Below are 57,671 nucleotides of genomic sequence, written 5' to 3'. Positions count from 1 at the left end.
GGTGAAGAAGCGGGCATGCCTACTATGACTTTGGATACTATCATCGTCACTGCAAATAAACGTGACGAGGATTTACTACAAGCACCTGTTAATGTCTCTGCTATCACTAATCAGCAATTACAAGATTCACAAATCGAGTCTATAAGTGAGCTAAGCCAGCACACTCCAAGTATGCAGGCCTTTACTTGGGGTGGTAGTCGTGAGAGTAATATTTTCATCAGAGGTATCGGTCCAGGATTATTTACTGATCCCACCGTAGGTTATTACGTAGATGGAGTGAACTATACCAGTGGTGGTATGTTCGATATTGACATGGGGAATATAGAGCGAGTCGAGGTATTAAAAGGACCACAAGGTACGCTCTATGGTGGTAACTCGCTTGCTGGTGTCATAAATGTGGTGACCAAAGAACCTAGTAATTATGCTGAGGGTACTGCCTCTTTAGAAGTAGACAACTTGTCTGAAAAAACCCTAAGAGCCTATTACAGTATGCCCATTATTGAAGATGAGTTATATTGGAATATATATGCCAAGGCGACTAAAAGCGATGGTTATCTAACCAATGTCTTTGATGGTTCAGATTACGGCGCTAAAAAAGAACTAGGTATTAATACGAAACTACTCTGGTCACCTTCTGATACGCTTCAGGTCAATTTAGGATTAGATTACGAAGATAAAGACAACGACTCATATGCCCTTGGTAATGCCAATTTTATCTATGCCAATCCTGATAAAATTGATAATGATTTTCACGGCAAGGATGACCGAAAATCCTATGGCACATTGCTATCAATCAATAAGGTATTAGACAATGATTTGACATTCACCTCCATTACAGGCTATAGGAAGCTTGATAGTATTAACTCAGCCGATCAAGATGCGGGTAGTAATCCATTATACTCTTACGTATCTATCGCTGATGAGCAAAACACACAGCTAACGCAAGAGTTCAGACTTACTACAGACTATGACACGCCTTTAAACTGGCTGGTGGGCGCATATGGTTATAAAAGCAAGTATGAAATCGCTGGCGTTAACTATTTAGACTATACATTGTTTGGCTATGGTGGTCCGTACATTGATCATTCTAATACCGCAAAAGATGATTCTGGTATTGCTTTATTTGGTCAAGTGGATTATGACATAACCCCCCAGATTACTTTAAATGGTGGACTGCGAATGAACCGTGAAAATCGTGAAGCTGATATTCAAACCGACAATCAAAGTACAGGCAATATCTCTGTTAAGGGTGATATGGACTTTGACGCTTGGTTGCCAAAGCTTGGAGTAAGCTATCAGGCTGATGATAACGCTATGTGGTATGGATCTTATAGTCAGGGCTACAGGGCAGGTGGCTACGACTATTTGTACCCTAGTCCTGATAAACCAACTTATGAAAAAGAAACAAGCTCAAACTATGAAATAGGTTATAAAGCCTCGTTCTTGAACAATAGACTGGATATCACATCAGCGCTATACTGGATTGATATTAAAGATCAACAAGTACAACAGTTAATCCCTGTCACTAATCAAATCGTGACTGACAATACAGGTAACAGTACCAGTAGAGGCTTAGAGGTAGAGGCTACTTATAAAGTGTCTAACAATTGGCTGGTTGATAGTAGTGTGAGTTACAATGATGCAAAATATGACACTTATGAAAACTGTGACTTACTAGGTACAGGCGCTAGCTGTAGTGGTAATGATATGATTTATGCTCCTGAATTTACAGGAACACTGGGTGTACAATATATGAGACCAATTAATAATAGCTTGAGGTTGTTTAGCAGAGTAGACGCTATATTTACAGGGGATTATTACTATGATGCCCAAAACGCACTTGAGCAAGATGCGTATACATTGCTCAATGCCAAGGTTGGTATTGAAAGTGATTCTTGGGACGCCTATGTTTGGGTTAAAAATGCTTTAGATGAGAAATACTCTTCAGTAGAGTATAACTTTGGTGCAGGTCATACTGTTGAGATGGCCAAACCCAGAAGTGTGGGCGTAGGCGTAAAAACCTACTTCTAAAACCTTTATTTTAATCTTAAAATAAGGGTCTGTTTAATATTTTAATATGTCTTTTTATAGAGCATTGTTACCATTACCAAAACGTATGAACATCGATTTAGTAATGATAATACTCAATCAATCGATAACATAATGATATTACACTAAAGATGTGATTCATTACGACGACCTTAGTGTTAAATACATGACTATTAGCTATACAGCTAAAAAGTCTAATTCTGGCGCTATTGCGTCGGTTGGTATGACAGGTAACTCATATAATAATGTGCCCGCTGAAATAGTGATAAAAATGCATGATCCAACGTCATGTACGCAATTTACAAGATATGTACCACATTGGAGTTAGCTATGATAAAAATCTAAATTATAAATGGCTTAACCCCCCAATAATCAGCAAGAAATGCAAAACATATTTCATTAAAGCAGAAGAAGAGTCCTTATTATTTTTTACTGGACTCATTACTAACAGAGAATAGCCATTATATTGGATGTTGGTCGTTATCTGACCATAAAAATTAGGGCTGTTAGTTTTAAACTCTTCAATTTTTTGCTGTCTATGCTTTTTATCAATATGGGGTTTGACTTCACGCACTCCTTCCTTATTCACATGTGATGTAGACTTAATATAATTGATATTTACTCGCTAGGTAACATTAAAAACATAGTATGAAGATACTTATAGAAGAGCTTCTTTTCTTTAAACTTAAACCTTATATCACTTTTAGAAGTATTGACCTTGTCATAAAACACCCCTAGCATCTCTTTAACCCGTTGTTTTTCTATTTTGTCATGGTATAAGCTCTCTAAATTATCAACGCATAGGTTAACCAACGCTTTTTCTTCGTGATAATGTAGGGAAGTGGGTGAAATTAAGATTTTCTCGGATTTTTGTTTGCGTACTCTTGAGATAAGCTTATGGTTTAAGTTACTATTTGAATCAGTCACTAAATTCATCGCTTTATCATAGATTGCAAGCGCATCCGTATAAAAAAAATTCAAACTACTTGCTTCATTGACACTTTGCCCTAGCTCAATATCCTCTAATAGCTTCTCGATCATTTCTCGACTATAGTGACCAAAAACAGCCGACATCTGAGTTTTTTGATGCTTATCTTGTGTATTATTTTGATCTGTAAGCTGTAATAAGCGATTAGTCACACTCAAAGTCACTGTATTCATTTTGCGATTAAGATACTGTGAACCGCCCCGACTATATCGGAGAGTGGATTACTTGAGTCAGGCAGCTTTGTCTGACTCACTAAGACTATCATAGTATCGTCTCTCAAACTCAAAAGGCGACACATAACCAATCGTACTATGCAAACGTGTTTTGTTAAACCAATCAACCCATTCAAGAGTTGCTAATTCAACATCATTCACACCTTGCCACTGCTGTTTTAAATAATCAATCACCTCCGTTTTATAAAGCCCGTTAACCGTTTCAGCTAATGCATTATCGTATGAATCACCTGTCGTGCCAACAGATGCAATGATACCTGAATCAGCCATCTTATCCGTATAGCGAATGGATAAATACTGAACACCTCTATCACTATGATGAATCACATCTTTAGGATGATTTCTGTCCGCTATCGCTTGGTTGAGTGCTGCCATCACCATATCGGTGTTCATACGATTAGACACCTTCCAGCCAACAATACTGCGGGCAAACACGTCAATGATAAAGGCGGTATAAACCCAACCACTCAGCGTTTTAACGTAGGTAAAGTCAGCCACCCATAGCTGGTTCGGTCTATGTGCGCTGAAATTACGATTAACTAAGTCGTCTGCCCGTATTTGATCATCACGAGACTTAGTGGTTATCTTACCTTTACCTCGCCAAATACCTTGCATGCCATGCTGGCGCATTAACCGCTCTACAGTGCAACGTGCAGGATGTACACCTTCGGATTTCAACTGTTTCCAGACTTTACGAGCACCGTATCGGCATTTGCTGTCCTTCCAAATACGTTTAATCTCTTTAAGATAGAAGTCGTCATGGCAACTACGCTGTGAACGCTTTTCAGGCGTTTCTTCTAGATCTTTAGCACGATAGTATGTGGATGGAGCAATCGGTAACACTCTACAGATTGGCTCGACTCCATATTGTTGTTTGTGATCGTCTATAAAATCAACCATTACTTGTGTTTGCGGTCGAGCTCCGCCTGGGCTTCAATACCAGCTGCTTTCTTTATAATCTCATTGGCTTGCTTTAACTCTCTGTTCTCACGTTCAAGCTCTTTAATACGCTCAGCTTGACTTTGAGCTTGAATATTCGCAGGAATAGTTTTATCAATGTGCTTTTTATGCCATGATCTTAGGGTCTCAGGCGTGCAACCTATCTTTGGCGCTATGGCTTTGATAGCTGACCAAGTGGATGGGTAGTCGTCTTTAGCTTCAATAAGCATGCGGACGGCTCGCTCTTTCATTTCAGGGGTATAGTTTCGTGTTTTCATTATCGTATTCTCTCGGAAAGTTAGGTCTCCGACAATCACGGGGCGGTTCACTGTCTAATTAAAGCTACATATACTTTGTTGAGCTATGCTGAAGAAACCGTAGAGATAAACTTGGTAAACTAGTAACTCAATAAGGAGTTTATCATGACCAAGAAAATCAGAACGTATAGTACAGAATTCAAAGCCGAAGCCGTCAAGAAGATAGCACAGAACAACGGAAATATCACAGCGACCGCAAAGCAGCTTGGCATTGCCATGCAAACGCTATCGAACTGGCATCACAAAGCCAATCAAGGCAAACTTGAAGGGACAGAGCAGTACGATCCACAGCTTATGGCCGTGATAGAAGAGAACAAACGCCTTAAACGACAGCTTAAAGTAGCTGAATAGGAACGAGAGATCCTAAATGAGGAGGGATAAAGCGAAGCACTGCTTCGCCCCGACGCAAGACGAGAGCTGTGCTCGAGTGAGGCCACCGCGTACTTTGCGAAAAACAATTAGTGAAATACGCCTTTATAAAGACGAATAGATAGATTTTTAGTATCGTCTCTATGTGCCGTGTATTAAGGGTTAAGTGTTCTAGCTACTATGACTGGATAAATCGCGATATCAGTGAGCAGCAGATACATAGAAACCGCTCTGAGCTACTGGTTAGAGCCGCTCATAGTGAAAGTAAAGAACGTTATGGTGTTGAGCGACTGCATGCAAAGCTGACAGAGCAAGGGTTTGATATTAGCCTATACATGGTTCGACGTATCAAAGAAGAACATGGCATCAAATGCCGTTGCCACAAACGCTTTAAAGTCACCACCGACTCAAACCATAATAAGTTAGTTTATCCAAACGTGCTGGATCAAAAGTTTGAAGCCAGTCGACCTAATCAATCTTGGGTCAGTGATATTACTTATATCTGGACAAACGAGGGCTGGCTGTACTTGGCTGGTGTTAAAGACTTGTATACCAAAGAGCTTGTCGGCTATGCCATCAATAAACGTATGACTGCGGATCTAGTATGCCGTGCACTCAATATGGCTATTAAGAACAAACGACCCAGCAAAGGGCTAATAGTTCACTCTGATAGAGGTAGCCAGTACTGCAGCCATGCGTATCATAAGATCATCAAGCAGCAGCAATTTATAGGCTCAATGAGTGACAAAGGTAATTGCTATGACAACGCTCCGATAGAAAGCTTCTGGGGTGTATTAAAGAATGAACTGGTATATCATCAAGACTATAAAACAAGATTTGCAGCGATCAGCGATATCATTGGCTATATTGAGCTGTACTACAACCAAACGAGGATTCAAAAGAGTTTAGGCTATAAATGGCCAAGACAGGTGTGGTCTGATTATTGTCGTCAGGCTGCGTAACTAAAATCTCCCAAGTTTAACTGTACGGATTTGACAGCAGGGGTCAGATTGCTTACTGCTGGTTTCCATATAAACCTACTTTAAAGAATGTGTCAGCTTATGGACAGGTCACTAAATCTTAAGCTTAAATCCTTATCCCGAATTCAGGTTACACCACCAAAATAACTCTCGTCTAACTCAACTTCACCATCGAAGATTTCATCAGCTTCGAGTGAAAGATAATAATTTATAACGAGTCTTATCTTTCGATAGAATAAGATAGCTGAATTTGGTTGTATACCGAGTATATCAGCCGCTGAACGAGCAGTTACTTCAAGCACAAAGTATTCAAGCAGCTTTAACTGTACTTTTTTACTTAATTTATAACGAGTTAGCTTCATAAAAATAGTTTAGCATAGTGCTTATCTACTTCAGCCCTTTAACTTAAATATTAAGAAATAAAATGTTTTTACCATATGGTTAAAGTTATTCAAAATATCTGGACTTCCGTACTATCTTATCCCCTAAACTATGATAGAACTTAAAAATTAAGACCTATATTGAACTAATTAACTTCGTGATAAATCCTAACAACAACGGGGCAAAACACAAAATGTGCCAATAATACAAATACTGAATTGTTGTTGATAACTTAGAGTCATTATAAATCGCAAAAAGCCGCTTAAGCACTTTATTTTAAACACAAAAAAGTCGCACTACTTCTAATGGAGTAGTGCGACTTTTGTTAAGTAAGTTCGTTACAAAGTTTGAGTATGGGACACCCACTACCCATAATGAACGTGGTTATCCGACTATATTTTAATGTTTATGAGCCGAATGGTCTGAATCTTCATTATGTGAATGTTCATCATGTGAATGTTCAGCGGCATGCTCGTTCTTAACTCCGAACCAAGCTATTTTTGAGGGGGTAAAATCAAGCTTCATAGATGAGCTTATTTTACCAGCTTCAGGATCAACCGTAATTAACTGTTTATTGGCTGCATCTACAATATGAACCATCTCGTTATTCGGATTAATGACTAGTGCCGGTCCACCATGGCCATACTCACTTATACCCGCTGGGAAGAGGTTTAAGGTCGCAGTAATTTTATAATTTTGGGTAACATCTAAGATATGCAGCTTACCTGAGTTATCTAATAGCATCAAATGTTTACCATCTGCATCAAACTTATAGCTGACCACTCTGCTCGTGCTGTCCGTTGTCCAAACAATGGGAGTTATTTCTTTCCCATCTGGATTAACTTTATAAGGCTGACCGCATGCTGCGCCGATTAAATAATCATGATCGGGATGAATAGCGAATGAGCCAATTCGTGCTTTGGTTGGTTTTCCGCCATGTCCAATACACTGCGTATTAGCGATACTTGCTGGATACATGATTTTTTCAGCACTAAACTCAGTGCCAGATTGTTTAACGCTAAGCAGCCCATCAGTGCACGCAAATACGCTATAGTCAGTCACACTGCCACTACCATGCAGCCCTGCACATTTGGTTGCAAAAGTCTTGTCGAGATGGAAGTGATCATCATGACGATGAAAAACAGATACAGTGTCAGGCAATGGGCTACCCACCGTATCAAAGCGACCTGTACTGATAACAAACTCCCCTCGAGGTTCTGCCGTGCCGTGCATATTGGTATTGAGCTCATGGTAAGCCAGTTTGCCTGTTGCAAGGTCTTTATCACTTATCAGAGCAAAGCCTGCTGCTTGTTTTGGATTTTCTATTGGGTTGTCCGCTGCCCCAACACCATCAAAAAATATTGCAGACTGCTGTCCAAATTTCTGATAGTGAACCGGTTTATTGTAGTTGAGCTGTAATGGCAGTTTGCTAACATCACGGGCATAGGGATGATCGTGATCACCATGATCTTCGATAACGATACCACTGTCATAAAAGTTAACCATGTTATTGGTTCTGTCTAATACCAAGGCGTAATTGCCACTCGAGCTAGACACTAACGCATCCGCTTTGGCTTGAAGTTCAATGGTTTGGATGACTTTATTTTGAGCGATACTATAAACGTATGCTTTATTACTATCTTTATCGCTAATCAATAATCGACCATTTTTTACTTCGGCATTGACTGAATCATCAACATCGTGGTCATGGTCGTGACCTTCTTCATGGTCATCATGTCCAATAGTTGAGACTTTACGATCATCAGATGAACCACAGCCTGTCAAGACAGAAACACTAAATAGTGTGGTTAATATTAGGGCAGTAGATTGCTTTAGATGCGGGTGTCTATTCATATCAAAAACCTTATTAATTTATATTTTATTAATTACTTATATATTAGAGCCTATTGAACATTTGAGCATGGCACTGACAAAGTCTATTTTTTAAAGGATACTAGCCAAACAATAGGGATTAGAAACGATAGGTTATCCCTGCATTGACTGAGCGCTCAGTTAAGGGGACGTGTTCAGCGAGATAAGAGGCATGATTATAAGCCAACTCATTGAGTATATTATTCACTTGCAAAAATGCCGTATAATCTTGAGCGCTAGGGCTGTGATACACCACTTTAGCATCCATCATATTGTAGCTTGGCGTAACGGTCTCAAAATCCGCAATTTTGTCTTGCTCAAAACGGTGATACCCTGATAACACTAAGTCAAACTGTCCAACTTGTGCCGTCAAATCCCCACCAACTCGAGGTGCGGTTAATCTAGGAGCATATTTGCTATTAAGGCTATTATCCTTTAGCTCAATGAGGGCGATATCTGCAAAACTACCTATGCTTAACCTGTCATTAATATAGTAGCGAGCCTTAATCTCCCCACCATAATGTTTTGCATCACTTTGTACATAATCAACCAATCGAAACCCAGCTGACTCACCCTTATTGACAACATCTTGTGTCTTGGCATAGATATAATCTTTACTATCGTTATAAAAAGTAGAGGCTGAAACATCAAAATTATCATTATTATCGTAGCGTAACGTCAGCTCAATGCCGTTTGTCGATTCTTTATCCAGTAATATATTGCCCCGCTCCCATGTATTGGTCGCAAGGTGAGCACCATCTGCAAACAGCTCTTGTGAAGCAGGTAAACGCTCTGAATGACTGACTCTTGCAGAAATCTGAGTGGTTGGCGTAATGTACTTACCACCCTCCAAGCTCACTGATGTGCCTGAGTGCAACTTATTAATATTATTATCAGTATCGGTAATATCTTGAAATTCTTGGCGACCACCAAACTCAATATACCAAGGGCTTCTACCTTGTTTTGCTAATATGGCGGAGGTACTGTCCTCACTTGCAGCGCCAGTAGTCCCAGAAACTGAATGGCTATGTCCTGCATGGTCAGTAGCATTATTAGTAGCATCAAACTTATCTTTACTTTCAATCTTTGCCCCATAATACGTTGGCGATAGACGTTCAATAAAATACAACCCAACCTGCGTACGGTCTGTTTTAGGCAGATAACCTTCTATGCCCTTTGCTGAAAAATCACTGTTAGTATAATCAACACCAACCACACCTTTTATAAAACCTAAATTACCCGTTTTATACGTTCCGTGTGTTGCCTGAACGCGTGCGTCTAAAGCTTTATTGGTAAAGGTTGTACCCGCTACGCCTTCATCAATCTCATCATGATGATAGTCTGTATAGCTAATTTTGGTAGTTACCTTATCAATACCTACTGCTGGTACAAGATGCTCTGTACGGAGTTGATAAACATTGGATACCAAATCAACATACGGCGGTTCGCCGTGCTCATGAGCATGGTCATGACTGTGTGAATGGGTATGATTGTGATTTGATTCACAAGTTAGCTTATTACTATTAGAGGCGCTTGGCGCACATTGATTATGTACATGAAATGGAAGACCATACTCAGAAGTAAGGCGCTGATAGGAAAAGCCGAGATAATCTAAGTCATTGATATAGGATAGTCCAATACTAGCGTTATCTTGAGTGTACCAACTATTCTTAATGTCATTAGTATCCCAGTGCGGTACTTGAAGGTTGCCTTTATCTGTTTTTTGAAAGCTTCCTGACCAAGTCCAATTATTATTGATATCTCCCTTTAGTTCAGCATATCCTAAATAGCCATCTGTCGCCTGCTCTCCTACTAAAGTGACTTTGCCGCTTAAATTTTGGTCAACTTGTTTAGTAGGAATGGTGTCATCAACTATATTAACCACACCTCCAATAGCGCCTCCGCCATACATGAGTGCAGAAGTACCTTTGATGACTTCAATTTGCTTTGCCCCCATTACGGGAACTGAAACCTGATGATCGGGGGATATCTGCGAGGCATCTTGAACCGATAACCCATTTTGCATGACCTGAACTCGAGGGGCGGTTTGTCCTCTTATAATGGGACGACTTGCACCTTGTCCGAAGGTATCTGTGGATACACCTACCTCATTAGCAAGAGCATCACCTAGCGTTGTATGCACTTGAGAGTCTATCTGATTATTTGTAACAATACTGGTGGCAGTCGCCATATCTTCTGCTTGCGGCTGTAGAGCATTGGCAGTCACTATGACGGTATCCAAGTAAGTGGTAGGTATATTTGCCACATCATTGTTGATACCGTCACGCTCCTTATTACTCTTAGTGTCAGCGCTAATATCTTTTGCCGATGCGACCGTAGGCAGCGTTGACACACCCAGTATGCTGGTTAAAGACAATGTCGCTAACGCATAGCGAATAGATCTATTAATAGGACATAACCGAATAATTCTGGTACTACCATTTGCTAAACTAAAAGCGCTATTAAGTGGAGATGACATATTAAATTCCAGCATAGTGACTGTGACTGATAGAAAATGATTAAAAACTATAAATATCATATTGAAATGCAATGTTATACTATAACCAATATCTCCACAATAGTTGTTTGTCGAATAAACTATAAGTTAACGATAGCATCTTAATTTAAGATGAATTAATGAATCATAAAATGCAGTAATGCTGCCTTATTAACGTTTATCTCAATGATTATCCACAAAGTGTATTAGCCACATTGATGTGGCCAACTCTTTGTGTGCACCTCTCGGTAGGGACATTAACCATTCCGCAAGCGCTCGGCGTCGCAGCAGTATTTGAGGTCAGCGGTGCGGTTTTCTAGATTAATCCCAATCGAAGTTTTTTTAAAAATCTTATCTTTAATCAAAATCAGAACAAACCTCAATTTGAATCTTTAACCAGATTTAAATTGAGGTTGGTTCGTTTATAGAGTAATCCGCTTAATAAATAGATTAATTATCGATTGAAATTATAAAAATCTTTCCAGAGAAACAGGTTTTGCTTAGTTAATAAACTCATATACTAGCTGCCCCTAATTCCTTTTTATTATTACAATTAAGTTACACTGTGGAAATAATGTCAATTAGCAATTTTAAGACCATTTTTGTAGTCCTTTTTCATAAAAAAAGGCGTTTAATACTGGCTTTTATTTATATCCTTAACTATAATGAGGTATTGGATGTTGATCCTATGAGCTAATGAATTATAGGGCATTTGAGACTCACTATTCTCTAAATATGTCAATCTCATTGTGTCTTAATTGTCACGACATGGAATAAATAGTCGCGATATAGTATCATATTACTATTTAGTTTTACTTATAAATAAGCTTGCATTTTGATACTTTTTATTAAGAAGTTTTTGCAAGCCAGTACTGCAACACAGACATTCTACATACGCATCAAGTTTCTTCATTCTCGAGTACCCTCGATAATTCAAAGATTAAGTTAGCGTATAACAGCTATCAACAATAAATGAAGGGGTAACGTATGCAAGCAAAAGAGCAACCAGTCAAAAATCAGTGGATAACTGCCCTTGTGATGTCTTTTATTACTTTACCATTTATCGCATTACTGTTTATTTGTGCCTACGGCTTTATTGTCTGGTTTGGTCAAATGCTATTTTGGGGTCCACCAACCTAGACCTAGATTTTAGAGCTAAGCTGCGAGCAGTTTATCTCTAGCGATTATCAAAAAGTAATCGACCAAACAAGTAAACAAACAGACAATCAGCGCCAAAACATTCGAGACAGGTGATTAAGCTCTCGACCTTGGTACGACCAAATGGCAAGGAATTATCATGAACGCAATTAAACGCCTATTTAGCTGGCTGCGTCGGCTTTTATTCAAACCATCCACACAAATTGGCCTCGGTATCCTTATTATTATTGGGTTTGCCGGCGGTGTTTGGTTCTGGGCAGGGTTTAACGCAGCACTCGAAGCGACCAACAAAGAAGAGTTTTGTTTGTCTTGCCATACGATGGAAGACAACATGCTACCAGAATTAAAGAAAACCGTGCATTGGCAAAACCGCACTGGGGTACGTGCAGAGTGTCAAGATTGTCACGTACCACATGATTTCACTGATAAGATAGCGCGTAAGATGCAGGCCTCTCGTGAAGTGCTGTCACAGGTGATGGGTGATATCGGTACCCGTGAGAAATTCTTAGCGCACCGCGGCGTATTAGCGCAGCGTGAATGGGCTCGTTTTAAAGCCAACAACTCCAAAGAATGCCGTAACTGTCACGATTACGACAGCATGGACTTTAGCAAAATGCGTGTGACCTCACAGATGATTATGCGTAGCGCCGCTGAGCGTAATGCGAGCTGTGTTGATTGTCACAAAGGTATTGCTCATGAATTGCCAGAGATGGAAGGCATGCACAACCCAGCCTTTGATTCTTTAGTTTCAGAAGCGGGTAGCACCAAAATTAACGTGGGTGAAACGTACTATAACGTAGTGCCACAGCCGTTATACCTAGATTCTGAGAAAACTCAGCAAGCCGGTACTATTGAGGTGGCTGCACCAGCGAAAGTAATCGCTCATAAAAATGGCATGACTCAGATTGAGCTTGATATGTGGCGTAAAAACAAAGGCTTTGGCCGTGTTTGGTACACCCACTTTGGCTTAAACATTGTTGATGCGATTATCGAAAAAGAGCTGTCTCGTGATGAGAATATTGTTACTGTCAAAGAATCAAAAGAAGATCCAATGACTGGCCTTGAGTGGCAAAAAGTTAGTGGTCAATTCTGGGTAGAAGACGGCTTGTTAATGGACAGTCTAGAGCCTGCTTGGGACATCGCTGGTCAAACCTATGCCGACAACTGTAGTGTGTGTCACCGTCAGCCAGATCCTTCAGGACATGATGCCAACCAGTGGCCAGGTCTATTCAGTGGTATGGTCGGGTTTACCAACCTAGATGACGATTCAGCAAACTTAGTGCTTAAATATCTACAGCTGAATTCATCAGACTTTACGGGTAGCAGCCATGAACCAGGCTCACCTGAAAACACTATCCAAACGGCACGTCCATAACGCACTCATTGTCTAAGGTAAGAGGTATATTATGAAAAATATGAATCGTAGGGGCTTTTTAAAATCATTGGCGGCCTTATCTGGCACAGCCATGTTGCCTACGCCGCTACTTGCTGATGACAGCGTCATAACCAAAGCTAAGGGTGGGGATGCCAATCAAGATTGGAACGGCTGGAAAATGTCAGGCGCTCACTGGGGTGCGTTTCGTGCTCGAGTAGAAGCGGACAAACTGGTTGAGATTAAGCCGTTTGAATTTGACCAATATCCGACTGATATTTTAGACGGTGTGCCAGGGATTATTTATAGTCCATCACGTGTTCGCTATCCAATGATTCGTGTCGACTGGTACAAAAACCGTCATAAGAGTGATACCTCACAGCGCGGTGACAACCGGTTTGTACGTGTTAGCTGGGATGAGGCATTAGACCTGCTGTATGAAGAGCTTGAGCGTATCCAGAAGACTTATGGTCCTTGGGCGCTACATACCGCAAACGTCGGTTGGCGCTCAGTTGGTAACGTACACAGCTGTGGCAACCACATGGTGCGAGCCATCGGTATGCACGGTAACAGTGTCGGTACCGCTGGCGACTATTCTACTGGTGCCGGTCAGATGATTTTGCCTTATGTGTTGGGGTCAACTGAGGTGTATTCGCAAGGCACCTCATGGCCGGTTATTCTAGATAACTCTGAGCTGATTATCTTTTGGGCCAACGACCCAATCAAAAACTTACAGGTCGGCTGGAACACAGAGACGCATGAATCATACGAGTACTTTGAAATCTTACGCGATAAAGTAAGAAACAAAGAGATTGAAGTCATCTGTATCGACCCAGTGAAGAGTAAAACTCAGAACTACCTAGAGTGCGAGCATCAGTTTGTTAACCCAATGACAGACGTGGCCTTTATGTTAGGGTTAGCGCACACTTTATATACCGAAGAGCTTTATGACAAAGAGTTCATCGATATGTACGCACTGGGTCTGGATGAGTTTACGCCATACTTGATGGGTAAAACCGAAGACAAGGTTGAGAAGACCCCTGAGTGGGCGTCTAAAATCTGTGGTATCAGTGCCGATAGAATCCGTGAGCTGGCTCGTAAGATGGCGAAGAGCCGTACGCAGCTGTGCTTTGGTTGGGCCATTCAGCGTCAAGAACACGGTGAACAGCCTTATTGGATGGGCGCAGTACTGGCGGCAATGCTGGGTCAAATTGGCCTACCGGGTGGCGGTATCAGTTACTCACATCATTATAGCTCAGTGGGCGTACCAACCTCAGGCGCATCAATGCCAGGCGCATTCCCGCTGAACTTAGATACGGGCCGTAAGCCTAAGTATGACAATAGTGACTACAATGGTTATAGCTCAGTTATTCCAGTGGCGCGTATGGTTGACTGTCTGCTTGAGCCAGGTAAGAAGATTAACTTCAACGGTCACGAAGTCACGTTACCACCACTGAAGATGGGTATTTTTACTGGTAGTAACCAGTGGCACCGTCACCAAGACCGTAACCGTATGAAGAAAGGCTACCGCAATATGGAAACGGTGGTGTCCGTTGATTATAACTGGACCGCGACTTGTCGTTTCGCTGACATCGTCTTGCCAGCGTGTACCCCTTATGAGCGTAATGATATTGATGCTTATGGCTCATACAGTAACCGCGGCGTGATTGCGATGCATAAACTGGTTGACCCGCTGTATCACTCAAAATCAGACTTTGATATTTGGTATGAATTTACCAAACGTATGGGCCGTGAGCTTGAATACAGCCGTGCGATGAACGAAATGCAATGGATTGAACAGCTGTATGAAGATTGCCGAGCAGAAAACCTCAAAAAAGACTTCTATATGCCAGAGTTTAAAGAGTTTTGGGAGAAGGGCTACGTTTTATTCCCAGAAGGTGACCCTTGGGTACGTCATGCCGACTTCCGTGAAGACCCAGAGGTTAATGCGTTAGGCACACCGTCAGGATTTATCGAAATTAGCAGTCGTAAGATTGCCGGTTATGGCTATGAGGACTGTAAAGGTCATCCAATCTGGATGGAGAAAACCGAACGCTCGCATGGTGGTCCAGGCTCCGATAAATACCCATTATGGTTGCAATCAGTCCACCCAGATACCCGCCTGCACTCGCAAACCTGTGAGTCAGAAGAGCGCCGGGCAACTTATACGGTGCAAGGCCGTGAGCCTTGTTACATCGGCCCAGAAGATGCCAAAGCCCGCGGTATTAAAGATGGCGATTTAGTTCGTGTCTATAACGACCGTGGTCAGCTAATTGCCGGTGCGGTTATCTCAAATAACTTCCCATCGGGTGTGATTCGTATTCAAGAGGGCGCTTGGTATGGCCCAACTGGACCTGAGATTGGCGCTATCGATACCTATGGTGATCCCAATACCTTGACAATTGATATTGGTACCTCCATGTTAGCGCAAGGCCCAAGTGCCAATACCTGTATTGTCGAGATTGAGAAGTTAAAAGGAAAAGCGCCTGCAGTGACCTCGTTCGGTGGTCCAAAATACGTCAATCCAGATGGCAGTCCTGCTAGTGATGATAGAGTGTAATCGATAAGTCATTAGTCGTTATATGATTGCTATAATCAATAAAAGGGCTTTGCTGACTGGTTAGCAGAGCCCTTTCTATATCAATCAAATACAGCTCTTGAAATAAAATAGATATTCAAAATAGAGTATAAAGCAGGTCAAATTATCATGACGGCTTTAATTCAATGCGCTCATCTTACCGGAAATAATTATGAAGACAGCAACAGAACAAGCTAGCACAGAACAGATAACGACAGAACAGTGGCACGCTGCAAACAATGCCCGTGCTGCGCTTTATCGTTGGTTCGCCGATGTGTTTGCCCATGAGCTCAGTCAGACTGCGGTAGCAGATTTACCAAACAGCTATACGGATTTACATCAAATATTTAGCGATTTGGGGTTAGAGGCGCAAAGTACGCGCCTTAAAAAAGCGATTCATAATCTTCAGGTTATCCCTGAATCAGATCGCTTTATCGAGTTGGCGGCAGATTTTGCTCAGATATTTCTGCTTAGTGATAAAAACAGCGCACCGCCGTATGCCTCTTACTATATCGATGCCGATAATATGCTATACGGCAAGCCTGCCCAGCAAATGGGTCGATTTTTGGATACGCATCAGCTCAGTTTGCATCCAGACTTTCGTGAGCCAAAAGATCATATCAGTGTGTATTTGAATGTGATGTCGGTTTGGATTCACTCTAGTGCTGACGATGAACAAAATATTGCGAGCATAGCAAAAGAGCAGGCAGCCTTTTTAGAAAATGCTTTATTGAATTGGCTACCGCAGTTTAGTGCGCGTTGCCAAAAGATTCGGGTCAAAACGGATATCTATCCGGCGTTGACTGACTTATTGCAGCATTTTATGCAGGAAGATAAAGCGGCGATGCTAGAGATGATTAACGAGTTGTCATAACAAGCTATACAATAGAGGTATTGGCCGTATCAAATAATATAGTAAGCTGAGTCATTAATCGGCTGTTTGACTAAGTACATAAATATTAAGATGCAAACAGCCGTCAAATTCTTTCATATTAAACCCTTTTACATTAAACCCCTTCATACTAAATAATACTATCTGATTAAGAGAGTCTGTTACCGTGATTACCGTAGAAGCGTTGCAAGCCGCCATTACCAAGCGTATCCAAACTTATCATGAGAATGATGTGCCTGCTGCCAATCGACAAACGCAGACGATGGCACTGTTGACCAGTCTAAATCATATTCTGGCGCAAGATGTGACATCGACCTTTGATGTACCGCGTCAAAGTATCTCTGCTATGGATGGGTATGCCATTGCCAAAGGCAGCGAGTTAAATGAAGGCACTAAAATTGACATCATCGGTGAATCACAAGCGGGCGCGGCTTTTAGTGGTGAGTTAGAAGCAGGGCAGGGCGTGCGTATCTTTACCGGTGCTGTGGTGCCGAGTGACTGCGATACGGTCGTTATGCAAGAAAACACCAACTTCTTGGAGATTAAAGACAGTGTTGATAAATCACAGCCGTATCATATTACGCTTACTAAGACAGCCGTAGTCGATAAGAATATTCGCAAGCAGGGCGAAGAGATTGAAACCGGTGAAGTGGTGTTACACGCAGGCAAGCGTCTAAACCCAGCGGATATCAGCTTATTGGCGAATCTTGGTATCAGTGAAGTGGTTGTTTGTAAACCCTTGGTTGTTGGTATTTTAGCAACGGGAGATGAACTCGTCACAGTCGGTGAGCCACTTGAGACGTTGGCGCAAATTTATAACTCAAATACCCCGACGTTGAAGAGTATGTTTGCAGATTTGCCAGTGGTGATTCATGATTACGGTATTATTCCTGATCATTTAGAGATGACTAAAAAAGCGGTGCTCAGTGTGATGCAAGAGTGTGATGTGCTGATATCAACGGCGGGCGTGTCTGTGGGTGATTACGACTTTTTGACCACAGTGATTGAAGAATTGGGTCAGATTAATCATTACAAAGTGGCCATGAAGCCAGGTAAACCATTTGTGTTCGGTGAACTGACTAAAGATTTACAGACGCCGGTGCTTTATTTTGGTCTACCCGGTAATCCATTGTCATCAGTAGTCGGGGCGCTACAGTTTATTATTCCGGCCTTATGGCGATTGTCTGGTGTCAATGAACAGGATTTACCGCTGTCATTAGAAGTGGAAGCGACGCTTGCGACCGACGTTAGAAAGTCACCAGGTCGTGCCGATTATCAACGTGGTATTTTAAGCCGTGATGACAACGGTGATTTGGTCGTTAGTCCTGCGGGTAAGCAAGATTCGCACCGTATCAAACAGTTAAGTCTGGCCAATTGCTTGATTGTACTACCAAAAGATTCAGGCAGCTTAAGTGCTGGCAAGGCTGTAACCGTACAACCTTTCCCTTGGTCTTAAATAATCTATTTATTGCCTAGTAGGGTTAATCATTCTAACTAGGCGCTGAGCAGCAAGTTAAGTACAAAATAATACTCTTGATATCCTATAAATGAACTACTACTAAAGTAGTATAAAGGGTGATGTCGCCCTTATCTTTAGGGTAAGTATTTAATCAGCATCAACCTGTTATAATAAGGCATACAAAATTTGCAGCATCAAACTGGGGTAATCAAGATAGATTATCCTTAGTTTATTTTTTTAATCTTTGCTTTTTCCATCCACAACCTGAGGCAACGCTTAGAGCACACTTTATTCAAATGATTACGGTACCTAATATGAACCATCTTAATGCCAACCTAGGGCAAGCTAGGCTGTACATACCTTCTTTAAAGTCAGCACTGTTTGATGGTCAGGACCACCCTTCATCTCTGTATTCAGATGGGCGGCATTCGCCTATCACTGCCTTCAAAAGTGGCTTAGACACGCCATCGCTTAACACCAAACATCATATTAGTAGCACTACGGCTCACAATAAAAAGCCAGACACTGTCGGCAATGACAGTAAAGGGCTATTAACCGATGGCTTTTCACGTCGTTTAACTTACTTGCGTCTGTCTATCACTGACTTTTGCAACTTTCGCTGTGACTATTGTCTGCCAGATGGCTATCAAGGTAAGCGACCTAAAAACGAGCTAAGCATCGACGAGATAAAGGTACTGGTGGAAGCCTTTGCCAATGTGGGCACAAAAAAGGTGCGTATCACAGGGGGTGAGCCCTCTATTCGTAAAGATGTGACCGACATCATTCGCTTAATTAAGCAAACCGATGGTATCGAAACCGTTGCCATGACCAGTAATGGCTATAAGCTTGGCAAACATTTGCAAGCTTGGAATGAGGCAGGGCTTGATCAGTTAAATATTAGTATCGATAGCTTTGACCCTAAAGTATTCCAGAAGATAACCGGATTTAATATGTTACCAACCCTGCTGGCAGACATAGATACCTTGCTTGAAACCACAGATATTAAGCTAAAACTCAACGGCGTGCTGATGGAAAGCACTGCTTATGAGACCTTATTGTCAGCACTGGATTTTGTCAAAACCAGACCAGTGACGTACCGTTTTATTGAGTTTATGCAGACCAGTGATAACAGCGATTTATTCTTTGCGCAGCATGCGCAGTCCGCATTAATAACAGAATATTTGCTTGAAAATGGATGGACACCTCAGCAAAGAGGTCAGACCGACGGACCGGCGATTGAGTATAGCCATCCTGATTATGTGGGTCGTATCGGTATGATTGCACCGTATGCGCCGCACTTTTGTGAGAGCTGTAACCGCCTGCGTGTCAGCAGCTTAGGTAAAGTGCATCTTTGCTTGTTTGACCAAGGTAATTACGACATTCGTGATTACTTACAAAACCAAGATGTGAATGGACTGATGGCCGTACTACACAGCTTCATGCCAATTAAGCCAGAGCATCATCATTTAGATGAGTCGAACAGCGGTATTATGAATAATTTATCTATGATTGGTGGCTAAAGCAATTATCTGCTGAGCACCGTTAACTTTCAGTATTTAGAGGACTTATTATGTCAAAACAAAAAGAATTTACGCCGTTAAAGGTTGCCGTTTTAACGGTATCTGATAGTCGCACCTTAGCAGAAGATACATCGGGTCAATATTTGGCCGATTCACTGCAAGAGGCCGGTCATCAATTAGCGGACCGTCAGTTAATTACCGATGATATTTACAAAATTCGTGCGGTGATTAGTGGCTGGATTGCAGACCCAGACGTGCATGCTGTGATTACGACCGGCGGTACCGGTTTTTATATCCGTGACAGTATGCCAGAGGCGGTGAGCGTTTTATTTGATAAGACCATTGATGGCTTTGGTGAAATGTTTCGCCTTATCTCAAAAGAAGAGATTGGCATGTCTACCGTACAATCCCGTGCTGTCGCTGGCATGGCCAATAACACAGTGATTTTCTGCTTACCGGGATCATCAGGTGCTTGTCGTACGGGCTGGACTAAAATCATTAAAGAGCAGCTAGACAGTCAAACCCGCCCATGTAACTTTGTGCCACATTTAATGCGTGTGAATCCAGGTCACGATTAATAGCGCATTTATTGGCTAATATATTGTTAGCGAAGACATAAAAGTGAAGACATCGGTGACATGACTAGCAAACAGGCAGCTACACTAGATAATCTAGCAGGGGTATTAATTTTGGCAGGCGGGCTATCCACACGGATGGGCTCGCCTAAAGCCCTATTAACGCTACCATCGGGCGAAACACTAATAGATTATCATGTACGACATGCCAGTCAGCTTGGCGTGCCAGTGGTGATTGCTGATAATGAGCAAGGTTTTCAGCCGGCTGTCAGTACGGGCAATGCCCAAGTAAGCTATGTGCAAGATTATCTACCGCAAAGTAGCAATAAAAAGGCTCAAGCTAAGCACTCAGCAGGACCACTTGGCGCCATAGTTTCAGGTTTACAGCATTTTATGGCGGACAGCTTTCACTCGCAAAGCAGTGAGAAAGCGCAGCGCTCAAAGTGGTTGATGGTTATCAGTTGTGATAGTTTGATTTCGGCAATCGATGTTTGGCACTGTATAACTGATCAGCGTGATATCACACAAGAAACGGCTGGAGTGAATCCCCCAAAGGTATACTGCTTGGCAGAAAATGCTTTGGGTGAAAAACAGCATTTATATCCTTTGTTGGCGCTGTATCAGTTGTCACTTACTGAGGTGTTAAAGTCCTATTTGGATGCAGGTGAGCGCCGAGTGATGAGCTTTATCAACCCTATTTGCCATACTATCGATATGCCAAAATCTTGGGATCGCTTATCCAATCTCAACACACCTGAGCAATTTGAACTCGCCTGCGAGACTATTTTGTTTCAATAAATGTTGTTTAAACGGCTTTAAGCGCAATCTGGTTTGTCACAACCGCCAAAAATTTACCTTTTATCAAACACGATTTGACCCTAAGTGTCGGAGCAAGCCCTATGTCAAACAAGCAAAACAACCAACACGCTTTAAGCGATAAACAGCTGTCGCATTTGGATGCCGATGGCGACATTCACATGGTTGATGTGGGGCATAAGACAGTGACGACGCGTGAGGCGGTAGCACAGGGTTATGTGATTTTTCCATCTGATATTTATCAACATATTAAGGATGCAGATGGGCAGACCAAAAAGGGCAGTATCACTCAGACCGCTCATATTGCAGGCATCATGGCAGGCAAGCGCACTCATGATTTGATTCCGTTATGTCACCCATTACCCCTTGATAAGATTGGCTTAAGCTTTGAGTATGATGATGACAAAAGCGCCATCAAAGTACAAGGTACGGTCAGGGTAACGCACAAGACAGGCGTTGAAATGGAAGCATTGACTGCCGTGAGCGTGGCCTGTTTGACTATTTACGACATGACCAAAGCCTTATCACACGACATCATTATTAATGATGTTCGTTTGGTGACCAAGACAGGTGGTAAGTCAGATTATCAAGCGTAATGGTTTTTTTATAGCCAGTTTAAAAGCGTGTACTACTTAATACAGATAAGATGAAAGAGAGCATTATGAATATTACCGTATTATATTTTGCCAGTTTGGCGGACAAAGCTAAGAAGGGACAAGAAGTACTTACTTTAGACAGTCAAATCAGCTTGCCTAACCTCTACACCAAGCTTCAATCAGAGCATGGGTTTGAGCTAGACAGCTCACAAGTTCGAGTCGCGATTAATGATGAATTTGCGGACTGGAATGATACGATTAACGAAGGTGATATAGTTGCCTTTATTCCGCCGGTCGCTGGTGGTTAATCTTCCAATAACTGACGATTAATACAAATAAGCGGTTAATCAAATAAAAGCATTTGAGAACCACAAGGTAAACAAAAAGCCATGTCTAATTTAGAGTCAAATAAAGCTGAAACACCTGTATCTACTAAGGATGCACATCAACAGTCTAGCCAAATTAGCTTAAGCGTGGATGAGGTTTATGCGATTGCTGAAAAGCAAGGGTTTGCTCTACTTGATACGGCGATTGATGGTCAGCGTCTCAAAGACTGTTTGGAAGATGAAGAATGTGGTGCGTTAGCAACCTTTGAGGGCTGGGTGCGCAATCATAATAATGGCAGTGAGGTGACAAGTCTGACCTATTATGGCTATGAGCAACTCGCCATTAACCAAGGTAAATTGATTATCGAAGAGGCCAAGCGCCGTTTTGATATCGAAAACGCAGTCGCCATTCATCGTATTGGCGCATTAGAGATTGGCGATATGGCGGTATGGGTCGGTGTCTCATCTAAGCATCGCTATCCTGCTTTTGATGCTTGCAGGTGGATTTTGGATACGATTAAAGCAGATATTCCTGTCTGGAAACAAGAGTTTTATCAAGATGAGTCGTCAAAATGGCTCAGTAATAATGGCTAAAGAGTGCCAGCTAGATAGCAAGCTCTCAAAGTAAGCTCTCAAAGTATTTTTAAAGCCCAGTTTAGAGCCTAGCTGGGCTTTTTTAGAGCTGAGCTTTTTTGTTAATACTGGCAATCAAGGCAACCAAAACAACCCCAAGCACAATCAATAATAACGACATAGTATGTGCCATGCCATAGTTTAACGCTTCGACTTGCTCGTAAATGGCAATAGAGATGACTTTGGTTTCCCCCGCAATACTGCCACCAATCATTAGCACCACACCAAACTCACCAATCGTATGCGCAAAGCTAATCAAGCTACCCAGAATAATACCTGACTTAGCTTGGGGTAGAGCCACACGCCAGAATCTTCGTAACCTATTGGCTTCCATCAATCGAGCCATGTCATTGACGCTTTTAGGAATGCGTAAAAATTGCGCGTAGACCGGCTGCATATAGAAGGGAAGGGAGTAGATAATAGAACCAATAACCAAGCCTTCAAAAGTAAATGCCAGTGCGCCAATATCATGCGCAATGAGCCATTGACCCAGTGCAGATTTTGGACTTAACAGGAGCAGTAAATAAAACCCTAATACTGTGGGTGGTAATACCAGTGGCATGGCAATGATGCCCATTAACATGATTTTTAGTCGAGCGATTATGCCATTTGATGACGGTTTAGCTAGCCAATAAGCCAGTGGCGTCGCAAATATCAGTAGGCAAAAAGTGGTGACGCTCGCAAGCTTGATGCTGAGCCATAACGGAAGCAACATATCAGCAAGCGTGGGCGAGAGTAATGACATAGCGTCAACCGACTATCAATGGGTCAGAGTTCTACAAAAGTGTGCGCAGAAATCCTATTATAACGGTTTACGCCGTATTAAGTAGACCATTAGATGAAAGTCTAAAGATGAGAAAGTTTGTTTATCATTCAATCATATATTTACTCAATGGCACCTTTGTCGATAGGCAGATATCCGGCTTTAGAAAACACCTGCTGAGCAGGTTTAGACTGTAAGTACTGGCTAAACTCAACCGCCTTTGGGTGCTGACTGATAACAATACCATCTTGTAGGATGGCAGGGTAACTGTCCGGTGCCAAAGGGATATATTGGCTGGAATTAATATCGGCACTGACTAATTGTGATAGCGCAACAAAGCCATAATCGGTACTGGCGGTATGCGTATATTGAAAGGCTTGGCTGATATTTTCTGCTTGAATGATATTTTTGTTAGCGCTTAAGGTTTGATAGAGTCTTTGCTGTTCCAAAAATGCTTTGGCTGATGCGCCGTAAGGGGCGAGTTCTGGATTGGCAATCGCAATTTTCAATGTCGGCTGAGTTGCCATATCGTTCGAAAGCAGCTGATTCACTTGCGTACTACTTAGTTTAGACTTATCTGCCTCTTGCTTATTATTTAACGGATGCTTGCTACTGTATAACGCCAATTGACCCCGCGCATAAGTAAAGGGCTGATAAGACTGCGCTAACGAGCCTTGCTCTGATTGTTTCTGGTGCTGCTGAGCGTATTTTTTCGGATAACTTTGATCCGCTGATAAAAAAATATCATAAGGTGCGCCAGAGTTAATCTGAGCGTACAACTTACCAGAGGACGCATAGGTAACCTCTATATGGGTATTATCATTTGCCTTTACTGAGTCTTGAGCTGAATGGTTTTCATTATACTCATCAATTATAGATGGTAATACACCTGCTAAGTTTGCCGCTGCTGCGATACGCAAAACCTCAGTGTCTTCGCTGGTGTTATGCTCAACTGTTTTTGGCTTTGTTTGAGATTGCGTGGCAGTGTTGTTGTCGCTGTTGTTATGAATGCTAGATTGATTGCTGTTCTGATTGCTTGCTTGATCATTTGAGCAGCTAGCAATCAGGACAGCCAGTGGCAATAATACCAGTTGTTTTAGACGCAACGTCAGGGTTATGGTTGGCTTAGAGGTTAGCGCTGGTTTATGAGTCAATAGGGCGAACATGGGTCACCTAGATAATATTGGGATTAAAACTGACGCAAACAAGAATAGTCATAGTCAGCGAACTACTAACATATTTAGCGTGTGGTGTAGCGCAGCGAAACCCATGTTGACGTCTTTAATCGAATGAAAGTTAAGTGCCTAATTTAGTATCGCGACATCACTGTTGCAGCACTTCTGCGATCGCATTAGCGACATAATCGACATTATGAGTATTTAAGCCGGCGACACACATTCGAGAAGTGGCCAATAGATAGATGGCATAGTCTTCTCGTAGGCGATCGACCTGTTCAGGGGTCAAGCCGGTGAAGCTAAACATCCCCTTTTGAGACGTCAGATAATCAAAGTTATGAGCAGGTAGTTTAGCTTCTAATACCGACTTGAGCTTATAGCGCATAGCTTTGATACGATCTCGCATAGCATATAATTCACCTACCCATTGCTCGTACAACGCATCGTCACCCATGACGATATTGACCACATGTTCTCCGTGGAATGGTGGGGTAGAGTACAGACGGCGTACGATAAGCTTCAGTTGCCCAAATACCCGCGTTGCCTCATCCTCTGACGGGCAGACGATAGACAGGCCACCGACACGCTCCCCATACAAAGACAGATTTTTCGAATATGAGTTACTGACAAACACTGGCAAGCCCAATTCTACCGCTTTGCGAATCGCATAAGCATCGCTGTCTAAGTCCTCACCAAAGCCTTGATAGGCAATGTCCATAAACGGGATAAGCTCACGCTCTTTCACCACTTCCAGTACGGTGTCCCATTGCTCATGCGTCAAGTCAACGCCAGTGGGGTTGTGACAACAAGGATGCATCAGCACCACATCGTGTTTATTCAGGCTCTTAAAGAAGGCGATCAGCGCCTCAAATTTAAGTCCGCCCGTCTCTGTGTCATAGTAAGGATAGCTACCCACTTCAACACCGCTACCTTCAAAAATAGCAACATGATTGACCCAAGTTGGGTCGCTCACGTAGCATTTTGATTTTGGGAACCAAGCATCGATAAATTCCGCACCGACTTTCAAAGCGCCAGAGGCTCCGACTGTGCCAATGGTCGCGACACGATTTTGTTGTAATACTTCCGCATCTTTACCAAACACTAAGTTTTGACAGGCTTTTTGAAAGCCGACCAGTCCCTCCATCGGCAGATAAGGACGCGGAACAATAGGATCGGACAGACGTGCTTCTGCTGTCTTCACGCACTCTAGTACCGGTAGCTGACCGTGCTCATCCAAGTATATACCAACCCCCAAGTTTACTTTATTAGGATTGATGTCCGCCAAATATTGACCCACCAATTCTAAGATGGGATCACCTGCATAAAACTCGACATGTTTAAACATTTTAGAACCTTACGTTTTACGTTGCCCTTTATTGACCTTCATAACGTTCATGAGCCGCATTGAGCAACAATAAGCCACTTTATTGTTATTAATATAACTATTGGGATTATGATTTGGGTTTATGATTAAAGTATAGGTAAAATTAGTGATAATTGCTATGATGCGTCCGTAACATAGTGTCCAAACCTATCGGTCGCAATAACAGTACCAATATAGGTAGCAATATAGGTAGATAGATAGCTCGACAGCATAGCTCAAAAACATAGCTCGAAAAATAGAACACTAAAACTGACACAACCCAAAACAGCCAAAGCAAAACAGCCGTTACAAAACAGCAAATCTATCAATAAATCCCGGAGCAAAAATACCCGCTATTTCATTATTGGGTCAACAGGAGGAAGCGTGTATGACGACAGCGCAGACAGACACCGCACAACAACCGTCCCCAGATCTAAACCAGTCCACTCAACCGCAAAGTGCGCCACACAGCCCACCACACAGCCGCCCGCCCAGTCCACCGCAAAGTCCACTGCCCACGCCACTATGGGCGCTTATCATTGCTGGCCTAGTGATATTGGTTATGGGTATCACCATGATAGGCTTTGGCTGGGTGCCTCACTTGTCGTTGCTATTGGCGATTTGCTTTTTATTCTTTATTGGTAAGACTCGAGGTCTAAGCTTTCAGCAGATGCAAGCCCACATGGCAGAAGGGGTGATGAGTGGTATTGGCGCCATCTATTTGTTTTTCTTTATCGGACTGATGGTCGCCGCTTTGATGATGTCTGGCGCCATTCCGACCCTCATGTATTATGGCTTTGAGCTGATCTCACCTGATTTTTATTATATCTCAGCGTTTGTATTGACCTCGATTATCGGTATTGCCTTGGGCAGTAGTCTCACCACCGTTGCTACCTTAGGCGTTGCGTTTATTGGCATGAGCCATGCCTTCGATGCCAATGTGGCGATAGCGGCGGGTGCGGTGGTCTCTGGCGCATTCTTTGGTGATAAGATGTCGCCGCTATCAGATACGGGCACTATCGCCTCGTCTGTGGTCGGTATTGATTTATTCGAGCACCTTCGCAATATGGTATATACCACCGTACCGGCATGGCTAATCAGTGTCGCATTATTTTGGCTATTCTCAGGGCAGACTCACAGTCCAGAATTGGCTCAAGTCACGGCATTGGCGCAAGGCGAGGTTCTTAGTCAAGCAAGCGAACTGAGCCAAAGCGGCGGTCTTAGTAAAGTCACCGTCCTGCAAGCACAATTGATCGACAGCGGCTTAGTACACCCCTATGCGGTATTGCCGTTTGTGGTATTGATCGTATTGGCCCTACTGCGCGTCAACGCCATTTACACAATTATCGCCACTATCCTCACCGCGTTAGTCATTACATTTAGCCACAGCACGCTCAGCATCGAGCAATTGGGTGGTTACTTCTTTGCAGGCTATACGCCAACTGGCCCCTCTGGGCAGTCGTTAGAATTGGGTGACGTCGGCGATATGTTGTCACGGGGCGGGGTGCAAAGTATGTTCTTTACCCAGACCATTGTGATATTGGCGTTAAGCTTAGGCGGACTGCTAAAAGCCTTGGGTATCTTACCTGCTTTGTTATCAGGGCTACGCGATACCTTAACCAATGCCGGACAAGCCATATTTGCCGCTGCCATGACCGCACTGAGTGTCAACGTATTGATTGGCGAGCAGTATTTAAGTCTATTGCTGGCGGGCACCGCGTTTAGACCGACCTTTGAGCGTCTCAACCTCCATCCGAAGAATTTATCGCGCACCCTCGAAGATGCGGGCACGGTGATTAACCCGTTAGTGCCGTGGAGTGTCTGCGGGGTCTTTATTAGCCAAGCGTTAGACGTTCCGGTATTGGATTATCTGCCTTACGCGTTCTTTTGTTACTTGTCGTTGTTATTGACCCTGATATTTGGCTTTACCGGCTTTACCATTAGTCAAAAACAACCCAAAACCCTAGCCAATCCTCATAACGATCAATGACAATAACACCCAACAATAACCATCAACCTGCCACACTAAACGGGTGCAATGCATCGTATTAACAGTATGAAGGCGATAATACAACAGGAGCTGATCCAGCTTTGTGCTACTATCTGCCCGTCTGTGCAAAGCGTTGGCAAGTGGGCGTTGACTGTCACCTGCTTCGCGTGCCAGCCAACCCCCAGCCATCGCAATTTGCACCGTCAGGCAGTATATCCACTGCAATCTGGGCTAGCGGTCACATCCTGTCGTTTACCACTATCTATCGTAATCTGAATTAATGTCTTCTTTTCTCAAAAGCAAGGCTGGGATGGATTTAACCCCCTTCCTTTCTCAAAGGAAGGTTGGGATGGATTTTTTAACTCCTTCCTTTCTCAAAGGAGGGCTGGGGAGGATTACTTAAAGGAGGGCTGGGGGGATTTTCGGTTGGGATTTCATAAAAAAAAGCTGAACAATTAAATTGTTCAGCCCAGATATTAAAAAATTAGAAATACCAAAAGTATTAAGCTTTAATTAGCATCGTCCTTTAACACTTCCGCCATCGCATTCGCCACATAATCGATGTTGCTGGTATTGAGTCCCGCCACACACATACGTGAGTTGGACACCATATATACCCCAAACTCCGCTCTTAAGCGTTCGACTTGCTCAGGCGTGAGACCAGTGAAGCTAAACATACCATTTTGGGTAGTCAGATAGTCAAAGTTACGACCGGGTACTTTCGCTTCAAGCACTGATTTAAGCTTTAAGCGCATGGCTTTGATACGGTCACGCATACCATACACTTCGCTGACCCATTGCTCATATAGCGCGTCATCATTCATGACGATATCGACGATATGACCGCCATGTGACGGTGGGTTTGAGTATGTACGGCGCACCGTAAATTGCAATTGACCAAATACTCTATCGGCAAGCTCAGCGGTCGGGCAGACCACCGATAGACCGCCGACACGCTCACCATATAATGATAAGTTTTTAGAGAATGAGTTACTGACAAACAGTGGCAAGCCCATATCGACCGCTTTGCGAATCGCATACACGTCGCTGTCCATGTCTTCGCCAAAGCCTTGATAGGCGATATCCATAAACGGGATTAACTCACGGGTTTGGATGACCTCGAGTACTTTGTCCCATTGCGCAGGTGTCAAGTCCATACCGGTAGGGTTATGACAGCAAGGATGCAGGATGACGACGTCGTTTTTATTCAAGGCTTCAAAGAAGGCCACCATCTCATCAAATTTGACGCTGTTGCTGGCTTTGTCATAGTACGGATACTTCGCCACAGGCACATTGCTGTACTCAAAGATAGAGATGTGGTTGCCCCAGGTTGGGTCACTGACATAGGCTTTGGCATCAGGGAACCATTCATTGATAAATTCCGCGCCGATTTTAAGCGCCCCAGAGCCGCCCACTGTGGCAATGGTTGCCACACGTTTGTCTTCTAGTACTTGAGCACCTTTACCAAATAATAGCTCTTGGCACGCTTTACGGTGTCCAGGTAGGCCTTCCATCGGTAGGTAGGGACGCGGAGTGATAGGGTCTGCAATACGCTGTTCTGCTGTCTTCACACAGTCCAGTACCGGCAATTTACCGTCTTCATCATAATACACGCCCACACCAAGATTGACTTTATTAGGGTTTGGGTCAGTGGCAAATTTCTTATTAAGACCTAAAATGGGGTCACCAGGGTAATAATCGACACGATCAAACATATTTTATCCTTTACAGGTTGGTGAGTCATAGCATACAAAGGATAAACCAGAATGAGGGTTAACTCAATCTAAGATTGTTTAGTTTCCTTACTTATCAACTAATAACTTGTATAATGTAAGACGTAATGAACCAATACATACTGAATCAATCAATGAGACCACTTTATGATCTTAACCAATACTGAAAATGCAACGACTGATAAAAGTCAAACTAATAAGATATTAGTTACTGGTGGCGTTGGCTATATCGGCTCACATACTTGTATCGAGCTGATTGAAGCAGGCTATGATGTGGTGGTCTATGACAATTTATCAAACAGTCATCTTGAGGCATTAAAACGTACTGAGCAAATCGCGGGTAAGGAGATACCTTTTATAAAAGGGGATGTGCTTGATGGTGAGCTGTTAAATCAAGTGTTTTCAGAGCATGACTTTTTCGGTGTTATTCACTTTGCAGGATTAAAGGCGGTTGGTGAGTCAGTAGCACAGCCACTTAAATACTACAAAAATAATGTCACCGGTACATTGGTCTTATTAGAGGCAATGCAAGCGCATAATGTGAGAAACTTTGTTTTCTCATCCTCAGCCACGGTGTATGGCGATCCTGAAATCTTACCAATTCCTGAAACAGCACCCAGATCTTGCACCAATCCTTATGGTCAATCCAAGCTAACAGTTGAATATATTTTACAAGACTTAGCTAAAGCAGAACCTAGTTGGAATATTGCGTGTCTACGTTACTTTAATCCGGTAGGGGCACATAGCTCAGGGTTAATCGGGGAAGACCCTAATGGTATCCCCAATAATTTAATGCCTTATATTAGCCAAGTCGCCGTCGGTAAGCTTAAGCAGTTAAGTGTCTTTGGTGGGGACTATGATACGGTTGATGGTACAGGCGTACGCGACTTTATTCATGTAGTCGACTTAGCTAAAGGTCACGTGGCTGCTTTAGACTATCTAGAGCAGAGTCATCAAGCGTCTAAAACAGGTTTGGGTTTTGAGGCGATTAATTTAGGGACTGGTAATGGAAGCTCGGTTCTACAATTAGTAGACGCTTTCGAAACGGCAACAGGTCAAAAGGTACCTTATCAGATAAGTGCTAGACGCCCAGGTGATATAGCTGCTTGTTATGCAGGGGCTGATAAGGCAAAAGCTTTATTGGGTTGGGAGGCTGAACTAACGATTGAGAATATGTGTAAAGACAGTTGGCACTGGCAAAGTCAGAATCCTGACGGCTATAAGTAAAAATCCTGATAGTAGGCAATAAAAAGCAGCCGCTAAATTTTAATTAAGCGACTGCTTTTTATTTTATAATCTAGGCTTAACGTTTAAAAGTTATTAAACTCAATACCAATACCACCACCGATATCTGTTGAGTGAATATCAGAATCAGATACCCAAGCACGGCTCGAAATCAAGGTTTTTGGATTTAGTTGATGCTCCCATGCAACATCCAATACTTTTAACTTGTCTGATTCAGGGAAAGCATGGTTATTATTATATGAGCGGCTACCAACTTTGCCAGATTGATTTACTTTGGCATACTGCATTTTGGCATTAATAAAGTTTTGATTATCTAACCAAAGCTTGCCACCAATAGCGATACTCTCTGTGTCTCCACCTAAAGCATAACCCAATGGATAGCCTTGTTGATAATAACCATCGGTATAATTACTATGATTATAAGAGATACCCCTCACATCACCGCTAGTAAGGGTATCTGTCCACTCCGTATATAGTTGGTAAGGCACCGCACCAAATTGTTCGGTATTAAAGCTTGATGCATAATCAGCGCCAGCAAGGTACATGTTTTTAGCGGGTAGGCCACCAGCTTCATCTTCACCAATGTACTGACCATATACACCGACAGGTGCGTTAATCAAAGATGCTAAATTTACACGAGCATCAAAACCCCCTAATTGGTTTGCAGGGTCAGGATCGCCTGTACCACCATTATCCTTAGTACCTTTTAAAGCATCCCAAAACGAATCCCAATTTTCAGGACGTCCATCACCGCCCCACATAAAGCTACGAGATGCACCAAGCTCTAACCAGTCAGTAGGGTTCGCTGTCAAACGCATACCAATTAGCTTTGCATCATCAGCCGCTTTATAATCCTCTAACTGACCCGCAAATAACTGATACTGCCATGGGCCAATCCAGTTTAGATAGCGATTACTTGGTGCCGCTTGCGTATCACGCTGCATAGTAACCCCCATGACAGGGCGAGACGCATCACCGCGAATTAAGCTACCATCATTACCAGGGCCCCACCATGTGGGTATTTGACCAGCTATCAGCCATTGATTAGCATATTTACCGGCAATGTACGACCCTTCAAAGCTGACATCATCGTCATCAATTAAATCGTCATCTTTTAGATTAACCTGTACATTAAACTCCCAATCATCTTCACTCATTCCTGCTTGAGCGCTGGCTCCGAAGTCTGCCATCTTATCATCAGCAAAGCTTTGAGGTAGTTGCTCTCTGCTGGTTTGTCCATAGGCAGATACTTTAGTATTCACTAATGACTTAGGCTGCTTACTCAGTGTATAACGTACAGATTGAATAATTTGTTGCTGTTCAGTGGTCTGAATTTTTGCATTCGACAACGCTCGATTAATCTCATTAGCAGTCAGAGGCCATGTGCTCGTGCTAATCTGGATCACGCCTTGCGCTTGTAACCAATCAAGCTCAGACTTTAGGCTCATGTCGTTCATGTGTAAGTTTTGAGCGAAGACAGTACTACTGGCTAGCGTAATACCTAATAATAGGCTTAATTTGATAGGGTTTGATAATGCTTTCATAGCAAAGGGCCTTAAAAATTGTCAGAGTAATGTTCTATGTTGATTATCATAGAAAAATAATATTAATTGTGCTTTTTTATAGCTCATAAATAAAGACCTATTTAGTAATAAGTCTTTATTTAATAGGTTTTATATAAGCAAGTAAGCTTATTCCGAAGGCATATATTAGGCGTCTTTATCAATCTTAGAAAAGACAGTTTGAATGGCTTGGGTTGTTTTATCAATTTCACTATCTAGCAATGTAGGATGTACCAAGAACATCAAGCTGGTTTCGCCCAACTGTTTAGCGACGGGTAGTCTCGGATCTGGACGAAGGCCAGTATTATCAAAGGCTTTTTCTAAATAGACCTCAGAGGCAGAGCCTGAGTAGCAAGGAACACCTAACGCATTTATCTCGTCGATAATACGATCACGCGACCAGCCTTCCGGTAGGTTCTCAAGGTTTACATAGACATATAGTTTGTAGTAAGCATGGGTGCAGTTTTCAAAGCCTGACGTCTGTTCCATCACAGGCACATTAAGATAGCCTTTTTCTTCCCATTGCTGGCACGCTTGTAAGATCGCTTGTGCGTTTTTAGTACGTTTAATGGTCCAGTCAGACATACGCGTCAGTTGAATACGACCGATGACAGACTGCATTTCTGTCAGTCGCCAGTTGGTTCCGAAGCTTTCGTGTAGCCAGCGATAGCCGGGTGGGTGTTCGGTTTCATAGACAGCGGCATAGCTTTTACCGTGATCTTTATAGGCCCACATTTTACGCCAAAGCGTTTCATCATTGGTCGTGACCATACCACCTTCACCACCTGTGGTCATGATCTTGTCCTGACAAAAGCTCCAAGCGCCAATATGCCCAATACTACCTACACTGCGACCTTTATATTTAGCACCATGAGCTTGCGCACAGTCTTCAATCACGTATAGTTTATGCTTTTCAGCAAGTGCCATGATGCCATCCATATCACACGGCCATCCTGCTAAGTGGACACAAACGATAGCGCGTGTTTTATCGGTGATTACGGCTTCTATGGTCTCTGGAGAGATATTGCCACTATCTTTATCGATATCAGCAAATACAGGTGTCAGACCGGCATTGACCACACTAGAGATACTAGCGATAAAGGTACGTGGCGTAACGATAACTTCATCGCCAGACTGTAGTTCTAAAGCTTGTAATGCGACATCCAAGGCTAACGTCCCATTACCCATAGCCACGGCGTACTCGCTATCGGCCCACTTTGCAAATTCTTTTTCAAATTCGCGACCCTCTTGTCCGGTCCAATAGTTGACTTTATTAGATAACAGGACACGACTAACCGCATCAGCTTCCTCTTGAGTAAAGCTAGGCCAAGGTTGGAATTGAGTATTTAGCATGATTATAAATCCGTATATTTTTATTTATCGGCTAATAAGTTAAGCAAAATCTTAGGCAAGTTCAGAGCTGGGTTTTATTACTACGTCATCGAACATCATCATAACTACGCCTTCATCGTAGTTACCAAAGCTTTCAGTATTTACGATTTGGTTAACGTTATTTTGTATCAATTCATAGAAATTGACACCCGCACCAAATGCATGCAGATAAGCACCACCAAATCGAGGATTTATTTCAGATAAGAAGTATTTTCCATCTTTGTAGAAAAAGTCTATATCAATTGGCCCATAGAAATTAAAATAAGGAATAATTTCTTTAACTAAATCAAAAAGAGATTCGTCTTTAAATGATACAGTTTTACTGGCGCCACCTATCTTAGTTTCGATTTTCTTTTTAGAAAATGCAGTTACAGCTTTATTACTAATACAGTCCACATAAACGTCTACATCTATGTCTTCACCACTCATTAGTTCTTGAATTATGAAATGGTTATCACTATAGCTGTTTATTCGAGCTTCAAGCTGAGTTAAATTATTTATTTTCTCAGCCCCAACACTGGCGCTTCCAGTTCTTGGTTTGATAAATACAGGAAAGTTAATTTTATTATCCCTTAGACCTGACTTGAAACTTTCTAAACTATCATAGGTAAGAACAGTATCGATATTTTTTTCAGCTAAGAATTTATACATCTCAAACTTATCAAAACATAGTCTAGCTGTTTCATAAGAAGGGCATAAAGGTAGTACACCAAGACTAATAAACTTATCTCTGTTATTCGATAAAACTTCGATTTCAGGATCGATAAGAGTTGTAATAGCTTGAATTGAATTATCTTTACATAACTCTAGAATATATGATAAATATGATGGATCATCTATACGGGGTGATAAAAATGGTTTATCAGCGGAATATAGAGCTGGAGCGTATTTACTACAATCAGTCGCAAATATTTCTGCGTCGATATTATAGCCTTTAAGATTTTGAAGAAGTTTTGCTCTACGTCCTACACTACAAAATAGCATTTTCATAATCTAATCCTCTATGAAGTCTTCTTTTTTACCCCAGAGTAGAGCAAAAGGTTCTGCTTGCATTTCATTTTTAAAGTCTATCAATGATTCTAAATAAGAGTACTGCTGCTGGAATCCAAGTTCATCTTCAGTTTTCGAAATGTCAAATTTTGCTAATAAGGGATCTGGTTTTTCAGGTTTATAAATTTTCTGAGAAGGATTGTTTTTTGGTGAAAAGACCTCAATAATTCCATCAATTTGTTCTTCAAGCGAAACTTCCTTGCCACCAACATTATACATACCGCCAGGAGCGTCAGCCTCAAAACATTGTCCGACAACTTGTGTAAAGTCTTTAATATATACCATTTCCTTTGATCGGGTCGCATCACCCCAAACCTCGATATCTAATGATTTTTGAGCCCTATCCATTAGCATACGGTAGGGCATCATTTGACGTTTAAAGTTGGAGTAGTGATAAGGATTAGGATGATAGTTATATATGGTAAAAAATCTGAGATGAAATCTTCTAAAGTCGTACGTCGCCGCATAATGGTCTATTAAGTCTACGGCCGCATTTTTAGCGATTGTATAAACAGAATGATCACCAGTTAAAGGAAAGCTTTTTGGTTCATCCGCTTTAATCTCATTCGGAGTATTATGATATTGATATTGGTCAAAAGGGGTTTGTGGAAAAACGATTCTTTGACCACCTGCTTTAACCATATATTCTAAAACATTTAATGTGCCTATGGTTATAGATAAAACCAAGGCTGCCGGATTGTAGTTATAGCGAGAGGGGAGTTCTCCTGCCAGATGAACGACACCATAAATATCCATAGGTAGGCAATCAAAAGATTCTTTATTTGTAATATCAACAGAGAAGTAGTGCATACCTTTTGATTCAAAAAAACCATTATCAGAGGGTCTTGATCCAACCGCATATACATCATAGCCAAGTTCTTTTAGATGGACAGATGTGTAGGCACCAAGATTACCTGTGGCACCAAATACAATAATTTTTCTCATATTACTCATTCGCTATTTTATTTAGTTGTGTTGTATATATTGAAGAAGTCAGATGCAGACCATTTTTTCCTAATTAGATTATAACTATTATCTTTTTCTAATAAATATACATTAGGAAAGTATCTAATAAATAAAGGTGAGAGAGTCATTGTATAGGCCCCAACAGATTTATAATGGATCTTATCGCCTATTTTTAATAACTTTGAATCCTGAATCTCAAAGATTTTATCGTACTCTAAACAAGTACCTCCAGCTATTATCTGCAACGGTACTTGAGGAGTTATAGTATTATTAGAAAGTATCGAATAGAAGTAGCTTTGTTTTCTATAAAAAGGGTCTAAGTCGTTTCTAGAGCCATCAGTTGTAATAGCATAAAAGTCTTTGATTTTTTTCACATCGACAACTTGCGATACAAAATCAATGGCTGATGCAACGACTGCATTTCCTGGTTCAACAATAACAGTAATCTGTTCTAGATCAAAATATAGTGATAAACCATTACTTATTGCAGTAAAATATTCATCGAAAGTTGGTTTTCCTTCCATAATGCCATAGAATCCACCACCGATATCGACATACTCCAGTTCTAAAGAGTGTTTCTGCGTTAACTTACCAATATATTTAGCTATTTCTTCATAGGTCTTTACAGCACGAGACAGTGTCGTTCTATGAGCATGTAGCCCAGCTAACTTAATATTACTATATTCTGCAATTTTCTGTAACGCCAACTCCAGCTCGTCATTTTCTGGAGAAAAGCCAAAGCGACTATAACCTTCATTTTGTTTAGCATCTTCTGGTGCAAGAATATCAAGGTCGATATTAATTCTAATACCTACGGAATAAACTTCATCTTTAGGTAGTTCTGAAAGCCAATCAATTTCTTGCTTAGTCTCAATGTTTACAATAGCTCGACTTTTAACGGCTTCTAAAAATGTCAACTTAGATTTTAATGGTCCATTATAAACGATGTTTTTAATATCGAAACCAACCATTTTGGCAAGTTCATATTCATCACTTGAAACTACTTCTGCATAACCACCGTTTTCTTTTATCATTTTTAAAATGTAAGGCAACGAGTTGGTTTTTAAGGAATAGCTGAAAATACTATTTGAAAAATGCTTTGATAAAGAGGACTTGAGAGACTGTATACTAGTATCAAGTGTCTCTTTCTTGACGATAAAAGCCGGTGTTTCTAAATTATGCATATTTTATACTCAGTCTAAAAAATCTTGTTGAGTTACAGCTAATTCGATATCTGCAACATCACTCTTTGTTATTATTTTCTTAATAGTTTTGAAAAATATAAGAGAATCTAGTTTAAAAGAGATATTGTTTACATACCATACATCCATTTCAAACTTATCTTTCCATGTTACTTGATTTCTTCCATTCACTTGAGCCCAGCCAGTAATACCAGGTTTAACAGAATGTCTTAGTCTTTGTTTAGATGTATACATAGGTAGGTACTCTTTTAATAAAGGGCGAGGTCCTATTAAAGACATATCACCCTTTATAACATTAAGTAACTGTGGGATCTCATCTAAAGATGTTTTTCGTAAAAAAGCACCTAAAGGTGTAATACGCTCTCCCATAGGTAGCAAGTTCCCTTCGGAGTCTTTTTTATCATTCATTGTTTTAAACTTAATTAATTTAAAAGTTTTTTCATCTTTCCCTGGCCGTTCCTGAATGAAGAAGGGCTTACCCTCATTAGAGTAGTATAAAGCTACCATTGTTGCTAAAAATACAGGGCTTAATACTACAATTCCAAAGGTGGCGAACAGGAAATCTAGCAGTCTTTTATAGTAAACTTCATACATTCAAGGCTCCCTAACTCAATCTTAAATTAATAATTAAACAAGTTTAATAACAGTCAATGATAAATCTACTAAAACTTAAATATAATACAGAACTATATAATTACTGTTAATTGCATTGTTCTATTATAGATCCATTTCATTTATCATCACTCGATTAACACTATGGACATCAAATTTATCTTCTGCAATTTTACGTGAAGCCTCACCCATTGATCTTATGAGTTCAGGATTAAGAATAAATTTTTCCATGGCCTCAACAAGATCATTGACTGCTTTAACTGGGACTAAGAATCCATTATAGCCATTAATAACCGTTTCACGACAGCCAGGCGCATCAGTAGTAATTATAGGTCTTCCCATGGCCATAGCTTCAAGTACTGTACGAGGAGTCCCTTCACGATATGAAGGTAATACATATATAGAGCTTGCAACAATAGCTGGTTTAACATCACTCAATCGACCCCAAAAATTGAATAGACCTTCTTTAATCCAACTGTCGAGCTCTTGTTGTGTTATAGCTGATGGATTCGAGTCAATATAACCAACTAAATCAAAGTTAATGTGTGGATATTTATATTTTAGGATTCTCGCAGCATTTGCATACTCACGAATACCTTTATCTATTAATAAACGTGCGATTAATAGAAATCTTATTTCAGGCTGATTGTTGATTTTAGGTAATGGAGCATCGTTAATGTTATATTCAGAGATATCAACACCAGAACCATTCACAACTACTGCAGATGTTTTATTATTAATTAATTTTAATTTTTTAAATAAATTAAGGTCATCTGGGTTTTGAAAAAATACTTTTTCAGTTTTAGACAAAGCTTGGCGATATAATTCATGAATAGCTCTTTGAAAATAGCTACGTTTTCCGCTCTCTTCTACTTCCTGAAAAGCATAGCCAAGTCCAGTAATTAGAGCAAATCTATGAGGTACTTTAGCTGCCCATGCTGCTAACATTCCATAAATTACAGGTTTGATTGTATATGTAAGTATGTATTCTGGCTGTATAGTTCTCATAAGAGAATAGAGTGATTTTAGAGTATTTAAATCAGCTATAGGGTTTGTTCCTGTGCGTTGCATTGAAATGTTATGAGTAATGTAGCCTAAGGCTTCTAGTTCTTTTAAAACATTAGGGTAGCTGTCAAAGAGAGGAGTAGCTATATGAATTTCATAACCTCTATTTTTAATAGCCTGAATCAAATGGCCACGAAATTTTAAAATGGAGACTGGATGACTTGCAATAATTAATAGTTTCATTAGGAGTTAGTGCTTTTTGAAGTTTAAAGGTTAGTTAGTTGAGATAAATCTCTAGGTATGCATCTGCATTAGAAGAAAGAGAAAATTTATCTTTAACACGCTCTCTAGCTTTTTTGCCTAATAATTGACGTTCCTCTGCTGTCAAGTTTAAAGCTCTGTTTATAGCGTCGGACAAGGCATTATTATTTTTAGGTTCTACAAGAAAGCCGGTTTCCCCTAAAGCTTCAGCCACGCCGCCACAATCAGTGGAAACGATTAAACATTCAGTAGACATAGCTTCTAATATAACCATAGGTAGCCCTTCCCAAGCGGAGGACATAACATATAAATCACATGCAGACATAAGTTGCTGAATATCTTTTCTTTCACCTAAAAATTCAATAAAGTTTGAGATTTGTAACTTCTGAATCTGATTAACAAATTCATCTTTAAGGGGGCCGTCACCGACGATGTATAGTTTAAAGTCTTTCCGAACTTTTATCAGTTTGGCAATTGACTCAAACAAATTAGGATAGTCTTTAGCTTCATGAAATCTACCTACCGCTAAAAGCATCAGCTTATTACCGACATCTAATTGTTTGCGTTTTATTTCTCTATAATTATCATCGTGTGTGAACTTATGGATATCAATTCCATTTGGAATACAAGTAATATTATTTTCTTTAACTGCGCCTTTCGCAATTAGTGAGCTAACCGCATCATGACTCACATTCGTGGATAAGTCTGCAAGATTCTGTGTAAAACGGTAGGATAACATTCTAAGCGTCCCACCTTCATTACTGCTATGTGATGTACATATCAGCTTTGGAATACGAATGGATAACCTGACTAGTCTCGAGATTATATTTGCGTGATACATATGGCTATGAACTACATCAGGCTTATAGTTCTTAATAATATTACGTATAACAGCATATGCGTGAACAAAATCTTTAGGCCCATTCATATTAACGGGTATAAGCTGAACAGACTTATTTTTAGGCTGAACAACTGCTTTTCCAGTTAAATATATTATCTTGACGTCATGTCCACGATTTACAAGCTCATCAGATAAGCTGGTAACTAAGTGCTCAGCCCCGCCCATCCCTAATCCAGTTACTATCATTAATATTTTCATACCTGTGCTCAGCTCAATTAGTAATCGTTAGTAATAAGGGTGCCTAAAAATTGTAAAGAATGGACTAAAGGATTAGTTTGTATAAAGTTAAGTCTACTTATTTTTTAATAGTTTATGAACCAGAGTGGTAATAAAATAAACGATAATTAATGGGTAAAAAATATTCCTGATATATGCTGAAATAGACCCTAAAGAGTTTCTCTGAATCCAAAAGCCTATAGTGACACCGATGATAAGTATTATAACAGACATGAAGTTACTTCTCATACTTGAGTATGTCCGCCATAAGAGACTAAGAATTAAAGGTATGAAAATTGATATAAATACAACACCACCATACCCAAATGATGCATAGGCTTCTGCCCACACATTATAAGCAAGACCATAATCTAAACCATAAAATAAAGATGGCTGAAAATGGTCATTAAAATATGAAGAAGAGTATCCAAATAGACTGGTTGGGATAGGCAGTAAGGCTAGAAAAGAATAAAAGTAATAGATCTTATCTGACTTATAATTATTAACTAAAACATAATCAAGGATTTGAGAAGTAGATAAAAACTCACTACCTGAAAGTAAATATGATATATCAAAGTTTTCTAACCATAACAATAAGCCTTCATTTATTCCGTAGAAGAGTATATAACTGTAAAGACGCTTACTTAATATGAGTACTAATAAGGCTACAAGACCTGATATAACAAGTTTGTATTTAGATATTAATCTAAGGCGATTGTTTTCTAATAACAAGATACAGGCCCCGAGAACCGCAGTTGTGAAAGCAACTCTTCCTCCGTATACTAGTGATGAAAGTAGAAGTAAACTAAAAATAATCAGAAATGATTTGCTTTTTGTCTTAAGAGCAAGTAAAAAACCTGCTACAGGAAAATAAGAATAAAGAATAAAATACAATAAATTACCTGTTCCTTCTGAAATTTCTTTTTTATTCGTAGACGAAAGCAGTATCGGCATATAAAGAAATAAGCCAATAAGTGAAAAAAACAAAATAACCTTTAATCCAGTTTTATCTATACTTGCGGGTTGTAGGTGTTTGATAGGGTAGTTAGTTCTAGTGGTTAGCAATACTATACTGGAGCCAAGATATGCAAGCCCCATTACTACAAAAATATCCGGAGATGCACTTATATATTGTCCAGAATAAGGATTAACGATAACTCCGAAGAATAAAACAACACTATATAAAAATAATATAAGAATATAGACAGCAATAAAATCAAACTTTCTCACCACAAAAAGTAATAGAGAGATAGTTGTTACTGCATTAGTAATGAAAAAAATATATTGAATGTTGCCCATAATTGCTCATAGTATATTATTTTTTAGTTTGATAACTTAAATTATCTAAAAGTAATTAAATCAATATGATTCAGGAGATTTTATTTTGTATTCTATCTTTTATATTAAGAAGTAGCCCAGCGGGTAAATAAAGTATAGGAACAGAACCTGATGAGTATCTTCGGAAGTTTTTAAATCGCCACCAATTAGAAGCTGCTCGGAACTTTAGTTTAAATTTAGAGTAATGCTTATATTGATTTTTATAAACGTATAACGTTGAGTTTATACAGCGATATCTGTTTTTAATACTATTATCAGTTAGGCCACCGTCTAAGTATTCACAAATATAGCCTTTAAAGTTTATAAACTTAGTCATACCTTTTTTACTAAGCCATAAGAACATGGGAGATTCTGCCATAAAGTTCTCACCATCAAATTCAGGAAAGAAAAAGCCATTTAGAGAACCTGTCCTTATAAGATCTGCTTTATCGCCCGAAATATTTTGATAAATCCTATCTAAATAGGTGTTTAATTCTTTTGGATTATCAAATTTGTCACCTATTGTTTTTCCATCTGGATAGGCCCTTAGAAAAGAAATAGATATATAATCATTGCTAAGTTTGGATGCTTCTATATCTAGATACTCAATTGCATCGTTTTTCAGCCAATCATCACTATCAACAATTAATACCCACTCTGTAACAACTTTTTTAAAAGCCATATTTAAAGCGGTATGTTTACCGCCATTATCTTTTCTAAAGTATCTTATCTGAATTTTATCTTCAGCAATAAAACTTTTAATAGTTTCTGTAGTATTATCGATGCTTCCGTCATCGATGATGAGCCATTCAAAGTTTTTTGATGTCTGTTTTATAAGTGATTCGTAAAGAATTGGCAGGGTATGGGCTCTGTTATAAGTAGGCGTAATTACTGTTATCATTTTAAGGTTTGCTCTTTTCTTGAGTTTATCGATAAAACTAATATCTAAATAAGTTTGAAAAATGAATAAAAAGATATATGTTACTAATCGAGTTAAGTGATAATTAATTGGTAAAGGAAACTTCTACTGTTGTTTAAGTTCTTAGAGGTACATTTTTAAATCAAACTATTGCTACATTCCTATATTAAATATTGCGGAACATTAGCTTATGTGTTTATCAGCACTCTTAAAAGAAAGCTTAAATGAAACTTGGTTATTTATAATTTACGACTCAAAGCAGCATGGAAAGCAAAAAATAGAAATATTTCTGTAACGATTGTTGAAGTTACTGCACCTATGGTCCCAAAGATAGGGATAGTAATAAAGTTAATAATTAAGTTCAACAAAGCTGCAGCTCCCATAATTTTAACTTTAGTATCGATTAAGTCTTTGGTGTGCATTATTGAATCAGAATTCAATGTTAAAAACTTTATAGGGATATATACTGCTAAGGAATAAAGAATATAAAGCGCGGGAATGTATTTGTCACCAAATACAACGGTTATAAAAGGCTTTATGCAGACTATAAATGTAAGAAAGAATAAGCCCCCTACTATAAGACTATACTTAATATGGTTCTTGTATGTATGTTTTAGAGCAGCTTTATTAGCCGTAGCTAAGGTATGAATCTTTTTTAATCTGAAAGTTAAGAAATAAACTCCCGGGATGAGACATACAGCTGTTACAAATACTAAAGAGAAGCCATAGTAACCTACTTCTGTATAATCTAAATAATAGCTTAATATTAATATATCGCTCTGGTAATATATTAAGTAAAACAATCCAGAGAGTCCGTAAGGATATGAATTTTTCAATAATTTAAGTAGGCTAACTTCATCATCATTTAACTTAGAACTACTAGGTGTTTTAAGCGCTAATTCAGCCTTAGTTAATTGCTTAAGGCTTATAATAGACATCAATACCACTATTATCGCTGATAAACTATATGCGACTGCTACATTATAAATGCTAGGAGTTCTTATAGTCAGTACTAAAACTAAGGAAACTAACATTAGTAGTTTAGGCGCCAATTGCCATATCGACAACAGCTTATAGTTTTCCTCGAGTTGGTACTTAAGAGTCGTAAATGAATTATATGAAATAGATATCATATATAAGAAAAAAAAGCAATAGATTATGAAGTAGTTTTCAAGCCCGTTTTTATAATAAGACCAACCTTGTAAGATCACAAATCCCAGTGTTGTAGTTATTACCAACTTCTGAATAACTGCTTTCATCCATCTTGATGCATACTTACCTTCCTCGGAATAGGCACGTAATAAAAAGCTTGTAACCCCGAAGGCTACAATGGGTGCTACTAAGTTGACTAAGTTGATTACAGACGTATAAATACCATAATCATTAACGGACAGCACTTTAGCTAAATATAGCTGTACAAGAAAACCTGAGCCAGCACCTATAAAGACACTAAAGATTAGGTAAAGTATCGATCGCATTAATTATTGATCCTGATTCTTTAAATACCAAATCATGGCTTTATCAATGCCTTGAGAGATTTTAAATTTCGGCTCATATCCGAGTAGGCTGTTGGCTTTACTTACATCGGCTTGACTGTGACGCACATCCCCTGGTCTGAAGTCGCGATAAGTTGGTTCCTGCTCGTAGGTTACATCATTATCTGCTAATGCAGATCTAATGGCATTAAACAGTTCATTCAGCGTAGTGCGATCACCAACTGCTACGTTATACACTTGATTGGTAGCGTCTTCATTTTGAGTTGTCGCCGCTAATATATTGGCTTGTACCGTATTTTCGATATAGCAGAAGTCGCGGCTGGTATCGCCATCACCATTGATGAATACCGTATCATTCTTGATCATGGCAGCAGTCCACTTAGGGATTACTGCTGCATAAGCACCGTCTGGATCTTGGCGACGACCAAAGACATTGAAGTAGCGTAAACCAATGCTCTTGAAACCATATGAGCGAGCGAAGACATCGGCATAAAGCTCATTCACATATTTCGTGACCGCATAAGGAGACAACGGCTTACCAATTTTGTCTTCAACTTTGGGTAGGCCAGGGTGGTCACCATAGGTTGAGCTACTAGCGGCATATGTAAAGCTTTTGACTTCTGCATCACGCGCAGCGGTTAGCATATTCAAGAAGCCTGAGATGTTGACCTCATTAGTCGTAATAGGGTCAGCAAGTGAGCGAGGTACTGAACCAAGAGCTGCTTGATGAAGTACGTAATCAACACCTGAGCAGACCTTTTGACAGTCTGTGAAGTTACGAATATCACCTTCAATAAATCTAAAACGTTGCCATTGTTCAGCAGATACTAAGCTTTGCACTTCATCTAAGTTTTTCTGATAACCAGTAGCAAAGTTATCTAACCCAACTACAGTTTGGTTGAGCTTTAATAACGTCTCAAGAAGGTTTGAGCCAATAAAGCCTGCAACCCCTGTGACAAGCCAAGTCTTAGGAGTGGCAATTAGGTCTTGTTGAATTTTTTGGTATTGGGTCATAGAATGTTACTCTTTTATATTTCATAAATTCAGCAGATATAGGGTTTACTCTATAGTTGTGAGCTTTTTACAAACGAATATCACTCAGCTCACTATCAAATAGATATTTTAAATCATAAAGTACATGATTCTGATTACCTAGTGCTCGAATTTTATCTACACCCATTTCAACGAACTGATTATGAGCCACTGCCAAGATAATGCCATCGTAGCTATTTCGTTCTAGATTAGCAATGTCATTAATAGGAGTAATGTCATACTCATGTTGAGCCTCATTAGCATCTACCCAAGGATCGTAGACATCAACGTCGATGTTGTACTCTGCAAGCTCATGAACGATATCAATCACTTTGGTATTGCGCACATCAGGACAGTTTTCTTTAAAACTCAATCCTAATATTAAAACCCTCGCACCCTCAACTTGAATGCGTTTTTTAATCATAGTTTTTACTAACTGCGTAACGACATATTCGCCCATACTATCATTAAGTCGACGACCCGCTAATATAATTTCTGGGTTATAACCAATCGCTTGTGCTTTATGAGTCAAGTAGTAAGGGTCTACACCGATACAGTGTCCTCCCACCAGACCTGGTCGGAAAGGTAGGAAGTTCCATTTAGTACCAGCAGCAGTTAATACTGCTTCGGTATCAATCCCCATTTTATTGAAGATTACTGCCAGTTCATTAATTAAAGCAATATTCACATCACGCTGGGTATTTTCAATAACCTTAGCCGCTTCAGCGACTTTAATAGAAGGCGCCTTATGTGTGCCAGCAGTAATTATTAAGTTGTATACCTGATCGACTAAATCAGCCACTTCAGTCGTTGAGCCTGCGGTAACTTTTAGAATGTTAGTCACTCGATGTTCTTTATCACCTGGATTAATACGCTCAGGGCTATAACCTGCATAGAAGTCTTGGTTAAATTTAAGTCCTGAGCTATGTTCTAATTCAGGGATACACACTTCCTCAGTTGCGCCAGGGTAAACGGTTGATTCGTAAACCACAATATCGCCCTTTTTAAGTACACTACCAATGGCAGTAGAAGCTTTAATTAAAGGGGTTAAGTCGGGTTGTTTATAGGCATCGATAGGGGTGGGAACAGTGACGATATAAAAGTTACAGTCTTCAAGGTCCCTAATAGTTGAACTAAACTCTAAATGTTTAGCACTAGCTAGCTCTTCTTCACTCACTTCTAAGGTATGATCGGTTCCAGAATGAAGCTCTGATATTCTATTTTGATTAATATCAAAGCCAATGACAGAATAATTTTTTCCGAATTCGACTGCCAAAGGTAAGCCGACATAGCCTAGTCCTATAACTGCAATCTTAAGGTCTTCAAGATTTAACATGGATCACCTTTCAATTTAGAGTTTTTTTTAGTATTAAATATATTTAATAGATTTTTGAGATACTTTATATCAGTTGGGCTTATAGCCGTCTACATAATGGATAAATTGGTGTTTTAACCAATTGACATCATGATGTTGTGAACGAGTAGATAATTCAGATAATGTTGCTTCAATCTCTTTCAATTCAAAGCTGTGCTCACGAGCTTGCATGATCAGTGGATGGACAGTTGGTTCAATATTGTCATCCCCTATAATCAGCTCTTCATACAGCTTTTCGCCAGGACGCAGGCCACTAAATACTATTTCAATATCACCTTCGGGATGTGTATCGTCTTTTATCTCATAGCCACTGAGATGAATCATACGTCGTGCCAGATCAACTATCTTAACAGGATTACCCATATCCAGTACAAATACTTCCCCGCCTTGTGCCATTGCGCCTGCTTGGATCACTAGGTTCGCAGCTTCAGGTATGGTCATAAAGTAGCGTGTTACTTCAGGATGGGTTACCGTAATGGGCCCGCCCTTTGCAATTTGCTTAGTAAATAGGGGCACCACGGATCCTGATGAACCTAATACATTACCAAAGCGAACCATACTAATAGTCGTACTGCTCTTTTGCTCACTAAACCCTTGACACACCAGCTCTGCCAGTCGTTTAGAAGCACCCATAATATTGGTAGGACGTACTGCTTTATCAGTAGATATCAATACAAAAGTTTCAACTTTTGACTCTACCGCCGCGTTAACACAGTGATAAGTGCCCTTAGCATTATTAATCGCCCCTTCAAAGGGGTTAAATTCAACAATAGGGACGTGTTTATACGCTGCAGCATGGTATACCGTCTGTATGTCATACTGATTAAATACTTTAATTAACTTATCTTGGTTGTTTACATTACCGAGTAAAGCAATGATCTCAGTATGGGGATGATCAGGATGTTGAGCTTGCCAAGCAAGTAGATCTTGATGGATGGCATATAGCGCATATTCAGACAACTCATAGAGGACCAAACATTTAGGACTATTTTTAATAATCTGCCGACACAGTTCACTACCGATAGAGCCACCAGCGCCAGTGACTAATACATTCTTGTTTTCAATATTTTTAGCCAGTAGTTTTTGATCGGGTTCTACCGTTTGTCGATCCAGTACATCAAGGATATCCACTCGGCGCATGGTACTGACCGTGACTTTACCTTCTGCGATATCATGTAGGCTAGGCAGTTGCTTGATTTTGACTGACATTTCGGTAAGGCGATCTATGATGTCACGTCGACGTTGGCGACTGACGGAGGGCATAGCCAAAAACACCTGCGCCACATTTAGGTCAGAAACCAGTTTCTCAATGTGAGTGGCAGGGTAAATCTTTTTGTTTAAGATACGTCCACCAGTGAGACCATTATCATCATCGACAAAGGCTACCACTTGATAGCGTGGGGAAGTTTGTAAGGCATCTAGCAAGGCTGTACCGGACGTCCCCGCCCCATAGATAATGACCTTATCTCGATCAGATGTACCGTGACCATCCGTATAGTAAACAGGCTTACCCTGTAGGCGCAGCAGTAAGTCGCGGAAGATAAGACGACTGCTCCATAGCCATATAAACAACATAAATAAATAGAGTAGCGGCACGGAACGCGGGATACTGCTAATGCCTTCTAACAGATAAGCCACCGTAAATAGGATCAATATCCCCACAAACAGCAGCAATACCTTACGCATATCAGTATCAAAGAATATACGTGTCACGCCGCGGTAAAAGCCAATGAGGTATAGACCTACGATAGGTACTAAACCATATAAAGAGACCAATAAAGGACTGGCGTTGACATCGAGCACCCCTTGACGTAAAGACAACGCCAAAAATAAACACAGTATTGAAACCGCATAATCAACCGTTAGCAAAACCGCTTGCTTAGCGGGGCGCGGTAATTCTAATAGCCATTCAGCAACTTTTTTTAGCACAGTAGGTTGACCAAACTCAGTATGTTGATTTACTACTGCCTCACTATTGTGAGTTTGGCTTCTATTACTAATACCATTTTTATCATGACGGCTTTTATTAGGATTGTGTCGCATTTTGATATCGCTAGTTTGATGTTCTGGTCTATTAGATTAACACGGAGTGACTAACAGTTAGCATTTACCTTGCTTCAAGGGACATACTAACTTGCTAGTCTTTCGAATTACCATACGCATAGTTATAGTGGTAGCTATATTTGTCAGTGATGCCTTGTACCACATCATTTAGCACGATACCATCTACCGTGATATTAGCCTTATGCATTTGATTAATCGCATAAGAGACCTGTCCTTCAATAGAATCATTATAGCGTACCACAATCAGTACTTTATCCGCATACTGTGCGGTAATCATCGCATCCGATACGGCTAAGATAGGCGGCGTGTCAATAATAATATAATCATAGACAGATACTAACTGTAGCACCATAGTCGCAAATTTATCAGTGGACAACAGCGAAGCAGGGTTATTCGGATGTTTACCTCGTGGCATAAAGTCAATAAATTCAAAGCTAGTCGGCTGTATATAGTCAGCAATAGTCAACCCAGCTGAGTCCGTTAAGTAGTCACCAAGTCCCATATTATGATTGACAGTAAAGATATGATGTAGCTCACCACGACGCATATCACCATCGATAATCAGCACCTTTTTATTTAACTGAGAAAACGTCTCTGCTAAGTTAGACGCAATAAAGGACTTACCAATACCAGGCGATTCACCACTGACCACAATGACTTTACCAGGCTTGCGATGAGTTAACTGTTCATCGTGTAGTTGGTTTCTATCACCCAGTACAGTCGTTATCTTACTCACAGGTGGCATGGCAAACATAAGCGCTGTACGTAGGCTTTTTATGCCTTCATAGCTCAGTCCATCGTGCTCGACGGTTGCAAGTAGACGGCGGTTATTTTTATTATTGTTTTTACTGAGATTAAAGGAGGTCTTAGAGCGTGGAATAGTGGCGATAACTGGTACGCCCGTCTTGGCTTCCAAACGCTCCGGATCTTTAACCGTATTACGCAGTAAGCTCTTAAGAAATACCAGTAAAGTACCCAGCATTGTACCTAGTAGTAATGCCAATACCCAAATTTGTAGCTTTTTAGGCGCAATAGGTTTGTAGGTACTAATCGGCATATCGACCACCCGTACATAACCAATCTCACCGGCGCGCGCAATCTTAAGCTGCTCGTAGTTCTTCAGCATGGTCAGATAAATTTCACGATTGATATCCATATCTTGTGATAACTGTAAGAACTGACGCTGTACTTCCGGTAGACCGGATAAGGTATCTTTTATTTCTTGACGACGTGCATTAAGCACTTCCAGTTGGTCATTGATCTGAATGACTAACGGATGCTCGTCAGTATAATAGGTCAACAGCTCGGCTTGCTTTAAGTTAAGCTCACTTAATTGCCGCTCTATTTGCGCACTCTCTTCTAGCAGTATTTCCGACTCTTTACTAACATCAATGGTGCCGTACTCTTCGCGAAACTTATTAAAAGCCTCTTCCGCTTGCTCGAGCTTTTCTTTTAACTGAGGAATCTGAGACTCCATAAACTCAATCGTCGTCGTGGTTTGCTGAGAACCACGCGCTAAGTTTTGATCCACGTAAGATTGCACCACATTGGACAATACTCGGCTCACTTGTTTTTGATCGTTGCCAGTGAGCGTCAGTTGAACAATACCGGTTTGCTTACCACGCTCAGAAACGGATAAATTTTGACTGAGTGCGTCAATAGCAGAGGGCGTTGACAGATTGCTGATACTAATGGTATGGCCTACTGCTGGTAATGCAGTAACTTGAATATGTATATCACCTTCTGGCGTACGTATGGTTACTGGTGTTCCTAAGTTACCAGTATAAGCAACAGTTTCTTTGTTTAATTCTGTACTTAACTCAAACCCCGAATCTGTTTTCACCAGATTAAACGTTTTACCTTGATAGGCCAACGGTACCTCAAAGTTTGCGATTTGTACTTGCCCGTCTCCAGTCTCTAAGAACACGCCTTTATCAGTGCTAGTCTGAGTAGGGACGCTTGACTGAGCAATACGATCTAGCGCGCCTATTGCAGGATCACTAACCCTTATATCTAGATGCAACTTGTCCACTACCGGCTCAAGTACCATACGCGACTTAATTAGCTCGCGTTCAGTCTCAGCAGGGCTGGTACTTTCACCCACCAGTTCAGAGATGTTGCTACCTAATGCAGCGATGCCAGAAGACTTATCATCGATTTGGATCAGCGCATCTGTTTTGAAAGTTGGCTGCACAAATCGACTATAAGTAAAACCTAGTATCAGGCCGATTAACGCACAGCCAAGGATGATCTTCCAGCCTTGTAATAAGGTCAGCAATAGCGCAATCAGATCGATCTCATCGTCCTGTTGAGTGGTCGTATTGGTCGCAGGGTTTGGCACTGTTTTGCTCATAGGGTTTCGCTATATCTAAATCAGGGGTTAAATCGAGTGTTAAGTTTATACTAGCTCAGACGGCTCTATGTTTGCAGGTCGTTTGCCCGTCGTATGTAGAGCAAGACACCCTACACCAGTTTATCTTGCCAGTCGTCGATACTGGTGACGATGTCGTTATACGCCGTCTCAAATGCTGATATTTCATGTTTATAGGGGTCAGCAATGTCTTTATCGCGCCAGTGACCCAACTTAAAAGTCTTACCACGACAAAACGGCCAACGATCTTCGATCCATTTGGTTTGACTGTCTGACATGGTAAAGATCAGATCTGCTTTGCGTACCAAATCATCATCGATCTGTTTCGCCACATGGTCGCTAATATCGATCTCATTGTGCTCTGCCATGATTTTAATAGAGGCAGGGTCTGCAGGATGATCGACCAAAGCGCCCACACCAGCAGAGTCAATATGCTTATTGGGGAAGCGCTGTTTTAATAACGCTTCTGCCATGGGACTACGACAGATATTGCCGATACAAACTACCAATATATTGTCAAATGCCATAGGGTACCACTCAAAATATTAAAACAAATAAAAATATAAAACTTATGCAAAAAAGCTAGATTTCGGTGATTCAGGCGACTAGGGATTATTTATGAAGCCTCTGGAACTACTGTACAGCAAGCGAATAAATGATACCCAGTCGCCACAAATTCTAACTATGCATAAGAAATCATAAAAACACTGCAAAACGCTAAAACAGACTAAACGGCGTTGACCATCTACAGCGTCGCTAACTGACGGATAGCGGTTGATGACGGTAAGATCGAGTTGATAAATCGTGACCAGCGCGTTAAGCCAGTAGGATCGACATAGACGATATCATTAGGCTGCATCTCAAAGCGATTGGCTAATGCCAAGTTGGTCACCGTTTGCAGATTAACATAATATATATCAGTATAAGAAGCGTTACCATGGTCGCGAACAATATAGATTTTTGCCGCATCTGCCGTTAATGGGTTTAAGCCGCGTGACTGTCCCATAACATGGGCTAGCGTTAACCCTTGTTCAGGTATTTCTACTGGTTCAATCTGTCCGAATTCACCCAATACATATACCTTATTACGATCTAAGCTATTTACATGGACTGAATCACCATCTTGTAAATAGATTTGATTCGCAGATATGCCCATTTCTTGTAGATCGCGTAAGCCTAGATGATACTGAGTACCATTACGTGTTAATACCACACTATTGGTGTCGCCTTCAGGTGTTTGTCCACCTGCTAAAGATATCGCACTGTATAGAGTTACTGGGGCATCCGCGATATTAAACTCACCGGGTTGACGCACTTCGCCATCGATAAAGAATTTACTGCCTCGGAAGTTAACGATCTTCACTTGAGGGTCAGGATACTTTAAATAACGCTGTAGTTGACTACGTAAGCTGGCAGTGAATTGACTCACGGTGAGTCCACTGGCCTTAACACGGCCAACCAATGGAAACTGGATATAGCCTTGTTGATCGACAGGATAGCCTGATGCGTAGGGGTTAGATGCATTAACGGATGTCGTATTAGGAGGTGTAATTTCCGGATAGCTAATCAGGTTAATGTTTAAGATATCACTGGTTGAGATACGATATTCAGAGCCACGAGATTTTGACCCACTCAATAACTCACGCACGCGTGAATTCTTCGTCCCTAAGCCTGGATGACTGTTATTCAAACCGCTATAAGTGGGTGAAGAAGGTAAATTTGCTAAGCTTAATGGCTGAATATTAAATTGCATACCATTGTCTGCAATAAAGGCGCCTTGTGGTGGTAGTTCGCCAGATTGCAGACCAGAGTTTATACTGGTACATCCTGAAGTTAACCCGATAAGCACCGCTAAAGTGGTGCTAGTAAGCAATGATTGAGGACGTTTTAAAACATTCATGTTAACTTCTCTACCTTTTTTACGACGACGCTTTACAACAGCATAGGTCTTATCTTGTTGAGCTTAATACAATTAATTGAATTTAAATACGTCATTAAATTCAGTACATAAGACAGCTTGGATCTTTAATAAGTCTATATGCTTTATAAACTGTGCTCAAAATGTATACATTATTACCGCTATTTTAACACTAAATTAAGTGCGCTGTCTCAATATGCGCGTATCTTACTATAAAAAAGAGGATAGTTGCTATAGCAGTAGGGATTTAATAGTAGAGCCGATAGCAGTAAAATAAGCTCAAATATAGGCTAGAGTAGTAGTCATAGCACTAGGAGCAATAAACTTGCTTTCAATGGGCTTATTCTAAATATAACTTAAATCTTATACTCAAATCCTAGTCAGCTAAGAAAATTGTGCTTAAAGAGATCACTACCACCATTCAGGCTCAGTAACTTTTGTCTTGGCATCTTCTTCAACCTCAACTGTATTTTTTGGCACTTCGCTAATAAACCGAGAGATTTTGTCAAAATATCCTGAGAAGCTCGAAAAATAATTTGGCGCCGTTAAATACAAATGAGTTTTGGCTCGACTACATGCAACGTAAAACAGTTTACGTTCTTCCTCTAACGATTCAAAGTCGTCTAATGAGCGATGATGCGGCATTAAGCCATCTACCAAGGCATTAATAAATACCACTGGCCACTCAAGTCCTTTTGCACTGTGAATCGTCGAAATCGTCACTGCGTCATTGTCTTGCGCCGCAGCTTCGCCCTGGGTGGCAACAGAATCATTAGGCGGATCGAGCGCAAGGTTCTCCAAAAAGCGTTCAATACTCGCATGCTCTTGCGCCAAGCTCTTAAGTACGCGAAAATCTTCAGCACGTTCACGCCAATTATCTTCAATAGCCTTTAATACCGGCATATAAAATTCAATCAGTTTATTGATAATATCGGTTATCGATTCAGCCTGTTCGGCTTGAGTGAGCACATGATACAACTCAGCGAGCTGCTCATTATTTTTATTAAGCTTAGGGTCGCGCAGTGGTTCTAAAGAGTTGCCTTGCTGATTAATCGATTGGGTCAGTCTAGTCGCTGTAACACTACCAACCCCTTTAAATAGCGTCAAAATACGGTGCCAAGAAATAGTGTCATTGGGATTATATAATATTTTAACCAATGCCAAGATGTCTTTAATATGGCGTTTTTCAATAAACTTAATACCGCCAACTACGATAAAAGGAATACCGCGCTCCATAAACTCTATCTGGATATGGCTAGACTGAAAGGAGGTGCGCCCCAGTACTGCGAAATCATTATAGTCGTGCTCGGGCTTTAATTCGATGATTTTATCAGCAATATATTTGGCCTCTTGTGTCTCATTACTGCGTCGACAAAAGGACGGTTTAAGTCCTTGTATCGGCATATCTGAGAAGAGCTTCTTTTGATAGCCAAGAGTGATTTGCTCCGATAAGGCATTGACGTAATCGAGCACAGCGGGCGTACTGCGATAATTTTGCTCGAGTTTGATCAGCTTAGCTTCTGGGTAGCTGTCGCCAAATAACAGGATGTTTTCATAATTAGCCCCGCGAAAGGCATAAATACTCTGATTATCATCACCGACCACCATTAACGATACATTTTCAGGCTCGCAGATATAGTCAATCAGCTGCTTTTGCGGAATATTGGTATCTTGATACTCATCGACCATCACATGACGGTAAGTGTCTTGCAGGATTTTACGGAACTGTTTGTTAGTCTTTAGGTGCATGACCACTTGACCGATAATGTCATCAAAATCATAAAGGTGATTGGCACGTTTATAATGATGAAACTCTTGAGCCAATTGTTCAATTGCATCTATATGAATGATTAAATCAGGATAGTCATTTTCAATTAAATCACGAATAAGGATGCGGCGATTGCGCGAAGTAGAGATAATATTTTGCAGGCGTTTTTTACGCGGGAAGGCCTGTTTGGTGTTTTTGGCAGAATAGCCTTTTTCTTTACAAATAAGGTCAATCGCATCCTCACTGTCACCGGTATCTAAAATAGTGAATCTTGGGTTAATGCCTAACAGCCCCGAGTAGCGACGCAGCAGCATATTACAAAACGAGTGAAAGGTGCCACTAGTAATATCATTAGGGTTTTGGTTATCCGGTAGGCGATCTGACAGTAAGGTTTTGACCCGACTTTTAATCTCATTAGTAGCTTTACGGGTAAAGGTAAGCAATAGAATACTATTCGGCGCTGCACCTTTTTCAATCAGGTAACTGGTTCGGTAAGTTAAGGTTTTGGTTTTACCAGATCCGGCGCCAGCAATAACAAGCGCTTTGCCTTGAATAGTAGTCGCTGCCAAGCGCTGACTTGGGTTTAATTCATTAAGATAATCGACAGACAGTTCTAAATCATCAACCTTTGAGTCATCATTGTTTTCAGATATAGATTCTGGCGTGATGAGATTGGCTTCAAGCTTTGCAATGGACTGACGTAGGTTACCAATCTTACCTCTGATGTCATCATGTAGCAGCGGATAAGTATAGGTATGGGTGTCAAATAAGGTGTCAGTCATAGTATCCCCTTTTTGGGTCATTGGCGGTCAAGGGTTCAAAAAGGAATATAAAGTAGGGCGTGTCCCTAATTGGATTATTGGGTCAAAAATTGTTTAAGAGCATGAGTGAATTGCACCGGCGCATCCATAGGTATAGCGTGGCCGGAATGTGCAATCTTAATAACAGTACTATTAGGTAGGGAGTCTGCGACTTTATATTGCCAAGCAGGGTCATATAACTTTGACCGACCGCCAATTAATAGCGTAGTGGGTGTCGAGGTTGTCAGTGCTTCTCGATAATCATAAGGTAGAGTCAGGTAAGCCTCTAGACCATGCAGCTTCTGTCGCCATGTCTTGTGCTCATAAAGTGCCAGTTTATGCGGCGCTTGATAGGCCATGGCATTCACCAACCAGCGCGATGAGGGGCGATCTACTGACATTAGGGAGAAAGCAGTCTCCATTTTGACGATTTGCTGTTTAACCGGATAAGGCAGATGGCTAAACTCAGTGATGGCTGTTTTTTGAGTGTCTAACTTATTGGTATAAGGTAGCGTGGCCTCAAGTACGTCACTAAACTGTTCAAAGACCTCCGCTTGTTTATCGCCAAAAACACCACCCTGCCAATCAGGCTGATTATGCACAATCGGAGATTGGTCAATATTTAGATAACGACGCACTCGATTTGGGCGGGTACTGTTGTTTGGGCGGTCACTGTTGATAGTAGATTGACGAGCGCTAATTAAATCAACAGATGCAGCAGGTGAGTGCGGATGACGATTAAAATAGGCCCACATCACTAAGGCACCCATAGAAATCGCTGCCACATCTATCGATTCAGCCTGATGAGTATGACAAATATGCTCAAGCAACACGTCAACATCATCGGCATATTGCTCAATAAAATCAAACTGCGTTGAAGGGCTATCAGCCGCAAGTCCCCAACCACGCAAATGGGGTAGATAAAATTGAAACTGCTTTGTTAGCGGTAAAATAAAAGGCAGAAATTGCCGCGCGTCCATCCCAAAGGCATGTAACAGCAAAACAGGTTCGCCTTCGCCAATCACATTGACTGGAATCAAGAAGCCATCATCCGCAACCACATGTTGCAAACGTAGATGATACGGCTGCAACAAGCGACTGTTTAGTGGCAATCTATTTAATAGGGAGCTATTTAGTAGGGCGTTATTTAATAGGGGTTTTTTTACTAGGGAGCTATTTAATAGATTGCCACTGACGACTTTTTTACCCAATACTTTAAGCATAGCTGTTGTCATTAAGCGTTAAAGTCTGGCGAGTCAATACATTCAACCACATTTAAATCAAAGCCAGATAGGGCGTTGAATTTCAGCGGGGTTGATAATAAACGCATATCACGCACGCCTAGGTGACGTAAAATTTGTGCGCCAACACCAATACTGCGGTAAGGCTGATTAGATAACGTCGATAGCGACTGATTATTGGTCGCCCGTTCTAATACCTCCCCAAGATCTACAGGCTCATTGTTACCAATCCACACCAACACACCACGTTCAGACTGACTGATCTCTTTTAGTGAGCTTTGCACGCTCCAACCACTACGGCCGGTTTCATCACGCTTAGCTGCGAATAAATCACGTAAAGGATGGAAGCCATGCACACGTACGGTACTCACGCCTTCGCTTGGATCGCCTTTGACTAAGGCTAAATGCGTCTCTGACGCACCATATTCTTGGAACTGATATAAGGTGAAGGTGCCAAAGTCAGTTTCAAAGGGGCGTTTATTCACCTCTTTTACGGTTTGCTCATTGGCAATACGGTAGTTAATCAAGTCAGCAATGGTACCAATTTTAAGGTCATGCTCTGCGGCAAATTTTTCTAAGTCATCACGGCGGGCCATGGTGCCATCTGGATTGATAATTTCAACGATAACCGCTGCTGGCTCAAGGCCGGCTAGTCGGGCTAAGTCGCAGCCTGCTTCAGTATGGCCGGCACGGTGCAGAACGCCGCCATTTTGCGCCATAATTGGGAAAATATGACCGGGTTGTACGATGTCTTCTGCTTTTGCTGATGACGATACAGCAGCTTGAACAGTACGTGCGCGATCCGCAGCAGAAATACCCGTGGTTACGCCTTCAGCAGCTTCAATCGATACTGTGAAGTTGGTGCTAAATTTGGCTTGGTTACGGTCACTCATTAGCGGTAATTCAAGACGACGGCAGCGCTCTTCGGTCAAGGTCAAACAAACCAAACCGCGTGCATGGGTAATCATGAAGTTAATGGCTTCAGGATTGATGTGAGTGGCTGCTATAATCAAATCGCCTTCGTTTTCACGGTCTTCATCATCCATCAAGATGACCATTTTGCCTTCACGAATGTCTTCAATGATGTCTTTAATATTATCTAGTGCCATAGCAATGGATCTCTTTTATTGTTTAATAATGTTGTTTAGTCAAGGATTTTATAGGCGACCATTGTACCCCTAACTGAGGTTTAGTGCCATTAACTGCCATGAATCAACGGTATTGAAATGATTAACCGTATTCAGTGTGATTGAGCTTCTTATTAACCCTACTAAGATGATTTAATGCTACTAAGACGATCTAATAGCACTAAGATGATTTTGTATTGGGCTGCGATTGTAGCCACTGCATAAATTGTAAGCTGTGCTGCTCGCGTTGATTATCT

The 57,671-nt window shown here is 40.9% G+C and carries 43 protein-coding genes, 2 pseudogenes and 1 other annotated feature (1 of these 46 running past the window's edge); of the genes and pseudogenes, 15 read left to right on the top strand and 30 right to left on the bottom strand.

What is annotated here, in order from left to right:
- On the top strand, window positions 1-2,031 hold the 3' portion of the coding sequence (locus AC2SLO_RS00225) for a TonB-dependent receptor (protein ID WP_486540209.1). Its footprint begins 195 nt before the window's first position; the window shows 2,031 of its 2,226 coding nt (coding positions 196-2,226); its start codon lies beyond the left edge, outside the window; the stop codon is at window positions 2,029-2,031.
- Between the two features lie 364 nt (window positions 2,032-2,395).
- Here AC2SLO_RS00225 and AC2SLO_RS00220 read toward each other — a convergent pair whose 3' ends face one another.
- From AC2SLO_RS00220 to AC2SLO_RS00210, 3 genes are all read right to left on the bottom strand, one after another.
- A complete protein-coding gene (locus AC2SLO_RS00220; RefSeq protein ID WP_486540211.1) occupies window positions 2,396-2,638 on the bottom strand; it encodes a hypothetical protein in 243 nt (80 codons plus the stop codon).
- Between the two features lie 29 nt (window positions 2,639-2,667).
- Window positions 2,668-3,189 carry a hypothetical protein gene (locus tag AC2SLO_RS00215; RefSeq protein WP_486540213.1) on the bottom strand — a complete coding sequence of 174 codons (522 nt, stop codon included), beginning with the start codon at window positions 3,187-3,189 and terminating at the stop codon, window positions 2,668-2,670.
- A 78-nt stretch (window positions 3,190-3,267) separates the two neighbouring features.
- Window positions 3,268-4,487, bottom strand: a protein-coding gene (locus AC2SLO_RS00210) for an IS3 family transposase (protein ID WP_486541428.1) whose coding sequence is annotated in 2 segments (ribosomal slippage) — window positions 3,268-4,205 and window positions 4,205-4,487 — 1,221 coding nt in all. Because the reading frame shifts where the segments join, the coding sequence is not laid out codon by codon here.
- Window positions 4,096-4,212, bottom strand: a sequence feature (AL1L pseudoknot). It overlaps the preceding gene by 117 nt.
- A gap of 144 nt (window positions 4,488-4,631) precedes the next feature.
- Here AC2SLO_RS00210 and AC2SLO_RS00205 point away from each other — a divergent pair.
- Window positions 4,632-5,857: pseudogene (locus AC2SLO_RS00205) on the top strand (IS3 family transposase).
- Window positions 5,858-6,009: 152 nt separating this feature from the next.
- Here the strand turns inward: AC2SLO_RS00205 and AC2SLO_RS00200 are convergent.
- The 3 genes and pseudogenes from AC2SLO_RS00200 to AC2SLO_RS00190 all read right to left on the bottom strand — a co-directional run.
- Window positions 6,010-6,237, bottom strand: a pseudogene (locus AC2SLO_RS00200) (IS1595 family transposase); the annotation flags it as partial.
- Window positions 6,238-6,655: 418 nt separating this feature from the next.
- Window positions 6,656-8,110 carry a YncE family protein gene (locus AC2SLO_RS00195; protein ID WP_486541430.1) on the bottom strand — a complete coding sequence of 485 codons (1,455 nt, stop codon included), beginning with the start codon at window positions 8,108-8,110 and terminating at the stop codon, window positions 6,656-6,658.
- Between the two features lie 118 nt (window positions 8,111-8,228).
- Window positions 8,229-10,607, bottom strand: a complete 2,379-nt coding sequence (locus tag AC2SLO_RS00190; RefSeq protein ID WP_486541432.1) for a TonB-dependent receptor — start codon at window positions 10,605-10,607, stop codon at window positions 8,229-8,231.
- Window positions 10,608-11,612: 1,005 nt separating this feature from the next.
- On the opposite strand from AC2SLO_RS00190, the gene AC2SLO_RS00185 reads away from it, so the two are divergent.
- The 11 genes from AC2SLO_RS00185 to AC2SLO_RS00135 all read left to right on the top strand — a co-directional run bounded on the left by AC2SLO_RS00185 (window position 11,613) and on the right by AC2SLO_RS00135 (window position 22,511).
- The gene (locus AC2SLO_RS00185) at window positions 11,613-11,765 is read left to right on the top strand and encodes a periplasmic nitrate reductase, NapE protein (RefSeq protein WP_486541434.1); all 153 of its coding nucleotides are present in this window, start codon (window positions 11,613-11,615) and stop codon (window positions 11,763-11,765) included.
- Window positions 11,766-11,922: 157 nt separating this feature from the next.
- Window positions 11,923-13,158, top strand: coding sequence for a pentaheme c-type cytochrome TorC (gene torC / locus AC2SLO_RS00180; protein ID WP_486541436.1), 1,236 nt, complete (start codon window positions 11,923-11,925; stop codon window positions 13,156-13,158).
- Between the two features lie 31 nt (window positions 13,159-13,189).
- Window positions 13,190-15,715 carry a trimethylamine-N-oxide reductase TorA gene (gene torA, locus AC2SLO_RS00175; RefSeq protein WP_486541438.1) on the top strand — a complete coding sequence of 842 codons (2,526 nt, stop codon included), beginning with the start codon at window positions 13,190-13,192 and terminating at the stop codon, window positions 15,713-15,715.
- A 190-nt stretch (window positions 15,716-15,905) separates the two neighbouring features.
- The gene (gene torD, locus AC2SLO_RS00170; RefSeq protein WP_486541440.1) at window positions 15,906-16,607 is read left to right on the top strand and encodes a molecular chaperone TorD; all 702 of its coding nucleotides are present in this window, start codon (window positions 15,906-15,908) and stop codon (window positions 16,605-16,607) included.
- Window positions 16,608-16,791: 184 nt separating this feature from the next.
- Window positions 16,792-18,081: a molybdopterin molybdotransferase MoeA gene (locus AC2SLO_RS00165; protein ID WP_486541442.1), complete on the top strand. Its 1,290-nt coding sequence runs from the start codon at window positions 16,792-16,794 to the stop codon at window positions 18,079-18,081.
- Between the two features lie 317 nt (window positions 18,082-18,398).
- A complete protein-coding gene (gene moaA, locus AC2SLO_RS00160; protein WP_486541444.1) occupies window positions 18,399-19,604 on the top strand; it encodes a GTP 3',8-cyclase MoaA in 1,206 nt (401 codons plus the stop codon).
- 50 nt (window positions 19,605-19,654) lie between these two features.
- Complete coding sequence (gene moaB / locus AC2SLO_RS00155; RefSeq protein WP_486541446.1) at window positions 19,655-20,182, top strand: molybdenum cofactor biosynthesis protein B; 528 nt, start codon at window positions 19,655-19,657, stop codon at window positions 20,180-20,182.
- A gap of 60 nt (window positions 20,183-20,242) precedes the next feature.
- Window positions 20,243-20,977: a molybdenum cofactor guanylyltransferase gene (gene mobA, locus AC2SLO_RS00150; protein WP_486541448.1), complete on the top strand. Its 735-nt coding sequence runs from the start codon at window positions 20,243-20,245 to the stop codon at window positions 20,975-20,977.
- Between the two features lie 101 nt (window positions 20,978-21,078).
- Complete coding sequence (moaC, locus tag AC2SLO_RS00145; protein ID WP_486541450.1) at window positions 21,079-21,591, top strand: cyclic pyranopterin monophosphate synthase MoaC; 513 nt, start codon at window positions 21,079-21,081, stop codon at window positions 21,589-21,591.
- 65 nt (window positions 21,592-21,656) lie between these two features.
- Window positions 21,657-21,899: a molybdopterin converting factor subunit 1 gene (gene moaD / locus AC2SLO_RS00140; protein ID WP_486541452.1), complete on the top strand. Its 243-nt coding sequence runs from the start codon at window positions 21,657-21,659 to the stop codon at window positions 21,897-21,899.
- Between the two features lie 81 nt (window positions 21,900-21,980).
- Window positions 21,981-22,511, top strand: coding sequence for a molybdenum cofactor biosynthesis protein MoaE (locus AC2SLO_RS00135; RefSeq protein ID WP_486541454.1), 531 nt, complete (start codon window positions 21,981-21,983; stop codon window positions 22,509-22,511).
- A gap of 82 nt (window positions 22,512-22,593) precedes the next feature.
- Here AC2SLO_RS00135 and modB read toward each other — a convergent pair whose 3' ends face one another.
- From modB to AC2SLO_RS00120, 3 genes are all read right to left on the bottom strand, one after another.
- The gene (modB, locus tag AC2SLO_RS00130) at window positions 22,594-23,295 is read right to left on the bottom strand and encodes a molybdate ABC transporter permease subunit (RefSeq protein ID WP_486541456.1); all 702 of its coding nucleotides are present in this window, start codon (window positions 23,293-23,295) and stop codon (window positions 22,594-22,596) included.
- Between the two features lie 140 nt (window positions 23,296-23,435).
- On the bottom strand, window positions 23,436-24,479 hold the full coding sequence (gene modA, locus AC2SLO_RS00125; protein ID WP_486541458.1) for a molybdate ABC transporter substrate-binding protein: 1,044 nt from the start codon (window positions 24,477-24,479) through the stop codon (window positions 23,436-23,438).
- A gap of 157 nt (window positions 24,480-24,636) precedes the next feature.
- Window positions 24,637-25,833 carry an amino acid aminotransferase gene (locus AC2SLO_RS00120; protein WP_486541460.1) on the bottom strand — a complete coding sequence of 399 codons (1,197 nt, stop codon included), beginning with the start codon at window positions 25,831-25,833 and terminating at the stop codon, window positions 24,637-24,639.
- Between the two features lie 406 nt (window positions 25,834-26,239).
- Here AC2SLO_RS00120 and AC2SLO_RS00115 point away from each other — a divergent pair, with 406 nt between their 5' ends.
- Window positions 26,240-27,841 carry a Na+/H+ antiporter NhaC family protein gene (locus AC2SLO_RS00115; RefSeq protein ID WP_486541462.1) on the top strand — a complete coding sequence of 534 codons (1,602 nt, stop codon included), beginning with the start codon at window positions 26,240-26,242 and terminating at the stop codon, window positions 27,839-27,841.
- 509 nt (window positions 27,842-28,350) lie between these two features.
- Here AC2SLO_RS00115 and AC2SLO_RS00110 read toward each other — a convergent pair.
- Window positions 28,351-29,556, bottom strand: a complete 1,206-nt coding sequence (locus tag AC2SLO_RS00110; RefSeq protein WP_486541464.1) for an amino acid aminotransferase — start codon at window positions 29,554-29,556, stop codon at window positions 28,351-28,353.
- Window positions 29,557-29,721: 165 nt separating this feature from the next.
- On the opposite strand from AC2SLO_RS00110, the gene galE reads away from it, so the two are divergent.
- On the top strand, window positions 29,722-30,801 hold the full coding sequence (gene galE / locus AC2SLO_RS00105) for a UDP-glucose 4-epimerase GalE (protein ID WP_486541466.1): 1,080 nt from the start codon (window positions 29,722-29,724) through the stop codon (window positions 30,799-30,801).
- A gap of 83 nt (window positions 30,802-30,884) precedes the next feature.
- On the opposite strand, the gene AC2SLO_RS00100 is transcribed toward galE, so the two are convergent.
- The 20 genes from AC2SLO_RS00100 to ribBA all read right to left on the bottom strand — a co-directional run bounded on the left by AC2SLO_RS00100 (window position 30,885) and on the right by ribBA (window position 57,396).
- Complete coding sequence (locus AC2SLO_RS00100; RefSeq protein WP_486541468.1) at window positions 30,885-32,363, bottom strand: capsule assembly Wzi family protein; 1,479 nt, start codon at window positions 32,361-32,363, stop codon at window positions 30,885-30,887.
- A gap of 165 nt (window positions 32,364-32,528) precedes the next feature.
- Entirely contained in the window at window positions 32,529-33,734 is a 1,206-nt protein-coding gene (locus tag AC2SLO_RS00095; protein WP_486541469.1) for a DegT/DnrJ/EryC1/StrS family aminotransferase, read from the bottom strand.
- Between the two features lie 51 nt (window positions 33,735-33,785).
- Window positions 33,786-34,763, bottom strand: coding sequence for an ATP-grasp domain-containing protein (locus tag AC2SLO_RS00090; protein ID WP_486541471.1), 978 nt, complete (start codon window positions 34,761-34,763; stop codon window positions 33,786-33,788).
- A 3-nt stretch (window positions 34,764-34,766) separates the two neighbouring features.
- Window positions 34,767-35,768, bottom strand: a complete 1,002-nt coding sequence (locus AC2SLO_RS00085) for an NAD-dependent epimerase/dehydratase family protein (protein ID WP_486541473.1) — start codon at window positions 35,766-35,768, stop codon at window positions 34,767-34,769.
- A gap of 17 nt (window positions 35,769-35,785) precedes the next feature.
- Window positions 35,786-36,973, bottom strand: coding sequence for a type III PLP-dependent enzyme domain-containing protein (locus tag AC2SLO_RS00080; protein ID WP_486541475.1), 1,188 nt, complete (start codon window positions 36,971-36,973; stop codon window positions 35,786-35,788).
- A gap of 9 nt (window positions 36,974-36,982) precedes the next feature.
- A complete protein-coding gene (locus tag AC2SLO_RS00075; protein ID WP_486541477.1) occupies window positions 36,983-37,585 on the bottom strand; it encodes a sugar transferase in 603 nt (200 codons plus the stop codon).
- A 123-nt stretch (window positions 37,586-37,708) separates the two neighbouring features.
- Window positions 37,709-38,851: a glycosyltransferase family 4 protein gene (locus AC2SLO_RS00070; protein ID WP_486541479.1), complete on the bottom strand. Its 1,143-nt coding sequence runs from the start codon at window positions 38,849-38,851 to the stop codon at window positions 37,709-37,711.
- 34 nt (window positions 38,852-38,885) lie between these two features.
- On the bottom strand, window positions 38,886-39,968 hold the full coding sequence (locus AC2SLO_RS00065; RefSeq protein WP_486541481.1) for a glycosyltransferase: 1,083 nt from the start codon (window positions 39,966-39,968) through the stop codon (window positions 38,886-38,888).
- A gap of 93 nt (window positions 39,969-40,061) precedes the next feature.
- Window positions 40,062-41,285, bottom strand: a complete 1,224-nt coding sequence (locus AC2SLO_RS00060; RefSeq protein ID WP_486541483.1) for an O-antigen polymerase — start codon at window positions 41,283-41,285, stop codon at window positions 40,062-40,064.
- 70 nt (window positions 41,286-41,355) lie between these two features.
- A complete protein-coding gene (locus tag AC2SLO_RS00055) occupies window positions 41,356-42,204 on the bottom strand; it encodes a glycosyltransferase family A protein (protein WP_486541485.1) in 849 nt (282 codons plus the stop codon).
- A 257-nt stretch (window positions 42,205-42,461) separates the two neighbouring features.
- A complete protein-coding gene (locus tag AC2SLO_RS00050; protein ID WP_486541487.1) occupies window positions 42,462-43,700 on the bottom strand; it encodes an oligosaccharide flippase family protein in 1,239 nt (412 codons plus the stop codon).
- 3 nt (window positions 43,701-43,703) lie between these two features.
- Window positions 43,704-44,732, bottom strand: coding sequence for an NAD-dependent epimerase/dehydratase family protein (locus AC2SLO_RS00045; RefSeq protein WP_486541489.1), 1,029 nt, complete (start codon window positions 44,730-44,732; stop codon window positions 43,704-43,706).
- Between the two features lie 67 nt (window positions 44,733-44,799).
- Complete coding sequence (tviB, locus tag AC2SLO_RS00040) at window positions 44,800-46,086, bottom strand: Vi polysaccharide biosynthesis UDP-N-acetylglucosamine C-6 dehydrogenase TviB (RefSeq protein WP_486541491.1); 1,287 nt, start codon at window positions 46,084-46,086, stop codon at window positions 44,800-44,802.
- Between the two features lie 69 nt (window positions 46,087-46,155).
- Entirely contained in the window at window positions 46,156-48,168 is a 2,013-nt protein-coding gene (locus tag AC2SLO_RS00035) for a polysaccharide biosynthesis protein (protein ID WP_486541493.1), read from the bottom strand.
- A 94-nt stretch (window positions 48,169-48,262) separates the two neighbouring features.
- Complete coding sequence (locus tag AC2SLO_RS00030; RefSeq protein ID WP_486541495.1) at window positions 48,263-50,542, bottom strand: polysaccharide biosynthesis tyrosine autokinase; 2,280 nt, start codon at window positions 50,540-50,542, stop codon at window positions 48,263-48,265.
- Window positions 50,543-50,652: 110 nt separating this feature from the next.
- Window positions 50,653-51,087 (bottom strand): low molecular weight protein-tyrosine-phosphatase, encoded by a 435-nt coding sequence (locus tag AC2SLO_RS00025; protein WP_486541497.1) that lies wholly within the window; start codon window positions 51,085-51,087, stop codon window positions 50,653-50,655.
- Between the two features lie 218 nt (window positions 51,088-51,305).
- Window positions 51,306-52,460 carry a polysaccharide biosynthesis/export family protein gene (locus AC2SLO_RS00020; RefSeq protein ID WP_486541499.1) on the bottom strand — a complete coding sequence of 385 codons (1,155 nt, stop codon included), beginning with the start codon at window positions 52,458-52,460 and terminating at the stop codon, window positions 51,306-51,308.
- A gap of 429 nt (window positions 52,461-52,889) precedes the next feature.
- On the bottom strand, window positions 52,890-55,028 hold the full coding sequence (locus AC2SLO_RS00015; protein WP_486541501.1) for an ATP-dependent helicase: 2,139 nt from the start codon (window positions 55,026-55,028) through the stop codon (window positions 52,890-52,892).
- Window positions 55,029-55,102: 74 nt separating this feature from the next.
- Window positions 55,103-56,269 (bottom strand): alpha/beta hydrolase, encoded by a 1,167-nt coding sequence (locus AC2SLO_RS00010; RefSeq protein WP_486541503.1) that lies wholly within the window; start codon window positions 56,267-56,269, stop codon window positions 55,103-55,105.
- A gap of 11 nt (window positions 56,270-56,280) precedes the next feature.
- A complete protein-coding gene (gene ribBA, locus AC2SLO_RS00005; RefSeq protein WP_486541505.1) occupies window positions 56,281-57,396 on the bottom strand; it encodes a bifunctional 3,4-dihydroxy-2-butanone-4-phosphate synthase/GTP cyclohydrolase II in 1,116 nt (371 codons plus the stop codon).
- Window positions 57,397-57,671 lie beyond the last annotated feature (275 nt).

The sequence above is a fragment of the Psychrobacter sp. CX14 genome (genome assembly GCF_057396205.2).
The sequence above is the reverse complement of the archived record's forward strand: the minus strand, read 5'-3'. Positions and strand labels throughout refer to the sequence as shown.

What these genes read in the sequence shown, in the direction of transcription:
- AC2SLO_RS00195 (WP_486541430.1), bottom strand. Translation starts at nt 8,110, where the DNA reads ATGAATAGACACCCGCATCTAAAGCAATCTACTGCCCTAATATTAACC.
- AC2SLO_RS00190 (WP_486541432.1), bottom strand. Translation starts at nt 10,607, where the DNA reads ATGTCATCTCCACTTAATAGCGCTTTTAGTTTAGCAAATGGTAGTACC.
- AC2SLO_RS00185 (WP_486541434.1), top strand. Translation starts at nt 11,613, where the DNA reads ATGCAAGCAAAAGAGCAACCAGTCAAAAATCAGTGGATAACTGCCCTT.
- torC (WP_486541436.1), top strand. Translation starts at nt 11,923, where the DNA reads ATGAACGCAATTAAACGCCTATTTAGCTGGCTGCGTCGGCTTTTATTC.
- torA (WP_486541438.1), top strand. Translation starts at nt 13,190, where the DNA reads ATGAAAAATATGAATCGTAGGGGCTTTTTAAAATCATTGGCGGCCTTA.
- torD (WP_486541440.1), top strand. Translation starts at nt 15,906, where the DNA reads ATGAAGACAGCAACAGAACAAGCTAGCACAGAACAGATAACGACAGAA.
- moaA (WP_486541444.1), top strand. Translation starts at nt 18,399, where the DNA reads ATGAACCATCTTAATGCCAACCTAGGGCAAGCTAGGCTGTACATACCT.
- moaB (WP_486541446.1), top strand. Translation starts at nt 19,655, where the DNA reads ATGTCAAAACAAAAAGAATTTACGCCGTTAAAGGTTGCCGTTTTAACG.
- mobA (WP_486541448.1), top strand. Translation starts at nt 20,243, where the DNA reads ATGACTAGCAAACAGGCAGCTACACTAGATAATCTAGCAGGGGTATTA.
- moaC (WP_486541450.1), top strand. Translation starts at nt 21,079, where the DNA reads ATGTCAAACAAGCAAAACAACCAACACGCTTTAAGCGATAAACAGCTG.
- moaD (WP_486541452.1), top strand. Translation starts at nt 21,657, where the DNA reads ATGAATATTACCGTATTATATTTTGCCAGTTTGGCGGACAAAGCTAAG.
- AC2SLO_RS00135 (WP_486541454.1), top strand. Translation starts at nt 21,981, where the DNA reads ATGTCTAATTTAGAGTCAAATAAAGCTGAAACACCTGTATCTACTAAG.
- modB (WP_486541456.1), bottom strand. Translation starts at nt 23,295, where the DNA reads ATGTCATTACTCTCGCCCACGCTTGCTGATATGTTGCTTCCGTTATGG.
- modA (WP_486541458.1), bottom strand. Translation starts at nt 24,479, where the DNA reads ATGTTCGCCCTATTGACTCATAAACCAGCGCTAACCTCTAAGCCAACC.
- AC2SLO_RS00120 (WP_486541460.1), bottom strand. Translation starts at nt 25,833, where the DNA reads ATGTTTAAACATGTCGAGTTTTATGCAGGTGATCCCATCTTAGAATTG.
- AC2SLO_RS00115 (WP_486541462.1), top strand. Translation starts at nt 26,240, where the DNA reads ATGACGACAGCGCAGACAGACACCGCACAACAACCGTCCCCAGATCTA.
- AC2SLO_RS00110 (WP_486541464.1), bottom strand. Translation starts at nt 29,556, where the DNA reads ATGTTTGATCGTGTCGATTATTACCCTGGTGACCCCATTTTAGGTCTT.
- galE (WP_486541466.1), top strand. Translation starts at nt 29,722, where the DNA reads ATGATCTTAACCAATACTGAAAATGCAACGACTGATAAAAGTCAAACT.
- AC2SLO_RS00100 (WP_486541468.1), bottom strand. Translation starts at nt 32,363, where the DNA reads ATGAAAGCATTATCAAACCCTATCAAATTAAGCCTATTATTAGGTATT.
- AC2SLO_RS00095 (WP_486541469.1), bottom strand. Translation starts at nt 33,734, where the DNA reads ATGCTAAATACTCAATTCCAACCTTGGCCTAGCTTTACTCAAGAGGAA.
- AC2SLO_RS00090 (WP_486541471.1), bottom strand. Translation starts at nt 34,763, where the DNA reads ATGAAAATGCTATTTTGTAGTGTAGGACGTAGAGCAAAACTTCTTCAA.
- AC2SLO_RS00085 (WP_486541473.1), bottom strand. Translation starts at nt 35,768, where the DNA reads ATGAGAAAAATTATTGTATTTGGTGCCACAGGTAATCTTGGTGCCTAC.
- AC2SLO_RS00080 (WP_486541475.1), bottom strand. Translation starts at nt 36,973, where the DNA reads ATGCATAATTTAGAAACACCGGCTTTTATCGTCAAGAAAGAGACACTT.
- AC2SLO_RS00075 (WP_486541477.1), bottom strand. Translation starts at nt 37,585, where the DNA reads ATGTATGAAGTTTACTATAAAAGACTGCTAGATTTCCTGTTCGCCACC.
- AC2SLO_RS00070 (WP_486541479.1), bottom strand. Translation starts at nt 38,851, where the DNA reads ATGAAACTATTAATTATTGCAAGTCATCCAGTCTCCATTTTAAAATTT.
- AC2SLO_RS00065 (WP_486541481.1), bottom strand. Translation starts at nt 39,968, where the DNA reads ATGAAAATATTAATGATAGTAACTGGATTAGGGATGGGCGGGGCTGAG.
- AC2SLO_RS00060 (WP_486541483.1), bottom strand. Translation starts at nt 41,285, where the DNA reads ATGGGCAACATTCAATATATTTTTTTCATTACTAATGCAGTAACAACT.
- AC2SLO_RS00055 (WP_486541485.1), bottom strand. Translation starts at nt 42,204, where the DNA reads ATGATAACAGTAATTACGCCTACTTATAACAGAGCCCATACCCTGCCA.
- AC2SLO_RS00050 (WP_486541487.1), bottom strand. Translation starts at nt 43,700, where the DNA reads ATGCGATCGATACTTTACCTAATCTTTAGTGTCTTTATAGGTGCTGGC.
- AC2SLO_RS00045 (WP_486541489.1), bottom strand. Translation starts at nt 44,732, where the DNA reads ATGACCCAATACCAAAAAATTCAACAAGACCTAATTGCCACTCCTAAG.
- tviB (WP_486541491.1), bottom strand. Translation starts at nt 46,086, where the DNA reads ATGTTAAATCTTGAAGACCTTAAGATTGCAGTTATAGGACTAGGCTAT.
- AC2SLO_RS00035 (WP_486541493.1), bottom strand. Translation starts at nt 48,168, where the DNA reads ATGCGACACAATCCTAATAAAAGCCGTCATGATAAAAATGGTATTAGT.
- AC2SLO_RS00030 (WP_486541495.1), bottom strand. Translation starts at nt 50,542, where the DNA reads ATGAGCAAAACAGTGCCAAACCCTGCGACCAATACGACCACTCAACAG.
- AC2SLO_RS00025 (WP_486541497.1), bottom strand. Translation starts at nt 51,087, where the DNA reads ATGGCATTTGACAATATATTGGTAGTTTGTATCGGCAATATCTGTCGT.
- AC2SLO_RS00020 (WP_486541499.1), bottom strand. Translation starts at nt 52,460, where the DNA reads ATGAATGTTTTAAAACGTCCTCAATCATTGCTTACTAGCACCACTTTA.
- AC2SLO_RS00015 (WP_486541501.1), bottom strand. Translation starts at nt 55,028, where the DNA reads ATGACTGACACCTTATTTGACACCCATACCTATACTTATCCGCTGCTA.
- AC2SLO_RS00010 (WP_486541503.1), bottom strand. Translation starts at nt 56,269, where the DNA reads ATGCTTAAAGTATTGGGTAAAAAAGTCGTCAGTGGCAATCTATTAAAT.
- ribBA (WP_486541505.1), bottom strand. Translation starts at nt 57,396, where the DNA reads ATGGCACTAGATAATATTAAAGACATCATTGAAGACATTCGTGAAGGC.